At 63.2% G+C, this 56,465-nt stretch carries 54 protein-coding genes and 1 tRNA gene (2 of these 55 only partly in view); 25 read left to right on the top strand and 30 right to left on the bottom strand.

Annotation, left to right across the window (positions count from 1 at the left end):
- The 12 genes from G365_RS24350 to G365_RS0111100 all read right to left on the bottom strand — a co-directional run.
- On the bottom strand, positions 1–142 hold the beginning of the coding sequence (locus G365_RS24350; protein WP_019645613.1) for a CMD domain protein. Its footprint begins 527 nt before the window's first position; only the first 142 of its 669 coding nucleotides appear in the window; it begins with the start codon at positions 140–142; its stop codon lies beyond the left edge, outside the window.
- A 34-nt stretch (positions 143–176) separates the two neighbouring features.
- Positions 177–1,241 (bottom strand): putative FMN-dependent luciferase-like monooxygenase, encoded by a 1,065-nt coding sequence (locus tag G365_RS0111155; protein WP_019645612.1) that lies wholly within the window; start codon positions 1,239–1,241, stop codon positions 177–179.
- A 48-nt stretch (positions 1,242–1,289) separates the two neighbouring features.
- Positions 1,290–3,941: an ABC transporter ATP-binding protein/permease gene (locus G365_RS23510; protein WP_019645611.1), complete on the bottom strand. Its 2,652-nt coding sequence runs from the start codon at positions 3,939–3,941 to the stop codon at positions 1,290–1,292.
- Entirely contained in the window at positions 3,938–4,897 is a 960-nt protein-coding gene (locus G365_RS0111145; RefSeq protein WP_019645610.1) for an ABC transporter permease, read from the bottom strand. The genes G365_RS23510 and G365_RS0111145 overlap by 4 nt, the downstream gene beginning before the upstream one ends.
- A gap of 39 nt (positions 4,898–4,936) precedes the next feature.
- The gene (locus G365_RS0111140) at positions 4,937–6,565 is read right to left on the bottom strand and encodes a TIGR04028 family ABC transporter substrate-binding protein (protein WP_019645609.1); all 1,629 of its coding nucleotides are present in this window, start codon (positions 6,563–6,565) and stop codon (positions 4,937–4,939) included.
- A gap of 394 nt (positions 6,566–6,959) precedes the next feature.
- Positions 6,960–8,084: an amino acid ABC transporter permease gene (locus G365_RS0111135; protein WP_019645608.1), complete on the bottom strand. Its 1,125-nt coding sequence runs from the start codon at positions 8,082–8,084 to the stop codon at positions 6,960–6,962.
- Complete coding sequence (locus G365_RS0111130; RefSeq protein WP_019645607.1) at positions 8,081–9,325, bottom strand: amino acid ABC transporter permease; 1,245 nt, start codon at positions 9,323–9,325, stop codon at positions 8,081–8,083. Before G365_RS0111130 ends, G365_RS0111135 begins: the two co-directional genes overlap by 4 nt.
- Before the next feature lie 22 nt (positions 9,326–9,347).
- Positions 9,348–10,391 (bottom strand): amino acid ABC transporter substrate-binding protein, encoded by a 1,044-nt coding sequence (locus G365_RS0111125; RefSeq protein ID WP_019645606.1) that lies wholly within the window; start codon positions 10,389–10,391, stop codon positions 9,348–9,350.
- Positions 10,392–10,807: 416 nt separating this feature from the next.
- Positions 10,808–11,653 (bottom strand): sulfate ABC transporter permease subunit CysW, encoded by an 846-nt coding sequence (gene cysW / locus G365_RS0111115; RefSeq protein WP_019645604.1) that lies wholly within the window; start codon positions 11,651–11,653, stop codon positions 10,808–10,810.
- Positions 11,653–12,492 (bottom strand): sulfate ABC transporter permease subunit CysT, encoded by an 840-nt coding sequence (gene cysT, locus G365_RS0111110; RefSeq protein ID WP_019645603.1) that lies wholly within the window; start codon positions 12,490–12,492, stop codon positions 11,653–11,655. The genes cysW (G365_RS0111115) and cysT (G365_RS0111110) overlap by 1 nt, the downstream gene beginning before the upstream one ends.
- Positions 12,489–13,508, bottom strand: coding sequence for a thiosulfate ABC transporter substrate-binding protein CysP (gene cysP, locus G365_RS0111105; RefSeq protein ID WP_019645602.1), 1,020 nt, complete (start codon positions 13,506–13,508; stop codon positions 12,489–12,491). The genes cysT (G365_RS0111110) and cysP overlap by 4 nt, the downstream gene beginning before the upstream one ends.
- Before the next feature lie 237 nt (positions 13,509–13,745).
- A complete protein-coding gene (locus G365_RS0111100; protein ID WP_019645601.1) occupies positions 13,746–13,997 on the bottom strand; it encodes a hypothetical protein in 252 nt (83 codons plus the stop codon).
- Between the two features lie 338 nt (positions 13,998–14,335).
- On the opposite strand from G365_RS0111100, the gene G365_RS0111095 reads away from it, so the two are divergent.
- Complete coding sequence (locus tag G365_RS0111095; RefSeq protein WP_019645600.1) at positions 14,336–14,782, top strand: RrF2 family transcriptional regulator; 447 nt, start codon at positions 14,336–14,338, stop codon at positions 14,780–14,782.
- Positions 14,783–14,811: 29 nt separating this feature from the next.
- Here G365_RS0111095 and cysK read toward each other — a convergent pair whose 3' ends face one another.
- On the bottom strand, positions 14,812–15,810 hold the full coding sequence (cysK, locus tag G365_RS0111090) for a cysteine synthase A (RefSeq protein ID WP_019645599.1): 999 nt from the start codon (positions 15,808–15,810) through the stop codon (positions 14,812–14,814).
- 303 nt (positions 15,811–16,113) lie between these two features.
- On the opposite strand from cysK, the gene G365_RS0111085 reads away from it, so the two are divergent.
- The 7 genes from G365_RS0111085 (at position 16,114) to G365_RS0111055 (ending at position 22,782) form a co-directional block, all read left to right on the top strand.
- Positions 16,114–17,178 carry a sulfate ABC transporter substrate-binding protein gene (locus tag G365_RS0111085; protein ID WP_019645598.1) on the top strand — a complete coding sequence of 355 codons (1,065 nt, stop codon included), beginning with the start codon at positions 16,114–16,116 and terminating at the stop codon, positions 17,176–17,178.
- Between the two features lie 29 nt (positions 17,179–17,207).
- Positions 17,208–18,110 carry a sulfate ABC transporter permease subunit CysT gene (gene cysT, locus G365_RS0111080; protein WP_019645597.1) on the top strand — a complete coding sequence of 301 codons (903 nt, stop codon included), beginning with the start codon at positions 17,208–17,210 and terminating at the stop codon, positions 18,108–18,110.
- Complete coding sequence (cysW, locus tag G365_RS0111075) at positions 18,107–18,949, top strand: sulfate ABC transporter permease subunit CysW (protein WP_019645596.1); 843 nt, start codon at positions 18,107–18,109, stop codon at positions 18,947–18,949. The genes cysT (G365_RS0111080) and cysW (G365_RS0111075) overlap by 4 nt, the downstream gene beginning before the upstream one ends.
- 19 nt (positions 18,950–18,968) lie before the next feature.
- Positions 18,969–20,003: a sulfate/molybdate ABC transporter ATP-binding protein gene (locus G365_RS0111070; RefSeq protein WP_019645595.1), complete on the top strand. Its 1,035-nt coding sequence runs from the start codon at positions 18,969–18,971 to the stop codon at positions 20,001–20,003.
- Positions 20,004–20,129: 126 nt separating this feature from the next.
- Positions 20,130–20,660 (top strand): hypothetical protein, encoded by a 531-nt coding sequence (locus G365_RS22965; protein WP_155976232.1) that lies wholly within the window; start codon positions 20,130–20,132, stop codon positions 20,658–20,660.
- Complete coding sequence (locus G365_RS0111060; protein WP_019645593.1) at positions 20,657–22,000, top strand: GAF domain-containing protein; 1,344 nt, start codon at positions 20,657–20,659, stop codon at positions 21,998–22,000. Before G365_RS22965 ends, G365_RS0111060 begins: the two co-directional genes overlap by 4 nt.
- 218 nt (positions 22,001–22,218) lie before the next feature.
- Positions 22,219–22,782, top strand: a complete 564-nt coding sequence (locus tag G365_RS0111055; protein WP_019645592.1) for a septation protein A — start codon at positions 22,219–22,221, stop codon at positions 22,780–22,782.
- Positions 22,783–22,800: 18 nt separating this feature from the next.
- Here the strand turns inward: G365_RS0111055 and G365_RS0111050 are convergent, their stop codons facing one another.
- Positions 22,801–23,037, bottom strand: coding sequence for a hypothetical protein (locus G365_RS0111050; protein ID WP_019645591.1), 237 nt, complete (start codon positions 23,035–23,037; stop codon positions 22,801–22,803).
- Positions 23,038–23,120: 83 nt separating this feature from the next.
- Positions 23,121–23,197, bottom strand: a tRNA-Arg gene (locus G365_RS0111045).
- 206 nt (positions 23,198–23,403) lie between these two features.
- Here G365_RS0111045 and G365_RS24470 point away from each other — a divergent pair.
- Together G365_RS24470 and G365_RS0111035 are read left to right on the top strand one after the other, a co-directional pair.
- Positions 23,404–24,165, top strand: a complete 762-nt coding sequence (locus G365_RS24470; protein WP_019645590.1) for a FadR/GntR family transcriptional regulator — start codon at positions 23,404–23,406, stop codon at positions 24,163–24,165.
- Between the two features lie 43 nt (positions 24,166–24,208).
- Entirely contained in the window at positions 24,209–25,546 is a 1,338-nt protein-coding gene (locus tag G365_RS0111035) for a CynX/NimT family MFS transporter (RefSeq protein WP_019645589.1), read from the top strand.
- A 116-nt stretch (positions 25,547–25,662) separates the two neighbouring features.
- Here G365_RS0111035 and G365_RS0111030 read toward each other — a convergent pair whose 3' ends face one another.
- The 3 genes from G365_RS0111030 to G365_RS0111015 form a co-directional block, all read right to left on the bottom strand.
- Positions 25,663–26,952, bottom strand: coding sequence for a hypothetical protein (locus tag G365_RS0111030; RefSeq protein WP_019645588.1), 1,290 nt, complete (start codon positions 26,950–26,952; stop codon positions 25,663–25,665).
- Positions 26,953–27,006: 54 nt separating this feature from the next.
- The gene (locus G365_RS0111025; protein ID WP_051089874.1) at positions 27,007–28,365 is read right to left on the bottom strand and encodes a DUF2336 domain-containing protein; all 1,359 of its coding nucleotides are present in this window, start codon (positions 28,363–28,365) and stop codon (positions 27,007–27,009) included.
- A 245-nt stretch (positions 28,366–28,610) separates the two neighbouring features.
- Positions 28,611–30,269: a sensor domain-containing diguanylate cyclase gene (locus G365_RS0111015; RefSeq protein WP_051089882.1), complete on the bottom strand. Its 1,659-nt coding sequence runs from the start codon at positions 30,267–30,269 to the stop codon at positions 28,611–28,613.
- 314 nt (positions 30,270–30,583) lie between these two features.
- Here G365_RS0111015 and G365_RS0111010 point away from each other — a divergent pair, with 314 nt between their 5' ends.
- The 6 genes from G365_RS0111010 to G365_RS22960 all read left to right on the top strand — a co-directional run bounded on the left by G365_RS0111010 (position 30,584) and on the right by G365_RS22960 (position 36,993).
- Positions 30,584–32,914, top strand: coding sequence for a heavy metal translocating P-type ATPase (locus G365_RS0111010; RefSeq protein ID WP_019645584.1), 2,331 nt, complete (start codon positions 30,584–30,586; stop codon positions 32,912–32,914).
- A complete protein-coding gene (lspA, locus tag G365_RS0111005) occupies positions 32,911–33,411 on the top strand; it encodes a signal peptidase II (protein ID WP_019645583.1) in 501 nt (166 codons plus the stop codon). Before G365_RS0111010 ends, lspA begins: the two co-directional genes overlap by 4 nt.
- Before the next feature lie 148 nt (positions 33,412–33,559).
- Positions 33,560–34,006: a DoxX family protein gene (locus tag G365_RS0111000; RefSeq protein ID WP_019645582.1), complete on the top strand. Its 447-nt coding sequence runs from the start codon at positions 33,560–33,562 to the stop codon at positions 34,004–34,006.
- Positions 34,007–34,254: 248 nt separating this feature from the next.
- Complete coding sequence (dapD, locus tag G365_RS0110990) at positions 34,255–35,118, top strand: 2,3,4,5-tetrahydropyridine-2,6-dicarboxylate N-succinyltransferase (RefSeq protein WP_019645580.1); 864 nt, start codon at positions 34,255–34,257, stop codon at positions 35,116–35,118.
- A 97-nt stretch (positions 35,119–35,215) separates the two neighbouring features.
- The gene (dapE, locus tag G365_RS0110985) at positions 35,216–36,430 is read left to right on the top strand and encodes a succinyl-diaminopimelate desuccinylase (RefSeq protein WP_245554739.1); all 1,215 of its coding nucleotides are present in this window, start codon (positions 35,216–35,218) and stop codon (positions 36,428–36,430) included.
- A 5-nt stretch (positions 36,431–36,435) separates the two neighbouring features.
- Entirely contained in the window at positions 36,436–36,993 is a 558-nt protein-coding gene (locus G365_RS22960) for a hypothetical protein (RefSeq protein ID WP_019645578.1), read from the top strand.
- A gap of 73 nt (positions 36,994–37,066) precedes the next feature.
- On the opposite strand, the gene G365_RS0110975 is transcribed toward G365_RS22960, so the two are convergent.
- Together G365_RS0110975 and G365_RS21220 are read right to left on the bottom strand one after the other, a co-directional pair.
- Complete coding sequence (locus G365_RS0110975) at positions 37,067–37,738, bottom strand: hypothetical protein (protein WP_019645577.1); 672 nt, start codon at positions 37,736–37,738, stop codon at positions 37,067–37,069.
- Positions 37,739–37,826: 88 nt separating this feature from the next.
- A complete protein-coding gene (locus tag G365_RS21220; protein ID WP_019645576.1) occupies positions 37,827–38,657 on the bottom strand; it encodes a tetratricopeptide repeat protein in 831 nt (276 codons plus the stop codon).
- Between the two features lie 155 nt (positions 38,658–38,812).
- Between G365_RS21220 and G365_RS0110965 the strand changes: the two genes are divergently transcribed.
- Positions 38,813–39,709 (top strand): SDR family oxidoreductase, encoded by an 897-nt coding sequence (locus G365_RS0110965; RefSeq protein ID WP_019645575.1) that lies wholly within the window; start codon positions 38,813–38,815, stop codon positions 39,707–39,709.
- Between the two features lie 9 nt (positions 39,710–39,718).
- Here the strand turns inward: G365_RS0110965 and G365_RS21215 are convergent, their stop codons facing one another.
- Positions 39,719–40,222 (bottom strand): DUF983 domain-containing protein, encoded by a 504-nt coding sequence (locus tag G365_RS21215; protein ID WP_019645574.1) that lies wholly within the window; start codon positions 40,220–40,222, stop codon positions 39,719–39,721.
- On the opposite strand from G365_RS21215, the gene G365_RS24465 reads away from it, so the two are divergent.
- Both G365_RS24465 and G365_RS21210 read left to right on the top strand, forming a co-directional pair.
- Positions 40,221–40,349 (top strand): hypothetical protein, encoded by a 129-nt coding sequence (locus G365_RS24465; RefSeq protein ID WP_019645573.1) that lies wholly within the window; start codon positions 40,221–40,223, stop codon positions 40,347–40,349. The two genes, G365_RS21215 and G365_RS24465, sit on opposite strands and share 2 nt — an antisense overlap.
- 175 nt (positions 40,350–40,524) lie before the next feature.
- On the top strand, positions 40,525–40,887 hold the full coding sequence (locus G365_RS21210) for an EF-hand domain-containing protein (protein WP_019645572.1): 363 nt from the start codon (positions 40,525–40,527) through the stop codon (positions 40,885–40,887).
- Between the two features lie 179 nt (positions 40,888–41,066).
- On the opposite strand, the gene G365_RS0110945 is transcribed toward G365_RS21210, so the two are convergent.
- A complete protein-coding gene (locus G365_RS0110945) occupies positions 41,067–43,826 on the bottom strand; it encodes a [protein-PII] uridylyltransferase (RefSeq protein WP_019645571.1) in 2,760 nt (919 codons plus the stop codon).
- A gap of 182 nt (positions 43,827–44,008) precedes the next feature.
- Here G365_RS0110945 and G365_RS21205 point away from each other — a divergent pair, with 182 nt between their 5' ends.
- Positions 44,009–45,022 carry a winged helix-turn-helix transcriptional regulator gene (locus G365_RS21205; protein WP_019645570.1) on the top strand — a complete coding sequence of 338 codons (1,014 nt, stop codon included), beginning with the start codon at positions 44,009–44,011 and terminating at the stop codon, positions 45,020–45,022.
- A gap of 96 nt (positions 45,023–45,118) precedes the next feature.
- On the opposite strand, the gene G365_RS0110935 is transcribed toward G365_RS21205, so the two are convergent.
- The 5 genes from G365_RS0110935 to G365_RS0110915 form a co-directional block, all read right to left on the bottom strand.
- Complete coding sequence (locus G365_RS0110935; protein ID WP_081628519.1) at positions 45,119–46,660, bottom strand: M48 family metallopeptidase; 1,542 nt, start codon at positions 46,658–46,660, stop codon at positions 45,119–45,121.
- A complete protein-coding gene (locus tag G365_RS0110930) occupies positions 46,657–47,028 on the bottom strand; it encodes a hypothetical protein (RefSeq protein ID WP_155976229.1) in 372 nt (123 codons plus the stop codon). The genes G365_RS0110935 and G365_RS0110930 overlap by 4 nt, the downstream gene beginning before the upstream one ends.
- Positions 47,029–47,033: 5 nt before the next feature.
- On the bottom strand, positions 47,034–48,599 hold the full coding sequence (locus G365_RS0110925) for a CHASE2 domain-containing protein (protein ID WP_155976228.1): 1,566 nt from the start codon (positions 48,597–48,599) through the stop codon (positions 47,034–47,036).
- 109 nt (positions 48,600–48,708) lie between these two features.
- Entirely contained in the window at positions 48,709–48,879 is a 171-nt protein-coding gene (locus G365_RS23810; RefSeq protein WP_019645566.1) for a hypothetical protein, read from the bottom strand.
- Between the two features lie 74 nt (positions 48,880–48,953).
- A complete protein-coding gene (locus G365_RS0110915; protein ID WP_026345277.1) occupies positions 48,954–49,361 on the bottom strand; it encodes a DUF2000 family protein in 408 nt (135 codons plus the stop codon).
- A gap of 111 nt (positions 49,362–49,472) precedes the next feature.
- Between G365_RS0110915 and G365_RS21200 the strand changes: the two genes are divergently transcribed.
- Complete coding sequence (locus tag G365_RS21200) at positions 49,473–50,390, top strand: AraC family transcriptional regulator (RefSeq protein WP_155976227.1); 918 nt, start codon at positions 49,473–49,475, stop codon at positions 50,388–50,390.
- 1 nt (position 50,391) lies between these two features.
- On the opposite strand, the gene G365_RS0110905 is transcribed toward G365_RS21200, so the two are convergent.
- Both G365_RS0110905 and G365_RS22955 read right to left on the bottom strand, forming a co-directional pair.
- Complete coding sequence (locus G365_RS0110905; protein WP_019645563.1) at positions 50,392–50,991, bottom strand: hypothetical protein; 600 nt, start codon at positions 50,989–50,991, stop codon at positions 50,392–50,394.
- A gap of 52 nt (positions 50,992–51,043) precedes the next feature.
- Positions 51,044–51,775 carry a polysaccharide deacetylase family protein gene (locus G365_RS22955; protein WP_026345276.1) on the bottom strand — a complete coding sequence of 244 codons (732 nt, stop codon included), beginning with the start codon at positions 51,773–51,775 and terminating at the stop codon, positions 51,044–51,046.
- A 268-nt stretch (positions 51,776–52,043) separates the two neighbouring features.
- Here G365_RS22955 and G365_RS21190 point away from each other — a divergent pair, with 268 nt between their 5' ends.
- On the top strand, positions 52,044–53,084 hold the full coding sequence (locus G365_RS21190; RefSeq protein WP_019645561.1) for a glycosyltransferase family 4 protein: 1,041 nt from the start codon (positions 52,044–52,046) through the stop codon (positions 53,082–53,084).
- 70 nt (positions 53,085–53,154) lie between these two features.
- Here the strand turns inward: G365_RS21190 and G365_RS0110890 are convergent, their stop codons facing one another.
- Positions 53,155–53,928, bottom strand: coding sequence for a ferredoxin--NADP reductase (locus G365_RS0110890; RefSeq protein WP_019645560.1), 774 nt, complete (start codon positions 53,926–53,928; stop codon positions 53,155–53,157).
- Between the two features lie 410 nt (positions 53,929–54,338).
- Between G365_RS0110890 and G365_RS0110885 the strand changes: the two genes are divergently transcribed.
- From G365_RS0110885 to G365_RS0110875, 3 genes are all read left to right on the top strand, one after another.
- Positions 54,339–55,004: a GntR family transcriptional regulator gene (locus tag G365_RS0110885; protein ID WP_019645559.1), complete on the top strand. Its 666-nt coding sequence runs from the start codon at positions 54,339–54,341 to the stop codon at positions 55,002–55,004.
- 242 nt (positions 55,005–55,246) lie between these two features.
- Positions 55,247–56,311, top strand: coding sequence for a BMP family lipoprotein (locus G365_RS21185; protein ID WP_019645558.1), 1,065 nt, complete (start codon positions 55,247–55,249; stop codon positions 56,309–56,311).
- Positions 56,302–56,465 carry the 5' portion of a hypothetical protein gene (locus G365_RS0110875; RefSeq protein WP_019645557.1) on the top strand. 568 nt of this gene lie beyond the right edge of the window, so the window shows 164 of its 732 coding nt (coding positions 1–164); the start codon lies at positions 56,302–56,304; its stop codon lies off the right edge, out of view. The genes G365_RS21185 and G365_RS0110875 overlap by 10 nt, the downstream gene beginning before the upstream one ends.

Here is a 56,465-nt window from a genome sequence, read left to right as displayed (position 1 = left end):
CACGCTCTGCCCGCAGGGCCGCCAGCGGTGATCCCGGCTCAATCCCGGCAAGGTGGTCAATCCAGTCGGCGGGCCAGTGGGCCGTAATGTTAACGGCAACACCCTCCCGGTTCAGGGGGCGGTCGAGGACGTCAAGGGTCATAGTGGGGTCTCCTGTCAAAAGGACGGGCGGGGAATCAGGCAGCCGCCTGCACCCAGCCCAGCGCCGGGGCAACAGCGGTGGCAGTCAGCTCGATCGAGCGCAGGATCAGCGGATGCGGCGGATCCACCGAATGCACCTGAAACACCAGATCCGTGGCCCGTGGCAGCACACTGTCGCGGGACAGGCTGGCAATCACCTGATCCGGGGTCCCGACATGGACGTCGAGGGTTTCAATCAGGTCCTGTAAAGTATCGCCGCGCAGGATATGGCCGCTGCGGGCAAAGCCCTCAGCCACCCGGCGCAGGCCGGTTTCAGCCAGACGCAGGGCTTCTGCCGGGTCATCAGCCACAAACAGGCTGCGCGACGCCAGAATGCGCGGGGCAATCCCGACGGGCAGGGCCGCCAGATAGGCATCAACTATCGGGTTCTGCACAGCATCCAGCGCCTTCGCCGGGTCGTCTTTCGGGCGGGGTTGGGTCCGGGACAGCATCAGGCCGTCTCCGGCCAGACCGGCCCGTTCGCCCCCGGCCACCGAGAATGTCGCCTGCCACAACCGCCGCAGCAGATGCGGTGCCGCCGGATACAGGCGGTTTTCAGTATGCCCCAGCGCCTCGCCCCGCCAGGCGGACAGCAGGGTCTGCAGATGGCGGGCATAAACATCCCCCCGCTGCTCCGCCGTAAAGCCAAAGGCATTAAAGGAGGCCGGAGTCCCGCCGGTGCCCAGCCCGATCTCCAGACGGCCATCCGACAGCAGATCGGTCACCGCCGCATCCTCTGCCACCCGCACCGCATCTTCCATCGGCAGGGTGATCACCCCCGTCCCCAGCCGGATCCGGCTGGTGCGGGCAGCCACGTAAGACAGAAAGGCGAAGGGCGATGGCAGGCCGCCTTCCCCTTCATGGAAGTGATGCTGCGCCACCCATGCGCTGTCAAAGCCATGGCGCTCAGCATGGATAATCTGTTCGGCCGCCAGCCGGTAACGGTCTCCCGCCGGAGCATCATCAAGCAGGCGGGTGAAAAACCCCAGCCGCTTACGGCCACCGTCACTGGACGGAGCAGACACCGGACTGTGGGCGGAGGGAGGAACGGTGACAGTCATGACAGAAACCCTCTTTGATGATTTTTCGAGTGAGGAGCAGCAGACCGGTCAGGCCGCAGACCGGGCCCGCCCCGGTATGGCCGCCAGAAGATCACGGGTGCAGGCGCTGACCGGGGTATGGAAGACCTGCTCGACCGGGCCGTCCTCCACCACCCGTCCGCCCTGCAGGACCGAAACGGTGTCAGCGATCTGCCGCACCACGGCGAGATCGTGGGAGACGAAGACGTAGGTCAGGCCAAGATCACGCTGGAGCTCATCCAGCAGCGCCAGAATCTGCGCCTGCACGGTGACATCCAGCGCCGATACCGCCTCATCCAGCACCACGACCTGCGGCTGAAGGATCAGGGCCCGGGCAATCGCCACCCGCTGACGCTGCCCGCCGGAAAGCGCCTGCGGCAGACGGGACAGCACCTCCTGCGGCAGACCGACCCGTTCAATCAGGGCGGCGACCTGCCGCAGACGGTCCGCCTTCCCGAGCGGTGCGAAATTCCGCAGCGGCTCGCCGACGATGCTGGCAATGGTCTGGCGGGGATCAAGAGACCCATAAGGGTTCTGGTAAACCAGCTGAATCGACCGCCGCAGGGCAGGCCGCTGTTCCCGGCGCAGCGTTGCCAGATCCAGCCCGTTCACCCGCACGGTCCCGGCGGTGGGGCGGGTAAAGCCCAGCAGGGTGCGGATGGTGGAGGTTTTTCCCGATCCGGACTCCCCGACCAGCGCATGGGTGGTGCCACGCGCCACCCGGAATGACACCCCGTCAACGGCGCGGAACGGTGGCGTCCGGTTAAACGGTGTCCAGCCGGAACGGCGGGGAAAATCCTGCACCAGCCCGTCGACCACCACCGCATCCTCATCCGATACCCGCCGGGACCGAAGCGGGCGGGGCCCATGAAAGGCCGGGGCATCCGCCAGAAGCCGTGCGGTATAGGGGTGGGCCGGGGCCGTCAGAACCTGCGTCACCGCCCCTTGCTCCTGGATCCGCCCGCCCTGCAACACCACCACCCGGTCGGCGCGGTCGGCGGCAATGCCCAGATCGTGGGTCACGAACAGAACGGCGGTCCCGGCCTCGCGGCGCAGGTCATCCAGCAGATCCAGCACCCGCTTCTGGACGGTCACATCCAGCGCGCTGGTCGGCTCATCCGCAATGATCAGGGCCGGGCGCAGGGCCACCGCCATGGCGATCAACACCCGCTGCCGCATTCCGCCGGACAGTTCATGCGGATACTGCCGCACCCGCAGGGCCGGATCGGACAGCCCGACCCGCTCCAGCAGCGCCAGAACCTGATCCCGCACCGCCCGGCGGTCACGCCAACCGTGCAGATGGAAGACCTCGGCAATCTGCGAACCGATGGTCCGCACCGGGTTCAGGGCCTGCCCGAGATCCTGCGGGACCAGACTGATGACCGCACCGCGCAGAGGATCCAGCCGCGACGGCGGCCATCCGACAATATCGGTACCATTCAGGCGGATGGATCCGGCGGTGATCCGCCCGGCCTGCGGCAACAGACCAATCACCGACTGGGCGATGGTGCTTTTGCCCGAGCCGGACTCCCCGACCAGCGCCAGCACTTCCCCGGCCTGCACCGAGAAAGAGACCCCATGCACCACAGGTGTAAGGATGCCCCGGTGATCCTGATACCCGACGGACAGGGTTTCAACAGACAGCAGCGGGGCCACAGACTCTCGCGCCGCGCTCATCGCCCCCCCCTCCCCCCGCAGGGACGCACTGATGCGGTTGGCTGCCAGCACCACCGCCACCACAGCCAGACCGGGGAAGGTGGTCAGCCACCACGCGGTGGCAACATAGTTGCGGCCTTCCGCAATCAGCAGGCCCCATTCCGGTGTCGGGGGCGGTGCGCCATACCCAAGAAACCCAAGAGTGGAAATCGCCAGAATGGCCGACCCAAACTGCACCGCAGAGACCGCCAGCACGGCCGTCAGCGAGTTGGGCAGAACATGACGCCACAGGACGGCAACAAAACTGCCGCCACTGCCAAAGGCAGCCTCGACATACTCGCTGTGACGGACCCGCACCACCTCGGCCCGGGCCAGACGGGCGAAATTCGCCACCGAGGCGACCCCCACGGCAATCGCCGCATTGACCGTGCCAAACCCCAGCAAAATGATGATCGACAGCGACACCAGCAGGGCCGGGACCGACAGCAGCACATCCACCCCCCGCATCAGCAGGTCATCGACCCAGCGGCGCGAAGACCCGGCGATCAGACCGGTCAGGGTGCCCAGCACCAGCCCGACCCCGACGGCGACCACAGCCCCGGTCAGGGACTCTCCTGCGCCATAAATGATCCGGGCCAGAAGATCACGCCCCAGCTCATCGGTGCCCAGCCAATGGGCCGCTGACGGTGGCAGGCGGGCTTCCGCCGCCTCGCCGGAGACAGCACTGTACTGCGTGAACAGACCGGGCACCGCAGCCCACGCCACGGCCAGACCGATCACCGCCCACGCCAGCACCAGCCCCGGCGACACCCGGGCCGGCACCCGCCGCCGGGCCCCTGCCCACAGCGCCCGACCCTGCCGGTGCAGCACCGCCGACAACGGCACCGCCGGATCAACCGCCGCCACCGGGCCACAGGATGCAAAATCGGACGGAACGGCAAAATCGAGAGCAGAGAAACTGTTGCTCGGGGTCTGTCCCGGCAACCAGCCGCGGGCAGACAGATCCTGTGTCGGAACGGTGGTCATGCCGGACCTCCTGCAGAAAGGGGGGAACGATGATGGGCAAGACGGGGATCAAGCAGCGGGGTGATCAGATCGACCAGCAGGTTAACGGCGACAAACCCGGCAGCCGCCAGCACCACCACCGCCTGCAACACCGCCGCATCCTGAAAGTTGACGGCCTGTTCGGTCAGACGGCCAAGGCCGTTCAGACCAAAGACGGTTTCCGTCACCACCGCCCCGGCCAGAAGCTCGCCGGACAGCACCCCGCCAAGGGCCAGCACCGGCGGCACCGCATTGCGCAGCACATGCCGCCACAGCACGGCCCGCTGCGATGCGCCCTTGGCCCGGGCAACCGCAACAAACGGCTGGGTCTGGACCGCATCAAGACTGCGGATCAGCACCTGTGCCAGCGGAGCCGAAATCGGGACCGCCAGAGTCGCCACCGGCAGGATCAGGCTTTCCCACGGTCCGGCCCCGATCACCGGAATCAGCTTGAGGCGAAAGGAAAAGATCTGGATCAGAGCAATCCCCAGCCAGAACACCGGGACGGAGATAAACAGCGACGGCACCGACAGCAGGGCAGACCGCAGCCACCGCAGCGGCGTCAGGGCGCTGACAGCCGCCAGCAGCAGGGCCAGACCCGCTGCCGCTACCATCGCCAGCACCGTCAGCCCGGCGGTTACCGGCAACGCCTGTGCCAGACTGTCCGCCACCGGAACCCCCCGGTGCAGGGAATACCCGAAATTGCCGGTCAGAAACCCTGACAGGGTCGCCCGGTACTGCTGCCACAGCGGGGTATCGGCCCCGTACAGGGTCCGCAGCTCGGCAATCTGATCGGGGCTCAGCCCCAGTTCCGGGCTTTGGAAGCGGATCAGGACCGCATCCCCTGGCAGGGCCTGCAACAGCAGGAAGGTGAGGGTGAAGGCCGCCCACAGCACCACAAGGGCCTGCCCGGAACGGCGCAGCAGAAACCGGGTCATCGCAACAGCCTCCTGTCAGACATCAGCCGGATGGCACGGTCATTTCTTATCCAGCCAGACGGCGTAGAAACTGGGGCGGCCCACCGCTTCGAAAGACAGGTCTTTCACATATGGGGCAGCCGCAAAGGCCTGCGGCTCCTCAAACAGCGGAATGGCGTAGGCCTGGTCGACCACATAGGTCTGGACCTCTCCGGCAAGCGCCAGACGTCTGGCGTCATCGGTTTCCGAGGCCAGCGCCTCCAGCAGGCGGTTGAGGTGGTCATCGACGAAAGACTGCACCTTGCCCGGCCCGCCTTTCTGGCGCAGGACGTCACGGTTCAACGGGTGATACTGGCTTTTGATCACGTCCGGGTCGGCACGGCCAACCATCGCCGGGGAGACCGGCGTTTTCAGCGGGTCAAGATCATCGGCAACCCGGCTGCCGGAATCACCGGACAGAACCGTCAGCCTGACGCCGACTTTTGCCCACTGCTGCGCCAGAAGTTGCAGGGTTGCCTTATTCTGCGGCTGGGGCAGCGACTCGTAAGCGGTCAGGACCAGATCCTTACCGTCTTTCTGGCGCAGACCGCCGGGACCGGGGACCCATCCCGCCTGATCGAGCAGCGATGCCGCCGCCGCAGGGTCAAACGCCAGCTTCGGGGCCAGATTGGTGTACCCCAGCGCTGTGGAGGCAAGAACCGAAGTCGCCTGCGGATAATTCTTCGAGAACAGGGTCCTGACCACTTCGGCGCTGTCAGTGGCTTTCAACAGGGCCTGACGGACCCGCACATCCGCCACCAGCGGATTATCAGGACGGAAGACCACAGAGTTGTTCACCCCCCGCGTCGGCGGGGCATAAATAGTATAGCCCTGACTCAGAACCTGTTTTTCGTCATAGGCCTGCACCTGACGGATCACATCGCCCTGCCCGGCGGTCAGCGCCCCGATCCGGACGCTGTCTTCCGACACCACCAGCAGGCGGATGCCGTCCAGATGCGGCGGCCCCTGATGCTCCAGCTTTGCCGGTCCCCAGGCATAATCCTTGCGGGCTTTAAACGTGATTTCCTTCCCCAGCACTTCGTTCGTCACCACGAACGGACCGGAGCCGATAATCTTGGTGGCATCCCCGAGTTCATCAAGTTTGCGGGACAGGGTCGATAGCGACACCAGACCGGAACCGATCACCGATGTGCCCTGCAAAAATCCCGGAGATGGCTTTTTGAAGAAGAATTTTACGGTGTAGGGATCAATAACCTCGCTGCGGTCATAGTTGTTGATCACCTCTGACACCGGCAGCCTCAGATCTTTGTTGCCCAGCCCGAAGGTGTCGTAATTCTTCGCCACCGCCGCCGCATCCAGCGGCGTACCGTCAGAGAAAGTCACCCCCTTGCGGATTTTAAACGTGTATTCGGTCTTATCGGCGTTGACGGTCCACGACTCGGCGATCCACGGCTCAATCTCCAGCGTTTTCGGGTTCTGATAGGTCAGCTTGTCGGTGATCTGATTCAGGATGCCGCCGTTCGGATAAAATCCGCCTGCCGGGGGATACAGCGCGGTGTGCCCCTGCTGCTCAAGATAGATCAGGGTGCCCCCGTTCACGGTTGCGGCAGCAGCGGCAGCCGACAGGCTGATCACCCCTGACAGGAGAGAGGCGGCAAGAAGGCGGGCACGGAACACGGTCGGGGCCATTGGCTTATCCTTTCAGGATCATCAGCATCCGTTCCGGCAAGGCTCTGCCTCAGCCAGACCCCGGAACACGGGGCGACACGGCCTGATAGCGGATCAAAAAAGCGGAAACGGTGCGGACTCATCCGGCTCTCAGGCCGGGAAATCAGGGAAGGAAACGGCATCTCCCGTTCCCCATCTCTAAAAACCTATTTCTTTATAGATTTATGGTCAACATATTTTCTTCCCGCTTCTCAGATTTTTTAATCCGGGAAACATGGCGGGCCCCGTCCCGATATCCTCTTGAAAATAAAAAGAAACCGCCCTCCAAAGACGGGAGGACGGGTTTAGGGTATCGTCATGACGGCGGGAGCCGGGCGAAAGATCGCCCGGTCCCACTCACACAGCAGGGTGCCGTTTAACGGTGATCATGACGATGGGGGGAAACGTGACGCTCCAGCCACAGGCTGTAGCGGGAGCCGCAGAAGCACAGCGTGAAATAGACCAGCGCCGCAAAAGCATAGGCTTCGTCATGGCGCCCCATCCAGTCCGAGTCATTGGCCGCGACACGGGCCGCGTTGAGAAAATCAAACAGGCCGATCACCAACACCAGCGACGTATCCTGAAACACATTGAGCAGGATATTGACGATACCGGGGATCACCGTGCGGATCGCCTGCGGCAGAATGATCCGCCGCAGGGTCTGCCACCGGGACAGGCCCAGCGCATACGCAGCCTCATACTGCCCCCTCGGCACCGCCTGCAATCCGGCCCGCAGGGTTTCCGCCAGAAAAGCGGCAACAAAAATGCTGACGGCAATCTGTGCCCGCAGCAGCTTATCGACCGCAGCCCCGGCGGGCAGCATCAGCGGAAACAGCAGGGTGGCGGCATACAGCACGGCAATGAACGGAATACCGCGGGTGATCTCAATCCCCAGCACCGACAGCAGCCGCAGACCACCCATTTTAGACCGTCTCGCCAGTGCCAGCCCGACGGCCAGGGGAGCGGCCATCAGAACCCCGGCGACAAACACCAGCAAACTGAGGGTCATCCCGCCCCAGACATCCGTGGCCACCGGCGTCAGGCCAAATCCCCCACCAAGCAGGATCAGCACCGCAGCCATCCCGGCCCCCCATGCCACCAGCAACGGCCAGCGCCACAGTGCCGGAAGACCGGTGGCGATGATCAGCACCGCCATCACCAGCAGCGCCGCCGCCGAACGGGCCTGCTCCGGCCCGGGATACAGGCCGAACAGAATGAAACGGATTTTATCGGCGACAAAGGCCCAGCAGGCCCCCTGCGCCTGACGGCAGGCGTCGCCATTCCCAACCCACACGGCCTTGACCAGCGCCCAGTCGAGAAACGGCCAGACCACCACGGCGATAAATCCGATGTAGACCAGCGTGATCAGGCTGTTGAGCGGGGTTCCGAACAGGCCGCCCCACAGACGGCGCAGACGCTGATGCACGGGCGACGGCGGAACGGCGCGGACATGAGGCGGCAGGGCAGACGGAGTGTCCACAGCGGCGGCAACGGCGGTCATCGGTGGGTTTCTCCCCGCAAGGCGACACGGTGGTTGTACAGGTTCATCAGGGCCGAGGTGATCAGACTGAGGGTGAGGTAGACACAGATCATGATGCTGATCGCTTCCAGCACATGGCCGCCCTGATTGGCGGTGGTATTCAGCACGTTGACCAGATCGGGATAGCCGATGGCGACGGCGATGCTGGAATGCTTGGTCAGGGAGACATAGCTGGACGTCAGGGCCGGAATGATCACCCGCAGCGCTTGCGGCAGAACCACCAGCCGCATCACCCGGCGTTCTGGCAGACCCAGCGCCCGGGCGGCTTCCCACTGGCCACGCGGCACCGACTGAATGCCCGCCCGCACCAGCTCCGCCACCGAGGCGGAGGTATTTACCGCCAGCCCGATCCACAGGGCGACAAACTCGGGGCTGAGCGTGCGGCCCCCGGTGATGTTAAACCCGCTCAGCCGTGGCAGATCCAGCCCCCATGCCGGGCCAGCGGCAGCCCACAGCAGGGCGGTCAGTCCGCCCCCGGCCCCCAGCGACACCCCGAGCCGGAACGGTCTGCCCCGCCGCCGGAGCAGCCACCACAGTCCACCGGCAGTCCCCAGTCCGATCAGCAGCAGCACACCGCCGGACAGCGGCGCCACCGTGGCCGTAATACCGGGGGTAAACAGGCCGCGGTTGGTCAGAAATACTCCGGGCAGCGGGGCCAGCGCCTGCCGGGGGGATGGCAGGGCGTGAACGGTCAGACTCCAGAAAAACAATTGCAGCAGCAGCGGAGTATTGCGGATGACCTCGATATACACCTGCACGGTGCGGGACAGCAGCGGGTTGGACGACAGCCGGGCGACCCCCAGCGTCAGCCCCAGCACGGTGGCCAGCGCGCAGCTCAGCAGCGCCACCTGCACCGTATTCAGAAACCCGACCGCCAGCGCCCGTCCGTAACTGTCTGCCGCAGAATAGGGAATCCAGCTTTCGCCGATCTCAAACCCGGCAGAGCGGGACAGGAACTCAAAGCCCGGTGTCAGGCCCAGCCGGGCCAGATTGCCGGACAGGGTCGTCCCCAGCCACACCGCAACAGCAAGAACCGCCCCGACAGCCAGCAGCTGGGTGCCGGGATACTCCCCCCACCAGTCCCTGATCCGCCCGGCCCCGACAGCAATGCCACTGCGCAGGGCACCCCCGATCCCGGACAGGATCGGGGGCTTACGGGCTGGCGGTGATCCCGGCAGGACTGGCGGCACGGAACGGGTCATGTCAGCCCCCTTTTTTCACCAATCAGCGGAACGGCGGGGCGTACAGCAGGCCGCCCTTGGTCCATGACTGGTTGAACCCACGTTCAAACCCAAGGCCCGAGGCCTTGCCAAGGCTGCGGTCGAAAATCTCGCCGTAGTTCCCCACCGTTTTAATGATGGTATAGAACACCTTGGGGTCCAGTTTGGCCGCCTGCCCCAGAGCCGGATCAACCCCGAGGAAACGGCGGATGGTCGGGTTTTCACTGGTCAGGAAGCTGTCGACGTTCTCTTTGGTGATCCCCAGCTCTTCTGCCTGCAGGGTGGCATAGACAACCCAGTTGACCACCTCAAGCCAGCGGTCATCCCCCCAGCGGACCGCCGGGGCCAGCGGCTCTTTCGAGATGCGTTCCGGCAGCACGATGTAGTCATCGGGGTTCGGCAGCTGAAGACGGCGGAAGGCCAGATCGGTGGAATCCTGCGTCACCACATCGCAGCGGCCAGAGGTGAAAGCCTTGCGGATTTCGTTGGTGTCTTCAATCACCACCGGTTTGAAGGTGGCATTGTTCTGACGGAAGAAGTCGGCAATGTTCAGTTCGCCGGTGGTGCCGCTCTGGATACACACCGTGGCCCCGTTCAGCTCCGTCGCCTTGGTGACGCCCAGCTTTTTCGGCACCAGCAAGCCCTGACCGTCGTAGAACACCACCGGCCCGAAGTGGAAGCCCAGCTGATGCGAGCGGGTGAACGTCTGCGTCACCCCCGACAGCAGGATGTCAAATTCCCCCGACTGCAGGGCCGGAAGGCGCTGCTGCGGCGAGGAGGTGATGAATTCCACCTTATTGGGATCATTGAACAGGGCAATCGACAGAGCCCGCCCGAAATCAACGAAAAAGCCTTCCCAACGCCCCGACTTGTCGACGTTAAAGAACCCCGGGCCGGGGCTGCCAACCCCCACCTTAATGGTGCCACGGGCCTGAATTGCATCAATCGTCGGCCCGGCCTGCGCCACACCGGGGGCCGCCAGCGCCCCGACACCGACGGACAGGGCGGCAACCGCCCCAAGGAGCTTCGCTTTCAGTTTCTTCAGCATTGCAGGATCCCTTTTGCTGGATATCTGTCTGGGAGAGCGGGCGGAGGCTGATCTGCAGGCGCAGAGGGGCAGCGTCCGCGAAAACCATCGGTTTCCGGACCATTCAAAAAAGGCCGCGGGCTGACGCCATCACACCGGAGTGGGTAAGGGCGGACAGGTCAGCCCCGGCGGCAAGTCTGGAGAGGTCACGAGGAAACGGCGCAGGTGAGACAACAACATCCGGCCCTGAAGGCCGGGGCGTCTGTTGCATCAGCCGCAGACCCAAGATTAAACATATAAATCTATCTGTAAATAGATTTATGGCGTTGGCGTTGTTTTTTTGCAAAGACGGCCCCCTCTCCGGCCACTGCAGGCAGCAAAAAGCCCGCCTGCCGGGCTGGCAGACGGGCTGAAGACAACGGAATCCCGGGGATTTTCTATTCAGTGGCGCTGCGCCGCGCCCGGTCAATCTGGCGCTCAACAATCGCCTTGGCTGCCAGCGTGACCACCGCCAAAGAGGTCAGAATCGACGCCACCGCAAACGATCCGGTGTTGTCATAGTCGTGGAACAGCAGGTCGATATACAGCGGCAGCGTATTGGTTTCGCCCCGGATATGTCCGGACACCACGGAAACCGCGCCAAACTCCCCCAGCACCCGCGCCGCGCAGAGAATAACCCCATAAAGCAGCGCCCAGCGGATATTGGGCAATGTCACGCGCAGAAACGTCCGCAGCCCCCCTGCCCCAAGAATAATCGCCGCCTCCTCATCATCCGTCCCGTGCAGGCGCATCAGCGGCAGCAGCTCGCGGGCGATAAAGGGACTGACCACAAACAGGACGGCCAGCAGAATCCCCGGCACCGCGAACATCACCGGGATATTATGGTCCTGCAGATAGGCCCCCAGCGGGCTTGACGCCCCGTAGACCAGCAGACAGGCCACCCCGGCCACAATCGGCGACACCGAAAACGGCAGCTCAATCAACGAGACCAGAACCGTCTTACCCCGCCAGCGGAACTTGGTCAGCGCCCACGCCGCCGCCAGCCCAAACAGCGCCGACAGCGGCACGCAGACCACCAGCGTCAGCAGCGTCAGGCCGATTGCCGACAGGGTTTCCCGCGCCGAAACCACCTGCCACCACGCCGCCGCCCCTTTTGAGAAGGCATGACCGAACACCACAGCCAGCGGGGTGCCGAACATCAGCACCGCCAGCACAACCGCAGCCGCCACACACAGCCACGCACCAGCCCCTTCCGGGCGGCGCCGTTCCCGCCGGTGCTGCATCACACCCCCTCCTTATCCAGATAGCGGTGCTGCCACGCCTGAATCGCATTGGCCAGTAACATCACCACCAGCGCGGACAGCAGGATCACCACCGCAATCGCCGTTGCCGCCGGGTAGTTGTATTCTTCCAGGCGGATGTAAATCAGCAGCGAGGTGATTTCGGTTTTCATCGGGCGGTTTCCGGCGATGAAGATAATCGCCCCGAACTCGCCCAGACAGCGGGCAAACGCCAGCGTCATCCCCGCCAGCACCGCCGGGGCCACCACTGGCGCAATCACATGCCGGAACACCTGCCACCGCCCGGCCCCCAGCAGACCGGCGGCTTCCTCGGCATCGGCATCCAGATCTTCCAGCACCGGCTGGACGGTCCGCACCACAAACGGCAGGCTGGTAAAAGCCATGGCAACCGCAATACCGGCCTGCGCGTTCACCACCGTCCACCCCATCGCCGACAGAAACGGCCCGAACCAGCCGGTGGCGGATAAGGCGGCAGACAGCGCCACCCCGGCAACCGCGGTCGGCAGGGCGAAGGGGATATCCATCACCGCATCCAGCAGGCGCCGCCCGGGAAAATCATAGCGGGCCAGAACCCACGCAAACAGCAGACCGGCCACCCCGTTAAACGCGACCGCCTGCAGGGCAGACGTCAGGGTGACCTGATAGGTCGCCAGCGCCCGCGGGCTGGCGACCGCTGCCACAAACTCGGCGGCGGACAGGCCTGCCGCGCGCCACAGCAATGCCGCCAGCGGCAAAAGGACAATCACGCCGAGATACCCCAGCGTGATGCCCAGCGTCAGAGAAAAGCCCGGCAGAGTCCGGCGGGAGCGGCTGAGCCTCATTTGGCGACAAACACCTGATCCAGCAGCGCCCCTTCCGCGAAGTGTGCCTTATTCACCGCCGCCCAGCCGCCAAGGCTGTCGATGGTCAGCAGCCGCACCTCGGGGAACTGCGCCTTATACTTGGCAACCACGTCGGGATCCCGGACCCGGTTATAGGTCTGGGCCAGCACATCCTGCGCCGATTTGCTGTACAGGAAGGTCAGGTAGGCCGTCGACTCGGCGCGGGAGCCACGACGGTCGGCCACCTTATCAACCACCGCCACCGGGAAGTCAGCCAGCAGGCTGACCGGCGGGACCACCGCATCAAAACGGTCTGCCCCGAATTCCTGCTGAATACCCCGCACTTCCGCTTCGAAGGTCACCAGAACATCGCCGGTGCCACGCTCGACAAACGTGGTGGTGGCAGCCCGCCCGCCGGTATCAAACACCGGCACATTGGCCAGCAGCTTGCCGACAAAGTCCTTCGCCTTATCCGCGTTGCCGCCGCTGCTTTCCAGCGCGTAGGCATAGGCCGCCAGATAGGTATAGCGGGCATTGCCCGACGTCTTCGGGTTGGGGAACACCACCTGCACATCCGCGCGGACCAGATCATCCCACGACTTGATGTTCTTCGGGTTACCCTTGCGCACCAGGAAGGCGGGCAGCGAATAGTACGGCGACGCATCATTGGGGAATTTCTTTGCCCAGTCGGCGGCGACAAAGCCCTTGTCGGCCAGCACCTGAACATCGGGCACCTGATTAAAGGTCACCACATCGGCGGGCAGACCTTCCAGAATGGAACGCGCCTGCTTGGATGACCCCCCGTGCGACTGCTTGACCTCCAGCGCCGGCAGGCCCTTGGCGGCCCGCTCTTCTTTATAAAGAGCGTTCAGCTTGGCATACAGCTCGCGGGAAATGTCGTAGGAGACATTGAGGATGTCGCTGACCGGGGCATCCGCAGCGCGGGCCGGGGCAGCAGCGATAACAGCCGCGACGGCGGCAGAAGCGAACAGGGTCTTCAGATTCAGGCGGCGCATCGCGGGAACTCCTTCGATCAGCGTCACGGCGTTATGCTGTTGTAAGGACATTTAACACGCAATGTAAATAGGATATTTTTAATTCACTTATTTTTTTGGTTAATAAAAAACAAATCACAAAAAAAGGCGGCTTCCGCTCGGAAACCGCCTTTCAGCACAAGGCCCACATTCGGGGCTGATCGCCATCATCCTGCCTCTTCTCCCGGCAGGAACAGGAACAACCATCAGACATGCGATTCATCCATTCAGCCGGGCACCGCGCTTCAGATCAGACTGGGCCTGCCGGATCACCGGCCAGACCTGATCAGACCGCAGGCCGTCCCGCCGCATCACCAGATGCACCAGCGGATCGGTCATCACGTCGGTCAGTGACGGCTCTCCACTGCGCCACGGATCCGGGCGACGGGAGGAGTGGGGGCGCAGGATCACAGCCTGCCCATGTGGCGGCGGCAGACCCGGGGTGGAAGCGGCAACAGGAACTGTCTGCATCGCAGATCTCCTTAAAGACAAGAAAGGTGGAAAGACAAGAAAGGTGGAAAGACAAGAAAGGTGGAAAGACAAGAAAGGTGGAAAGACAAGAAAGGTGGAAAGACAAGAAAGGTGGGACAGGAGCCCGGCGGAAGGCGTCCGTTTTCCGCCGGGCCGGTACCGGGGGGAGGAATAGCAGCAGGTCCGCCCGGTACTCAGACACTGTAGGGAGAATCAGGATCGGGCGCAACACATAATTCTATATTTTTATAGATTTTATAGAAAATCATGGCGGAACCCTTGACTCCGCACCGCCTCTTTGTAAATACGGGCGTCATAGAACGGAGACGCCAAAAACAATGCTGTCCAGCAAAGCAAAGTACGGTCTGAAGGCCATGGTCTACCTGGCCCGTAATGAGAATCAGGGGGCCGTCGTCATTCAGGACATTGCTACGGCGGAAACCATTCCGAAGAAGTTTCTCGACGCCATCATGCTGGAACTGAAGAACAACGGCCTGCTGACCAGCAAGAAGGGCAAAGGCGGCGGATATATGCTGGCCGTTCCGGCGGCTCAGATCCGCGTCGGTGACATTATCCGCGTTCTGGATGGGCCGCTGGCCCCGGTGCCCTGCGCGTCACGCAATGCCTATAAACCCTGCGCGGACTGCCGCGACGAAGCCGGATGCGCCGTACGCGCGGTGATGAGTGATGTCCGGGATGCCATTGCCGCGATTCTCGACACCTGCTCGCTGTCGGACATGGCCAGCAAGGGCGCGGGCGAACTGATCCTCAACTACGAGATCTAAAGACCGGATAACAGGCCTGCCGCAGCCCGTCAGCTGAGACCGTCGAACAGCGGGGTCGACAGATACCGCTCCGCGCAGGACGGGATGATCACCACCACGGTCTTCCCGCGCATCTCCGGCCGCCGCGCCACTTCCAGCGCCGCACACAGCGCCGCCCCGGATGAAATCCCCACCGGAATCCCTTCCTGCCGTGCTGCCAGACGTGCCGTGCGGAAAGCATTTTCATTGGTGATGGTCAGGATTTCATCAATCAGCCGCCGGTCCAGCAGCGGCGGCACGAATCCGGCCCCGATCCCCTGAATCTTGTGCGGCGCAGGCATACCGCCGGACAGCACCGGGCTGGCATCGGGCTCCACCGCGATCACCCGCAGGGCCGGGTTATAGCGCCGCAGGGCCTGCCCGACCCCGGTGAGGGTCCCCCCGGTCCCGACACCGCCAACCACAGCATCCACCCGGCCACCGGTATCGGCCCAGAGTTCCTCCGCCGTCGTCTGCCGGTGAACCTGCGGATTCGCCGCATTCTGGAACTGACGCAGGGAAACCGCACCGGGGATCGCCGCCAGCAGCTCCCGCGCCCGGGCAATGGCCCCTCCCATGCCCTTGACCGCCGGAGTCAGATCAATTTCCGCCCCGAACAGCTGCACCATTTTCCGCCGTTCCACCGACATGCTTTCCGGCATGGTCAAAATCAGCCGGTATCCTTTCACCGCAGCAATCCCGGCCAGCGCAATGCCGGTGTTGCCTGAGGTCGGCTCGACAAGGGTTGAATACCCGGGGATCAGCTCGCCGCAGGCCTCCGCCGCTTCGACCATCGCCAGTGCCACCCGGTCTTTTACCGAGGCCAGCGGATTAAAAAACTCCAGTTTAGCGAGCAGGTCTGCCCCGCCTGCCGCATTCATCCGGTTGATCCGTACCAGCGGCGTGCCACCGACCGTCTGCATGATATGATCGTAGATCCGCCCACGCGGACGGGTCGCCGGTACAGAGGGCTGAATCGTATGACAGGCAAAATCCGAATCGGGGGACATCGACATGCTTCCTTCTGCCGGGGCCGGACGATACCGTCACTGGATATAAAACTATAACAAGATAGATTATTGGGTTTCAAGCCCTCCCTCTTGCCTGTCCCTCTTCCTTCAGCGCCCGTTTCCAGCGAAGCCCGAGCCCCGCAGCTACAAATTAACCATTTGATTTAAAACATTTTATCAAGATGCGCTCATATCAAAATTCAACAAATACATAGTGTGTTTTTAAAATTAAAAAACACCGCTTGACGGTATAAAAATACAAATTCATAGTTTTATGGTCATTTCCGCCATGGGAGGCCCACAATGATCTTCACCACACAACAGACTGCCCTGCCGACCAAGACGGCCCGCCCGTCTCTGCTGTCCCGCCGTATGCTGCTGGTGGCGGGCGCCCTGGCCTGCCTCGCCGGGGGTCTTTCTGGTCCGGTCAGTGCCCGTGCCGCCGAGCAGAAGACGCTGTTGAACGTATCCTATGACCCGACGCGGGAGCTGTATCAGAAGCTGAACACCGCCTTCATTCCGGCGTATAAGGATGCCGATCTGAAGATCAACCAGTCGCATGGCGGCTCGGGCAAACAGGCCCGGTCGGTGATTGACGGTCTGGATGCCGACGTGGTGACGCTGGCACTGGCCTATGACATCGACGCCATTGCCGACACCGGCCTGCTGGCCAAAGACTGGCAGACCCGCCTGCCGCAGAACAGCTCCCCCTACACCTCAACCATTGTGTTTCTGGTCCGCAAGGGCAACCCGGCCCAGATCAAGGACTGGCCGGATCTGATCAAGCCGGGCGTGCAGGTGATCACCCCCAACCCCAAGACCTCCGGCGGCGCGCGGTGGAACCATCTGGCCGCCTATGCCTACGCCCTGCAGGCCAATGGCAACGACACCGCCAAGGCCGAAGACTACCTCAGCAAGCTGTACGCCAACGTGCCGGTGCTGGACACCGGGGCACGCGGATCAACAAACACATTCGCCCAGCGCGGTATTGGTGATGTCCTGCTGGCGTGGGAGAATGAGGCGATTCTGTCGCTGAAGGAATTCGGGGACGCCTTTGAAATCGTCGTACCGTCGATCTCCATTCTGGCAGAGCCGCCGGTCGCGGTGGTTGACAAGGTGGTGGACCGCAAGGGGACCCGCGCCGCAGCCGAAGCCTACCTGAAGTTCCTTTACACCCCGGAAGCACAGGAAATCATTGCCCAGAACCATTACCGCCCGCGTGATCCGGCGGTGGCTGCCAAGTATGCCAAAAACTTCCCTGATGTGAAGCTGGTGACCATCGACGGGGCCTTCGGTGGCTGGCGCAAGGCGCAGGAAACCCACTTTGCGGATGGCGGTATCTTTGACCGTGTCAGTGTGAAGAAGTAAACGGCCCGGACCGGAACAGGAGGTCCGCCATGACAGCGTCCCCCCCTCTTCAGACCGTACAGGGGGCCGGGCATGACCCGGCCCCCGCACCGCGTCGCCGCAGTCTGCTGCGGCGGCAGGTGATCCCCGGTTTCACCCTCAGCATGGGCATCACCCTTGGCTGGCTGTCGCTGATTGTCCTGATCCCGCTGGCCGGGCTGGTGATCCGTGCCTCTGGCCTGCCACTGGACCGCTGGATCACAGTGCTGACCGACACCCGCCTGCTGGCGGCGCTGCGCCTCAGTTTCGGCGGGGCGCTGATTGCCGCCCTGATCAACGGCGTTCTTGGCCTGATCGTGGCCTGGGTGCTGGTGCGCTACCCCTTCCCCGGGCGGAAGCTGATTGATGCGATGATCGATCTGCCCTTCGCCCTGCCGACGGCAGTGGCCGGGATCGCCCTGAGTGCCCTTTATGCCCCCAACGGCTGGCTGGGCAGCCTGCTGACCCCACTGGGCATCAAGGTCGCCTTCACCCCGCTGGGGGCGGTGGTCGCCATGGTGTTTATCGGCCTGCCCTTTGCGGTGCGCACGGTACAGCCGGTGCTGGAAGACATCGACGTGGAGCTGGAGGAGGCCGCCGCCTGCCTCGGCGCCTCCCGCCGTCAGACCTTCTGGATGGTGCAGCTGCCGACCATTGCCCCGGCCCTCGCCACCGGCGTCTCGCTGGCCTTTGCCCGCGCGGTCGGGGAATACGGATCAGTAATCTTCATCGCCGGAAACCTGCCCCGGGTTTCAGAAATTGCCCCGCTGCTGATCGTCACCCGGCTGGAACAGTATGACTATGTCGGGGCCACGGCCATCGCCACCATCATGCTGGCGGCGTCTTTCGCCCTGCTGCTGGTGGTCAACATCCTGCAGAAGTGGAACCGTGACCGTCAGGGAGGGACCCGATGAGCAAACGATCCCTACGGGAACATTCCGCCACCCGGCTGTCGCTGGTCGCGCTGACGGTGGCGATCATCCTGCTGTTTCTGCTGCTGCCGCTGGCGCAGGTCCTGCAACAGGCTTTTGCCAAGGGCCCGGCGGTGTTCTGGCAGTCTCTTCAGGGCGAGGATACCATTGCCGCCATCCGCCTGACCCTGCTGGTGGCGGCGATCTCGGTCCCGCTCAATCTGGTGTTCGGGCTGGCGGCAAGCTGGGCAATCACCAAGTTCGACTTTCCCGGCAAAAGCCTGCTGGTGTCGCTGATTGACCTGCCGTTCTCCGTGTCCCCGGTTATTTCCGGCCTGATTTATGTGCTGCTGTTCGGTGCCCACGGCTTCTTCGGCCCCTGGCTGATTGAGCATGACCTGAAGATCATTTTCGCCGTGCCGGGCATTGTACTGGCCACCGTCTTCGTCACCTTCCCCTTTGTCGCCCGTGAACTGATCCCACTGATGGAGGAGCAGGGCCGGGAGGAGGAGGAGGCAGCACTGGTTCTCGGGGCCAGCGGCCTGCGGACTTTCTGGTCCGTCACGTTACCCAATGTAAAATGGGCATTGTTATACGGTGTATTGCTGTGTAATGCTCGGGCGATGGGCGAATTCGGCGCTGTTTCTGTGGTATCCGGCCACATCAGGGGACTGACCAACACCATGCCGCTGCATGTGGAGATATTGTACAATGAATATGATTTCGTCGGAGCGTTCGCGGTGGCTTCGGTTCTCGCGCTCCTCGCCCTCGTCACCCTCGGAATCAAATCCGCAGTCGAGTGGTGGCACCGCGACGAACTTGCGGCCACCCGCCGCCATTGAGGAAGGACAGGCACAGGCCATGATTGACCTGCAGCAGATTCATAAGACTTTCGGCGCCTTCACCGCACTGGACCATGTCAGCCTGTCGATCCCGCGCGGGCGGATGGTCGCCCTGCTGGGGCCGTCCGGGTCGGGTAAGACGACACTGCTGCGCATCATTGCCGGGCTGGAACACGCCGATGGCGGCACCATCCGGCTGGACGGGCAGGATGCCACGGATCTCAGCGCCCGCGACCGCCGCATCGGCTTTGTCTTCCAGCATTACGCCCTGTTCCGTCATATGACGGTGGCCGACAACGTCGCCTTCGGGCTGAAGGTGCGGCCCCGTGACAGCCGCCCATCTAAAAGCGAGATCACGGACCGGGTTAATACCCTGCTGAAGCTGGTGCATCTGGATGGTCTGGCCGGGCGTTATCCGACCCAGCTGTCGGGCGGACAGCGGCAGCGGGTGGCTCTGGCCCGGGCGCTGGCGGTGGAACCGCGCCTGCTGCTGCTGGATGAACCCTTTGGGGCGCTGGATGCGCAGGTGCGTAAGGACCTGCGCCGCTGGATGCGCCGCCTGCACGACGACATGGGCCTGACCAGTGTTTTCGTCACCCACGATCAGGAAGAAGCGCTGGAACTGGCCGATGACGTGGTGGTGATGTCACAGGGCCGGATCGAACAGATCGGCACCCCGGCGGATATCTACGACAACCCGGCAACGCCGTTTGTCTACCAGTTCCTTGGCAATGCCACCAGACTGACCGCCACAGTCCAGGGGGGTACCGCCCACCTTAACGGCTGGCAGCTTCCCGCAACCGCCCCCGATGGTCCGGCAGTGGCCTTCATCCGCCCTCATGACTGGACATTGGAGGATGCCGCCACCGGCGCCAACGCCACCCTGCGCCATGCGTCGGTTCTGGGGTCCAGCCTGCGTCTGGATGTCACCCTGCAGGATGGGCAGGATATCGAGGTGGACATCCGCCGCGATGCCGGACAGGCGGTTCCCGCTGCCGGATCAGCCCTGCGCCTGACCCCTAACCGCGTGGCCGTCTTTCCTGCCACCGCATAACCTGTCTCACTGCCCTTTCCCGGCCCCCGGGAAAGGGCGAGCAGAGTTTTGACCGAACAGAGACATTCTGATCCAGCCATCACAAACAGGTTGCCGGACAGTCTGAAAGGGCGGACGGTCGGCGACATGATGTCGGACCATACCCCCAGCCCCCACTCCCACTTCCTGACAGACACCATTCTGTCCTTCATCAACAGCTGCGGAAGTATCCGGCTGGCCAGCCGGACTGCTCTGTTTCGCCCGGTTGCCGCGCGCGGACTGGCCGTCTGTGTGGCCGACCGCACGGCGGACCGGCTGCGGGTCTGCGTCTCCACCCCCGGATGCCGCCCGCTTCTGGATGCCATACGCGACAGCGGGACCCTCGCGGTGGCCCTGTCACAGCCCCTTACCCACCGCTCCCTTCAGATCAAGGGCCGCGATGCCACCCTGACAGCCTGCCTGCCGGAGGACCGCGACCAGATAGAACACCTGCGCCGGATCATGGTGCTGGAGCTGCGGGAACTGGGCTACGATCAGACGCTGGTCGAATCCTTCTGGAAAGCGGCAGAAGACCCGCTGACCGGCATCACCTTCACCGTCACCGGCCTGTTTGACCAGACCCCCGGCCCCGGAGCCGGAGCGGCGATTGACGGGCACACCGGACCGGCGACGCCATGACCCGCATCCGGCTGGAACAGATCCGCGACTGTCTGGAAGGCGGGGTCCCCGCCACCATCGCCACCTGCGGCGAAGATGGTCTGCCCAATGTATCGCTGCTGACACAGGTCCAATACGCCGACAGCGATCATGTCGCCCTGACCTATCAGTTTTTCAACAAAACCCGCCGCAATATCCTCGCCAATCCCTATGCGATGGTACAGGTGATGGATCCGGTTTCCGCCATGGAATTCCGGCTGACCCTGCGCTATCTGCGCACCGAGACTTCCGGCCCGCTGTTTGAGGCGATGCGGGCCCGGCTGGCCGGAATTGCCGCCCATGCCCGGATGCAGGATGTCTTTGTGCTGCGGGGGGCTGACGTGTACCGCGTGCTGGATATCGAGGCCGTCGACGATACAGGGCGGTTACCCTGCAACGGGCCACGCCCCAGCCTGTTACCCGCAGTCCGGCAGATCTGCGGTCGCCTCAGCCGCTGCCCAGATCTGGAAGACCTGCTGGAGACGGCACTGGATGAGATCACCCGCCAGTTCGGTATCCGTCATGTCATGATGTTCATGGCCGGATCCCATCCGGGCAGCGACATCACACAGGACCGGCTGTATGCGCTCGCCAGCCGGGGCTTTGACAGCTCCGGTGCCGGATTTGAGGTCAGCCTGCAGGACGGGATCGTCGGCGTCGCCGCCCGGGAACGGGTTCCGATCCGTATCACCAACGTGGCGGCGGAATACAGCTACACCCGGGTTGCCGGGGGCGAGGACCGGACAGGCCCCCTGTCGGGGATCCCCTTCCCGGGGCGGATCCCGCCCGGCAGTCAGATGGCTGTGCCGGTACAGTGCGGCCAGCGCCTGCTGGGCGTGCTGTACGCGGAAAGCGCCGAAGAATGGCGCTTCAGTTACGATGATGAGGACGCTCTCGCCACCGTGGCAAGTCAGCTGAGCGTGATGATGGCTCTGCTGGAAGCCACTGCCGCCCCGGCAGACCCCGATCCGGCCCGGAGTTGCCAGCATGGCGGCGGCCCGCCGGTGATGATCCGTCACTATGCGGTCGACGACAGCGTCTTCATCGACGGCGACTATCTGATCAAGGGAACCGCCGGGGCCATTCTGCACATCATCCTGCGGGATTATCTGCGGGATGGGCGCTGTGACATCACCAACCGCGAACTGCGGCTGCATCCCGATCTGCGGCTGCCAGAGGTCAGCGACAACCTTGAGGCCCGGCTGATCCTGCTGCAACGGCGCCTGACCGACCGGGGCAGCGCCCTGAGCCTGCAAAAAACCGGACGCGGCCGCCTGCGTCTGGTCCTGCGTGGCCCGGTCCATCTGGAAGAGGTGCCCTGAACGGCGGGCAGCCTGCAGGGTCTGCGCTGGATTGCCCCGTCCGTGATGCCAACGGAACGGAACGACTTTCTGAACGGAGTCCGCCAGACCGTCGTCGACAGGCTCCTCTGAAGACAGGCCCGGCGGTTTGTTCATCATCCCGACAGCCAGATGTGCTACAGAAAGGGGCGGCGGAACAGCCGCCCTTTTTTCCAGGCCTGCCGGAGAGTGCCGTTTTCATGCCGCAATGGGTTAAATTCGCCCTCGAAATGGGGCCGCTGCTGGTGTTTTTCGTTGCCAACTCCCGCTTTGGTATCGTCACCGGCACCGCCGTCTTTATGGCAGCCACCCTGATCGCGCTGGCCGCGTCATGGAGTCTGGCCCGGAAAATTCCGGTCCTGCCATTGGTCTCAGGGGTGTTTGTACTGGTGTTCGGCGGCCTGACCGTGTGGTTGCAGGACGACCTGTTCATCAAGCTGAAGCCCACCATCGTCAACACCCTGTTCGGGCTGATTCTGCTGGGCGGTCTGGCCACCGGGCGGAATTTCCTGAAAATGGCTCTCGACGCCGCGTTTCAGGTCACTGAAGAGGGCTGGCGGATCCTTGCCCTGCGCTGGGGCCTGTTCTTTCTGGTGCTGGCGGTGATCAATGAGATCGTCTGGCGCAATGTCGCCACCGATGTCTGGGTCAACTTCAAGGTCTTCGGTATCACGCCGCTGACCGTCATCTTCAGCCTGACCCAGATCCCGGTTCTGCTGAAACATCAGATCCCGCAGGACGGAGCAGAAGAGGAAAAGGCCTGACCGCCGCCTGTTCCGCCGTTATGGCCGCTCGCCCAACGCAGCGCGGGCGGCATTCCATTCCTTCAGCATCGTTTTGGCACCACGGGTATTGTTGGTGCGCAGATGCTCGCGGTAACGGCGGTCATAATAGCCATTGACCCCGACCCGGCCCGCAGCACGGTCCCAGGCGATCCGCTGGCACTCAAGCTTCAGGCGGCATGCCTCGCTGCAGCATTCGGCATCGACCGCCGGGGCACCGCAGATCTTACAGGTCATCGGGGCATCCTCCGGCACGCATCAGACAACAAAAAACCCGCCGGGCGACAGCACCGGACGGGCAGCATCAGCGGAACGGAAAATGGCGCACCCGACAGGATTCGAACCTGTGACCCCTGCCTTCGGAGGGCAGTACTCTATCCAGCTGAGCTACGGGTGCATCCGTATCCCGCGACCGGCGCGGGCTGCTGAGGGAGCGCACCTTACTGCGACACCGCGCCCGGTGCAAGAGGAGAATTGAATTTTTTGCTTTTCCACCAAGGGCCGGGCCTCATCCCCCGGTCAGTGACGCTTCTCACTTGCAAAAATCATCCAAACATCTGATGTTTGGATGATTAGCAACAGACCCTGCCCAGATCTGCCATCATGCCCACATCCGCCGCAACCGCCCTGCCCTCTCCCCCTGATGACAGCGGGCTTGCCCCCGTCCCGGCGCGCACATCCCGCGTCGACGACACCATCGCCACGCTGCGCCATCAGATCACCAGCGGATCATGGGAGGTCGGCGACCGGATTCCGCCGGAGGGCAGACTGGCAGAACAGCTGGCAGTCAGCCGGGGCACCATCCGCGAGGCTATCCGTGTTCTGTCACACGCGGGCATGCTGGAGGTCAGGCAGGGTGACGGCACCTATGTCCGCCGCCGGATCGACCCCGGGGAATGCCTGCGCCGGATTGACCGCGCCGGGCTGCGGGCCCATCTGGAGGTCCGCCGGGCGCTGGAAGTCGAGGCTGCCCGTCTGGCAGCCAGCCGCCGCACCGCTGCGGATCTGTCGCGCCTGCACCTGACCCTAGATGCCCGGGGTGATTCCGGCCAGTCGTCCGACCCCTTGTGCGACATACCGCTGGATAATTTTGTCGACCGGGATCTGCGGTTTCACCTTGCCGTGACCGACGCCGCCCATAACCCGGCTTTAAGCGAACTGTACGGCCTGTTCGCTGAGACCATCCGCCGCTACATCGTCACCGCGCTGCAGGATACCGCCCTGCCCGACCCCAGCTATGACGCCCACCTGTCCATTCTGACCGCGATCACCGACCGGGACCCCGACCGGGCCGCCGCCGCAGCAGCAGCCGTCATCTCGCCGATGATTGAGGCGCTGGATGATCTGTTGTGCCCCTCCGCCTGAACTCCCCCCCTTTCCGCTGACTTTCCCAACCGGATACCCCACCATGTCCCTGCGTGAACCCCCTGCCCCTCTCCCGCCTCTGGATACCGAAGCGGTTGAGCATCTGGCCGAAGAGCTGCTGATTGACGCCGATGAGGCCACGGCGACGATCCCCCCTGCCGCACCGGTGGCGGCGCCCGCTCTGGCAGGCGGAATGATGCTGATCATCGCCATTGTCATGGTCGGCTTCAATCTCCGCCCGGCGCTGTCCAGCGTCGGACCGGTGCTGTCCGAGATCATGGCGACTCTCGGCCTTGGCGGCAGCGGGGCAGCCCTGCTGACCACCCTGCCGGTGGTCTGCCTCGGCCTGTTCTCCGCCGTTGCCCCCGGCATGGGGCGGCGGCTGGGGACCGAGAAAGCAATCCTGCTGCTGATGCTGCTGCTGATCGCCGGTCTGGTGCTGCGGCTGATCGCCGGTCTGGTGCTGCGGCTGGTGGTGAATTATCCGGCCCTGCTGCTGTCCGGGGTTATGGTCGGGGCTGCCATCGCCGGAATGAACGTGCTGCTGCCGGGGCTGGTCAAGCGCGACTTTCCGCATAAAGCAGCCCTGATGGCCGGTGTCTACACCATGGCCCTGTGCGCCGGGGCGTCACTGGCCGCCGGGTTTACGGTTCCGCTGGAACAGGCTGCCGGGGGATCATGGGCCTTTGCCCTCGCCTTCTGGGCGGTGCCCGCCATCATTGCCACTGTGGTGTGGATCCCGCAGGTCCGGGCCGGACGCAGTGCCGCCGCCGGAAAAGGCTGGCTTGTCCGGGGCCTGACCCGGGACCCGCTGGCATGGCAGGTTACCCTGTTCATGGGGCTGCAATCGTCGATGGCCTATTCCCTGTTCGGCTGGCTGGCCCCGATCCTGCGGGATCGCGGACTGGACCCGGTGCAGGCCGGCTGGGTGGTGTCCCTGTCGATCCTGATTCAGGTGCCCTCTTCGCTGCTGGCCCCGATTCTGGCCACCCGCCGCCCCAGCCAGAGCATTGCCACGGTGCTGACCCTGATCCTTACCCTGATCGGGATGCTGGGATTTATCTTCGCCCCGCTGTCCACCGTATGGATCTGGACCCTGTTTTCCGGTGTCGGCCTTGGCGCGGCTTTCGCTCTGGGGATCACCCTGATCGTCCTGCGGGCCAGTGACAGCCATGTTGCTGCCCAGTTGTCCGGCATGGCACAGGGCTTTGGCTATACCCTTGCCAGTGGCGGGCCGTTTCTGGTCGGCGTGCTGCATGATGCCTTTGGCGGCTGGACCGCCGTCGCCATCCTGTTCGCGGTCATCTGCTGTACCGGGGCGCTGTTTGGCATCGGGGCCGGGCGTCCCCTGCATGTGAAGGCGGAAAGCCACCCGCGCTGACCGGCCTGCCATCCACCGGCCACAGGTAAAAAAGACAGGAAGACCGCCCCCGGCCTTCCTGTCCGTATTCTAGGGTAACTATCATTGCCAGCACATCGCCGGACAGGAGAGCCCTGTTAAGGCTTTTTCTCCTCGCCAGACGCCGCTTCGGGCTTTTTGCTCTCCGGCGCTTTTGCCTCCGGCTTCGCGTCTTCCGGCCTGACATCCTCCTTCGGCGGAGCCGGTTTCCTGACCGGGGGCGGCGGACGCAGCACACTGTCCGGCACCCAGCCGGACAGCGACGGGGTCACCAACAGGACCCAGCCCTTCTGCCGGTCCATCACCGCAACACTGTACTCACCGGGGGCAAGTGCCCCAAGTGGTGCACAGTCAGAAGCGGCGCAACGCCGGACAGTCACCGGCTTGGCACTGAGGGTTAACGGCTGACGGTCGAGAAACGGCAGATCACCGGGGCGTAACGGCCTGACCGTCGCCGAAGCCGGGGCCTTAACCGTCTCAGCAGGCAGCACCAGCGGATGCTCCCCCCGCAACGGATAGGCAAATTTACCGTCCCGCACCGCCAGAACAGTCAGAACCGGCCTGTCACAGCGGGGCAGCAGCTCCACCGGCAGCCGCAGGCTCCAGCCCGCCATGCTCAGATTGCTGTGAATGGTACGGGCAATATCCGGTGTCGGCTCCTGCACCGGGGCGGCCCCGACAACCTTGCCACAGACCGCCGCCAGCACATGACTGAAGCGGATGCCGATCAGGGAATCCCCGGCCCAGCCGGAGACTTCCAGCGTCTCCCCCAATCCGGGGGAGCGCCCGGCCAACGGAGCCCCATTCAACGCCAGACGGGCCGCATAGCCCGCCTCACCATAATCCAGCGCCCAGCTTGTCAGCGGGTACTGATCCGCCGGGGCAAAAGCCGTTGGTCCCGGCGGCGGGGCCGGGGGGGCATCCGGTATCGGGGCCGACACCACCGGGCGGGCCGCAGGGGCTTTAAAGCGGTCTGCGACCTGCGACAGATCGGCGGACGGCGCAGCCTCGGGCTTTTTGGGCTCACCGCGGACAACCTCAGACTTGCCCGCGTCAGCTTTGACAGCCTCCGGTTTATGAGTGTCAGGTTTATGGGGGTCAGGCTTTGCCGGTGTAGACGTGGATGCCGGATCCGGTTGACCGGGGCGGCTCCCCGGGGCCAGAACAGCCTGCCCGGCACGGATCAACGCATCGCCCAGCGCCGCAGAATAGCGGGCGACATCATTAAAAGGCGCCGCCGGATCATCGGCGGGGACCGCAACCCCCGACTGACCGGGCACCACACCGGACACCGGCGGGCGGAACATCTCCGTCACGCCATAGCGCAGGCCGATGCCGCTTGCCGCCGCCAGCAGGGCCAACGGCCCCAACCACACCACCTTACGCATGATCCCCCACCTGCACGCCTGCCAATCCCCGCTGCTCCCCGCCCGGTTGCCCGGTCAGAGGGGGGGAGTGTCCGTCCGTCTGGCGAACATTTCGACCTGCCATTCCATCTCACTGATGGTCAGGCCAAAGGGCAGATCCTCGCTTTCCGTCAACACATCAGACGGCGCGACCCGGGCCAGACGGGACTGAATCTGTACCGACAGCGCCGGGGACAGGGCCGCATGCCACACCAACGCCGCGATGGCCTTGCAGTTGGCCATGCGGATTGCCTCCAGCGAAGCCCCTGGCATCAGGTGATTCAGCACATCCAGCGCTGCCGCAACAAATTCAATGTCACCGACCTTGATCGCCTGCAACAGCACCGGGGCACCCAGATCGCCGCGCCGGTACATTTCGACGGCCTGCCGGAACGCCTCAATCCGCGCCAGCGGCCAGCCGGACACGTCGATCCGCTGCAGAATCTCCGGCAGGCCGCTGCCAGCAGCCGGATCAACAGCAAGCCGGTATTCCGGGGTCGGATGGATCTTTTCATCGTGCAGGCGGGCATGAACCACCCGCTTGACCTCAGCCAGCGTCTCCGGCGACAGATCCCGGCGGTCATGCAGCACTTTCAGCCAGCGATCGGCGACAAACTCCGCCAGACGCATCGCCGCATGACGGTGCAGGCCGGGGCGGCGGACCAGAGGCTCGTGCCATTCCAGACGGTCGGGGGCATTCTCAATCAGGTGGTCGAGGGTTTCTTCCCGGATCTGGGCTGATGTATTGCGCAGCAGATCGGCCACCGCCACCGTATCATCGGTCTCTGCGATGGCATCGGCAACATCGGCGCACAGACGCTGACGGCGCGAGATCGCCGACAGCATCGCCGAAGACGGGCTGGCCGCAATGATATCAAGCAGGTCCTCATCCTGCAGGACCGGCGAATACTCCAGCACCGGGGTGGAAACTTCCTCCACATCCCGCGCCAGCCGACGGATGACATCAGACGGGGCGTCGATCACATCCTTGATCGCTTCCGACAGAATCTGACGGACCCGCACCATCTGGTCCTGCGCCAGCCGGGAAATGACCCGGTAAGCTGCCTGCCGGGCACGGTCATGCTCGTCCGGGCTCAGGCCCGGAGCCAGCCGGGCAATCCGGAAAGCCAGATCAGCCCGGACCCGGTCATCCTGATCCTCCACCAGCACCAGATGCGCCAGCGCCGGGGTTGACCCGTTCAGGGCCACGGCCCGGCGCACCGCCGGATTGGTATCCTCTGACAGGAAATACAGGATCTCCGCCGGGACATCGGTCCGCGATGCCAGCGCAATGCGGATGGCCGGATCCTCGCTGCGCGCATACTGCTTCGCGGCATCATAAGGGATCGGCTCAAACGACATCAGGTCGTCCGGCAGCGGGGGGGCTGGCGGCATACTCCGCGGGAGAGGGTCAGGAGTGGCAGGAGCGAGTGCCCCGGTCTCTTCAAGACCGAGAAGACGCTTGAGGAAGGATGTCATGACAGGGCCAGCTCCTCCTCGGGGTTATGCCGGGCTTCGCCCGGTGGCAGCAGAAACCGGATTTGCCCGAAGACAGGCATCACGGCTAAAAAAGACAGGGTCACGGTCAACACGACACCACAGACAGAAACAGGGTACGACATCAGCGGCACAGCATCCCGTCAGGCAGTCCGGACAGGATGCTCGGCAACCGCAACCCCCAGCTTACCTGTCTTTTTAACCGAGTACATCGCCTGATCCGCCCGCGCCATCAAATCGTGCAGGCTCTCCGGATGGACCGGATCGTATACCGCAATCCCGATCGACACCCCCAGCGGATAATCCGGGTTGCCTGAGCGCGGGCGCAGCAGCCGTTCTGCCATCGACAGCAGCAGGCGGGCCTTGTCCTCTGCAACATCACGGGTGCCGCCTTCCAGCCAGACCGCGAACTCATCCCCGCCGAGACGGGCGACCAGATCAGTCGGGCGGGTATTGCCCAGCAGCATGTCCCGCACCAGCTGCAGCACGGCATCCCCGGCAGCATGGCCATGCACGTCATTGACCATCTTGAAGTTATCAAGATCGACATACAGCAGGGCGGCAAAAGAGCTGGTCCGCTGCAGCCGCTTATGGCGGCGGTCCATTTCCTCGAAAAAGGCCCGGCGGTTAAAAAGCCCGGTCAGGCTGTCGGTCCGCGACAGGCGGACGATGCTTTCATGGGCGGCAATCTGTTCGTTGGCAATGCCGATCTGGTCAGCCAGATCCGACAGCAGGAAGCGGTCATCGACACCCCAGTTGCCGCGCTCCATCACCCTGTACAGCACCACCGCCCCGTTGACCCGGTGGTGATGACGGGAGGCCACCGCCAGCACCTGACGGCCCTCAACCTCAATTTCCACCAGCTCTTCGCCACGGTCGAGGGCATCCAGAACCGGCAGCGAGGACAGATACGGCAATGCCCCATACCGGGCACCGGGGATCAATCCGGCGGGCAGTTCGCTCGGGTGGCTTTCCTCCAGCGTTTCGCTGGGACGGCGGAAGATATGGCAGTCGCTGGCCCCCATGCCGCGCGCCAGCGTTTCTGCGGCGACATTGAGCATATTGTTGGGATCGACCTCATCGCGGAAGGTGCGGACAATGTGGTTGACGATCCGCTCACGGTTACGGGCACGGGCCAGTTGCAGATCACGTTCGCGTTCCGTCGTCACATCCCGGCAGACCCCGCGGGTGCCGATCCAGCGGCCAGAGCGGTCAAAAATCGGACGGGCGGCAACGGTAACGCAGACCGGTGCCCCATCCACCCGGCGGACCCAGACCTCGCCATGCTCAATCGGCACATGGGTGGAAAAAGGGATCCCCGTCTGAGCATCGCGCTCCATCACCAGATCGACCGGGTCGCGCCCGATCAGATCGGCTGCCGGATGACCAAGCGCCCCGCGTGGGCTGACAAACACAAAGGTGCCGTCAATGCCGGTTTCCCAGGCGAAATCCGACGAAATCTCGACAAAATCCTTGTACCGCTGACGGCTTTCGACCAACGCAGCCCGCAGATTGTGATGCAGGGTCACCTCGCGCCCCAGCATCGCCACCCGGCCATCGGGCAGGGGCAGCACGGTCAGGTCAAAGGTATACAGACCATCACCGGCCTCAATCTGCACCGTGCCCTGATTGGCGTGACGACTGCTGGCGCAGACCGCGACAAGGGCCTGAGCCTCAGCAGCATGACCGTCCGCAAGGGCCTGTGCCAGCGGCGTTTCCTCCGGCTGGGCCGTCAGCAGGGTTCCACTGGGGGAAAACAGCAGCAACGGGCCGGGAAAGCCGCTGAGAATACTGTCCGGCACGGGAGAGTCTCCCGGGGCACCGCCAGCCGCCGGCTGTTCCGTCTGAGGCGGGGCGATATCAGCCCTGTTCACCGTCTTCCACTCCTGTCCGCAGGATCTGCCCACTACTTTCTTTAGCATGGATCTGTTCAGACTGGCATCAGCCATTCTGCTGAGACGGCCATGACGGAGGGATAGGCCCGGAGTAAGCCCTCACTACCTCGTGCAAAAAGACGCTTGCAGCTATAGTCACTAGAGGGATTAGCGTGATCTCAATGTTCCATGGCCCCCTGGCGTCCGTCGCCCTTCCGGGACCGTAACCGGAGAGATCCGAAATGTCTGAGTCTGCCGCCCCCCGGCTGTTCTGGACCGTAACCGGCATGGATTGCGCGTCCTGCTCCACCAAAATCACCCGTGCCCTGTCGCGCCTGCCCGGCGTCAGCGATGTCCGCGTCGCCATGATGTCTGAGCGCCTGAGCCTGAGCCTGACCCCCGGCACCACCACCCCGGCGGAGATCGAGGAAGCCGTTATCCGGCTGGGCTTTGGCATCACCCCGGCCAGTGGACAGGACCCCACCCCTGCCCCCGAAATCCAGTCCTGCTGCGACAACCCGTCGTGCGGATCCGGGGCGGATGGGCAGGACCACGGCCATCCCCACGAACACAGTCATACCCACGAACACGGTCATGCCCATGAGCACAGCCACGGTCATGGACACAGCCATGATCATTCCCCCGCACCGGCGCACACCCCGGCACAGACCCCGGCCGACCGGCGGTGGTTCCAGACCGCCAAAGGGCGGCTGGTCCTGCTGACCGGGGCTTTACTGGCTGCGGCCTGGGGACTGGAAACCGTGATCGGGCAGGATCTTGGGCGATGGGCCTTCACCGCCGCCTGCCTGATCGGGGTTGCCCCGGTCGCCCGGCGGGCGTGGGAGGCCCTGCGCACCGGCAACCCGTTCACCATCGAAAGTCTGATGGCGGTTGCCGCCGCCGGGGCGCTGGTGATCGGCGCAGCAGAAGAAGCGGCGCTGGTGGTGTTTCTGTTCGCCGTCGGCGAGGTGCTGGAAGGGGTCGCTGCCAGCAAGGCCCGCAACGGAATCCGGGCACTGGCGGCATTGGTCCCGAAGACAGCCCTGCTGCTGACCGCCGACGGCCCCAGAGACGTCCCCGCCGCCAGTCTGCGCCCCGGTGCCGTGGTGCTGGTCCGCCCCGGCGAGCGGATCCCCGCCGACGGCACGGTACAGGACGGAACCTCCGGCGTTGATGAAAGCCCGGTGACCGGTGAGAGCATTCCCCGGACCCGGACTGTCGGGGATGCGGTTTTCGCCGGATCGATCAACACCGAAGCAGCCCTGACCGTCACCGTCACCCGGGACGCCGATGACACCACGCTGGCCCGGATTGTCCGGCTGGTGGAAGAAGCCGAAGAGGCCCGCGCCCCCACCGAACGGTTTATTGACCGCTTTTCCCGCTGGTATATGCCGGTGATCGTGCTGGCGGCGCTGCTGGTGGCGGTTGTTCCGCCACTGGTCGGTGGCCAGATGTGGGAAACATGGATTTATCGCGGGCTGGCCCTGCTGCTGATCGGCTGTCCCTGCGCTCTGGTGATTTCCGTCCCCGCCTCCATCGCCTCTGCCCTGTCAGCGGGGGCGCGGCGCGGGCTGCTGATGAAAGGCGGCGCGGTGATCGAGGCCGCCGCCGCCATCCGCCATGTTGCCTTTGACAAGACCGGCACCCTGACACTGGGCCGCCCGCAGGTGACCGACGCGTTCCCGGCCCCCGGCGTTGCCGCTGCCACACTTCTGGCCGTCGCCGCCGGTGTCGAGGCCGGATCAAACCATCCGCTGGCACAGGCCATCACCCGCAAGGCCGCCGCAGACGGGGTCGCTGCCCGCCCGGCCACCGCCGCCCGCGCCCTGCCGGGCAAAGGGGTGGATGCACAGATCGACGGGCAGACGGCGATGGTCCTGTCCCCCCGCTTTGCCGAAGAGTCCGGCCTGCTGCCGCCATCCCTGCGCAGTCAGACAGACGCACTGGAAGCCGAAGGCAAAACCGTGGTTGCCGTCAGCCATGGCAACACGCCCCTCGGTCTGCTGGCCCTGCGGGATGAACCCCGCCCGGATGCGGCAGAGGCTATCCGGCAACTGCGGGCCATGGGGATCGGCGCAACCATGCTGACCGGGGACAACCGGCGGACGGCAACCGCCATTGCAGCCCCGCTGGGCGTCGCGGTCCGGGCGGAGATGTTGCCCGAAGACAAGCTGACCGCCATCAGAACCCTGTCCGCCGGACAGACTGCTGCCGGGCAGGCCGTCATGATGATCGGGGACGGGATTAACGATGCCCCGGCCCTGAAACAGGCTGCGGTCGGGGTTGCCATGGGATCGGGGACCGATGTGGCGCTGGAAACTGCCGATGCCGCCATCCTGCGCGACCGTGTCACCGATATCCCGGCGCTGATCCGGCTGGCCCGGCTGACGATAGGCAATATCCGGCAGAACGTTGCCCTCGCTCTGGGACTGAAGGCGGTCTTTCTGGTGACATCGGTTCTGGGCCTCACCGGACTGTGGATCGCCATTCTGGCCGACACCGGGGCCACAGTGCTGGTGACCCTGAACGCCCTGCGCCTGCTGCGCGCCACCCCGGACCGGGCGGACGGATGATGCGGACAGGATCAGCCGTTGCCCGCGTGATCAGTCTGGCCGGGGCTGCCGTCGCCGTGGATCAGGGCAGCAAGGCGCTGGCCCTGATCCACCTGCGGTACCGCGACGGGCTGGATCTTCTGCCCGGCCTGCGCCTGACTCTGGCGTTCAATGAAGGGGCTGGCTTTGGCCTGCTGGCCGGGGTCATGGCCGGGCGGCCCCTGTTGATGGCAGCCCTGACCGGGGGCATCACCCTGCTGTTTGCGGTGATGGCCCTGCGCAGCCCCGGACGGTGGGAACAGGCCGGGCTGGCCCTGATCACCGGTGGATCACTCGGGAATATCGTTGACCGTCTGCGTCAGGGGGCAGTGACTGATTTCATTGATCTCTACTGGCGCTGGCCGGACGGACAGACCAGTCACTGGCCGACCTTCAATGGTGCCGACATCGCTATCGTGCTGGGGGCAGCCTGCATGCTGCTGTCTGTGCTGACCGACCGGCGGCAGACAAAACCATGATCGGCGGGCACCGCCCCAATCATTCACCACATGAATAGTTTTACTCATCATACTAAAGTTCAGAACAGGGCAGCAGCGCGGTAGGGTCTGCACATCAACCGGGCCGTGATCAACGGCACCCACCAGCAGACACCAAGGATTTCTGATCATGTCCGACACCAGCTTCGAAACCCCCGCCTCCGCCTATGCCGCCCTGCTGCTGCGTCTGGCGCTGGGGGTGATGACCCTCTCCCATGGCCTGATGAAGGTTTTTGTGTTTACTCCGGCAGGCACCGTTGCCTTCTTTGAAAGCCTCGGCCTGCCCGGCTTTACCGCCTATCTGGTGATGTTTGCCGAAGTGGCCGGCGGTCTGGCCCTGATCCTCGGCCTGCATGTGCGCCTTGCCTCCGTGCTGCTGCTGCCGACCCTGATCGGCGCGGCGCTGGCCCATTCCGGCAACGGCTGGGTGTTCTCCGCTCAGGGCGGCGGCTGGGAATTCCCCGCCTTCTGGACCATCAGCCTGCTGGTGCAGGCCCTGCTGGGCAAGGGTGCCTTTGCTGTCCCGGTTGATCTGCTGGCGATGGTCGGCATCGGCACCCGGTCTGAAGCCGCCTGATCCCTTACATCAGGCCCTTCAGACGCAAAGACACCGCAGGGTCGCCCCCTGCGGTGTCTTTCTTTATTATGGGGCCCGTATTATGGGCCGGGGCCGAACAAATCCGGCGGATCCGCCTGCGCCGGGTTGACTGACCGATAGCAGCGGGTATCCTCCCCTCCGCACCCTGCCGCGACGGCAGGGCTGCCGTCTCAAGCCCGGACTTATCCCCGGATCCCTTGTCCGCAGACACCGGAGTTCCCCGTCCCATGTCCGTCACCTCCTCCTTCCCGTCCGTGACCGCGCTTCAGGCTGCTGTTGAAGCCGCGTGGGAAGCCCGCGACCAGATCTCTCCCGCCACCACCGGCGAGGCCCGCGACGCTGTTGCCGAAGCGCTGGCCGCCCTTGATTCCGGGACTCTGCGGGTGGCGGAGAAAAAAGACGGGGCGTGGGTGGTCAATCAGTGGCTGAAGAAAGCCGTGCTGCTGTCCTTCCGCCTGAATGCCATGGCCCCGATTTCCGGCGGCCCCGGCGGGTCAAGCTGGTGGGACAAGGTGCCGTCGAAATTTGATGGCTGGTCCGATGCCGAGTTCACCGCCGCCGGGTTCCGCGCCGTTCCCAACTGCGTGGTCCGCAAGTCGGCCTATATCGCCCCGGGTGTGGTGCTGATGCCCAGCTTCGTCAACGTCGGTGCCTACGTTGATTCCGGCACCATGGTTGACACCTGGGCCACCGTCGGCTCCTGCGCCCAGATCGGCAAGAACGTCCACATTTCCGGCGGCGCCGGGATCGGTGGCGTGCTGGAGCCGCTGCAGGCCGGCCCGGTGATCATCGAAGACAACTGCTTCATCGGGGCCCGTGCCGAAGTGGCCGAGGGCGTGGTCGTCGAAACCGGCGCCGTGCTGTCAATGGGGGTGTTCATCGGGGCTTCCACCAAGGTCATCGACCGTGCCACCGGCGAAGTGTTCATGGGCCGCGTCCCGGCCTATTCCGTGGTGGTGCCGGGCAGCCTGCCGGGCAAGCCGCTGCCCGACGGCACCCCGGGGCCGAGCCTGTACTGCGCCGTCATCGTCAAGCGCGTTGACGAAAGAACCCGCTCCAAGGTGTCGATCAACGAACTGCTGCGCGACTGATCGCCGGTCTGTTCTGCCGGGGGTGGGCCTGCCTGCCCCCGGTTCTGTTTTGTGAGCGCCCCTCTCCCTGATTCTGCAGAAAACGGATTCCCCAGCCGTGTCCACCTCCACTGTCCCCGTGTTTGATCCGGTTGCGCTGACCCAGTCGCTGATCCGCTGCCCGTCGGTGACCCCCGCCGATGCCGGGGCGCTGGATGTTCTGGCGCAGGCGCTGACCGCCCTTGGCTTTGTCTGCCAGCGCATGACCTTCTCGGAAGAAGGGACGCCGGACATTGACAACCTGTATGCCCGCCTTGGCACACAGGGCCCGAATTTCTGCTTCGCCGGGCACACCGATGTGGTGCCGGTCGGCAATGCCGGGGGATGGACTGTCGATCCCTTCGCCGCAGAAATCCGCGACGGCAAACTGTACGGCCGTGGCACCGCCGACATGAAAGGGGCCATCGCCGCCTTTGTCGCCGCCGTCTCCCGCCTGATGGCCGAACAGGGGGCCCCCGATGGCTCCATCAGCCTGCTGATCACCGGTGACGAAGAAGGCCCGTCCATCAACGGTACCCGCAAGGTGCTGGACTGGATGGCTGAACGCGGTGAAAACATTGATGTCTGTCTGGTCGGCGAACCGACCAATCCGCGCGTGCTCGGGGATATGATCAAGATCGGCCGCCGGGGCAGCATCAGCGGCTGGATTACCGTCCACGGCACGCAGGGCCATGTCGCCTATCCGCATCTGGCCAACAATCCGGTGCCGCGTCTGGTGCGGATGGTCTCCGCCCTGCTGGCAGAGCCGCTCGACCACGGCAATGACTTCTTCCAGCCGTCGAATCTGGAAGTGGTCTCGATTGATGTCGGCAACCCGACGACCAACATCATCCCCGGCGAGGCCCGGGCCCTGTTCAACATCCGCTTTAACACCCAGCATACCGCCACCAGCCTTGAGGCGTGGATCCGCGCCAAACTGGATGCCACCGTGCTGGATCCGGCCCGCGACGGGGCCGATGCTGATCCCGCCGCGTTTTATACCCTGAAAATGACGGAATCGGGCGAAGCCTTCCTGACCCAGCCGGGGCCGTTCTCGCGCCTGATCTCGGATGCGGTGCAGGCCGTAACCGGCATGACGCCGGAGCTGTCCACCAGCGGCGGCACCTCTGACGCCCGCTTCATCAAGAATGTCTGCCCGGTGGCGGAGTTCGGGCTGGTCGGCCAGACCATGCACAAAGTCAATGAGCACATCGCCGTCGAAGATCTGGAGAAATTGACCCAGATCTATCAGCAGGTGCTGACCGGCTACTTCGCAATCGGTGGCAGGATCTGACGCGGATGCACTCCTTGCACGCCCTGCGGCAGATCCTGTTCCAGATCCTGCGCTTCAACACCAAAGTGATTGATGCCTTTCCGGCATCCCCGGCTGTGACGCTGGCCTCCTTCCGGGTCGGGGTCTATGTGGCCCCGGTCTATCTTCTGCAAAGCCTGTTTCATCTGCTGCAGCCGGGCGGAGATCAGGATTTCGTGACCTTCGCCGCCACCGAGGTGCTGACCTACGTTATCGGCTGGGTCCTGTTTCCGGTCGTGCTGCTGCAACTGGCCCCCCATCTGGGCTGGGGGCGGCGGGTTTTGCGCTACATCACCGTCTATAACTGGTTTCAGGTGGCCGTGGCGCTGGCGCTGCTGCCCTTCATCGTCCTGAACGGCCTGCAGATCATCCCGCTGGAGGCCGCACAGTTCCTGATGATGATCACGGCCACCGCCATTATGGTCTATAGCTGGTTCATCGCCCGCCACACCCTGAAGGTCCCCGGCCTGACCGCCACCGGCTGCGTGGTGCTGGACCTGCTGCTGTCGGTGTTCATCAACGGGGTGCTGCCCAGCCTGATCTGAGCCGCGCTGTGATGACAGAAAAGGGCCCGGCAGATCACCGGGCCTTTTTGCTGCCTGCCATCAGCGCCCACCCTCAGCGCCCGAACGGCTGGATCACCTGATAGGTGATCTGCTGTCCGGTGGCCTCCGTCACCCGGATCCGCGCCCCGCGATAGGTGATCTCCGGGCTTTCGGTCAGATCATACTGGGCCTCGACGGGCGGAAGGATACCATCCCGGTAGCTGACCCGGATCACCGGCCCGATACGACCCCCGTAAGTCAGGGTCTGCAACCGTCCCCCGGCCTGCGGATCCGGGCGGGTCAGCCGGTCATAAGGCGGGGCTGCCGTACAGAGCTTACCGCCCAGCGTGGAGACGCCGCACAGCTCCGCCCCGTCAGACCGCAGCATCAGGGCCTCAAACGGATCGGTCAGCGCCCCGGCCTGCACCCGCCCGCCTTCCGGGGTGTCCTCTGGCCGGTAAAAAACCGCGCCGTCCGCCGCCCCGACCTGCGTATAGATGCCCGCCGATACGGTGTAGCTTAACAGCCCCCCGATGGTCAGCGGAGCATGCAGACGAATGGCCGGGCGGTTTGCCACCGTTCCATCCCGCAGCATGTCTTCGCCCACGGTGACCGTCACGGTCTGCCCCGGCGGGGGTGCGGTCACCTGCTGCACCTGTACCGGGGTATTATACTGCGGCGTGGTGATACACCCGGCCAGCACCAACGGCAGCACCACACCCAACAGCCGGGTAATCCCGCACACTCTCATCGTTTCCGGTTTCCATCCCAATCTATGACACCGGACAGACTGTCCCGAATCACACACGGAAATACAACCGGAATGGACTGTCCTATTTCACTTTCACATCCATCCGCGCCAGATTGGCGCGGGCCGTCTCCGCTGCCGCAGACTCCGGGGCAGTCCGCAGGACAGTCATCCAGGCCGTACGGGCCGCCGCATCATTGCCGGTCACCCGGGCCAGAATCCCCGCTTCCAGCAGGGCATCGGGATTGGTCGGCTCCAGGGCCAGAGCGCGGTCAACATCGGCCTTGGCGAGATCCAGCGTCTCCAGACGGCGATACGCCGCCGCCCGCAGGGCGAGGGCGGAAACGCGGTTCGGCTGACGGTCCAGCACCGCATTCAGGTCATCGACCGCATCCCACGGCTCACCGAACTCAATACGGACCACGGCCCGGTCTTCCAGCACATCCGGATCACCGGGCAAAACCTTAGCCGCAGCATCCAGCACCGCCAGCGCGCGCGGGGTCTGCCCGGCCAGAATGCGGGCCTGCGCAGCCTGCCGCAGCAACCCGGCCTTGATACCGGCACTCTCACGGCTTTTCTCGGCCAGATTCTCCATCAGGTCGGCGGCAGCCTCGGGTTCATTCAGCCCCAGCAGGGCCGTCGCCCGGCAATGTTCCGCCGGAACCCCGCCCCCGAAGGCCGCCCATTCCCCGGCCTGATCGAATCCCGCTTTCGGGCGCTCGCGGGCGGTCTTCATGCAGGCGGCATAGTCCGGGCTGTTCCAGCCCGACTCAGACCGCGGGGCCGTGGCAGCCGGGGCCTTCGCCGGGGCAGGCGGATGGGCGGGCGCTTTCTTGTCCTGCGCGGCCAGTGCCGGGGCAACGGCCATGCTGCCCAGCATGACCACGGTCAAAGCGATCTTCCGCGATATCCGCATGATGGGTTCCTCAAAGACACCCCGGTCCGGCGACACGGCCAGACCCTCTGGATCATTTCGGGGGCGGACCCTTGCCGCTCCCCTGTCGCGGTCTTACGTTGAAACTCAGGCCAAATCAAGGCATCCGCCTTGTTCCGCCCAAACCCGGAGGTCCCATGTCCCGCCATCTGTTCTGCTTCGGTCTGGGCTACAGCGCCCGCGTCCTGGCCCGCCGCCTGCTGGCAGAAGGCTGGACCGTCAGTGGCACCGTGCAGGACCCTGCCCGCAACCCGGCGGACGGCATCACCCTGCATGCCTACAGCGGGGCGGCACCTCTGCCGGAAACGGTGTTTGACGGGGTCACCCATGTGCTGTCGTCAGTCCCCCCGGCGCGGGAGGGCGGCGATACTGACACAGAGCAGGACGGCGGCGACCCGGTGCTGCGCCACCATGCTGCCCTGCTGCGGCAGAAGCTGCACGACGGCAGCCTGCAGTGGGCCGGATATCTGTCCACCACCGGTGTCTATGGCGACCATGGCGGCAACTGGGTGGATGAAGACACACCGATTGATCCGGATCTGCCCCGCTCGGCCCGGCGGGCGCGGGCGGAAGCGGCGTGGCTGGCCCTCGGCGGGCCGGTGCATGCGTTCCGGCTGGCCGGAATCTACGGGCCGGGCCGCAGCGCCCTGGACAGCATGCGCAGCGGCACCGCCCGGCGCGTGATCAAGCCGGGGCAGGTATTCTGCCGGATCCACGTCGATGACATTGCTGCGGTGGTGCGGGCCTCGCTGCTCCAACCAAATCCCGGACGGATCTATAACGTCTGCGATGACGAACCGGCCCCGCCGCAGGATGTGATCGCCCATGCAGCCACCCTGCTGGGGCTGCCGGTGCCGCCGGATCTGCCGATCGAACAGGCGGCCCTGTCGCCGATGGCGGCCAGCTTTTATGCCGATAACCGCCGGGTGCGGAATACCCGGATCAAGCAGGAGCTGGGAGTCACCCTGACTCATCCCACCTATCGTCATGGGCTGGAAACCCAGCTTGCCGGGCAGAGCCGCGCCGCAGAATAACCCCCCGGGTCAATACTGCTGTTCGTCCCCGCGCAGGCCCAGCGCCCACATCAGCCCCAGCGCCGCCCCTTTGGCACGGGGCAGGACGGACAGCACCATTTCTGCCCCGATCAGGCCAAAGACCAGCAGGTGCAGCCACAGCGGCGGCTCCCACAGCCGTTCCACCGAGATCACCGCCGGGATCAGCAGATGGCCGATGACCAGAATGCTCAGCCACGGGGCAAAGTCATCGGTCCGGATGCCGGAAAACGACTCGCCACAGTCGGCACAGGCCGGGGTCGGCTGCAGGTAGCGGATCATCAGGCCCGGCTGGCCGCAGCGGGGGCAACGGCGCCGCATCCCCCGCCACAATGACAGCATCAGTGGCCGGTCAGCCCGCAGGCGGCGGTGATCCCGGCGGTGCGCTGCCCACTGACGCTGCCAGTCAGTCTCTGCCTCTCCCGCAGCAGCGGTACGAGCAGCCGCTGAATGCGCCTGATCCGGATGATCCGGGTGATCTGGCGGAACCGTCATGGCGGATCCTTTCGCGGCGCAGGCCGCAGCAGAACGGGGGAAGCACCAGTATAGCGCCATCGCCCCGCCCGCCGGGACAGATTTCATCCCCAGTGGCAAAAACGGCAAAAATCAGGCGGCAACCTGAACGTCCGATAAACACCGGTTTCAGAGTGGGTTCAAACCATGGGGCCTATAACAGCAGCATTGGAACGGGGCACTGACCCCCGGCGCGACCTCCGACCCCTCCGTCATTCCCCACGGGTCGCGCCGGAGCTGACCACCGCTTCCACTGTTATTCTGACCCGCTGGAGTCCCCGATCATGACCTCCCGTAAAACCCTCGCCCTCGGCCTGCTTGCTTCCGCCCTGACCTTTGGCGCCCTCAGCCTGCCCGCGATGGCAGCGGACCCGGCCTGCCCGGCCCGCCCGGCCCATGGCCCGATGAAGGATGGTCCGGTCAGCAAGCAGGACTTCCTGAATATGCATGCCAGCCGCTTTGACCAGATGGATACCAACAAGGACGGTACCCTGACCCGCGAAGAGATGGCGGCCTTCCACAAGGCAATGAAGGACTGCGCCGGTGACCGGCATGGCAAAAAGGGCGACCACCGCCATGGCGACATGAAGCGTGGCGCGGCCCCGCAGCCCGCCCCGCAGGCCCTGCCGGAACGGGATGAGCCGTAAGCCCTGGCGGGAATAAGGCCCTACCCCTTTTCCCTTCTCTCCTGAAGTTCCCTCTCCCCTCCCTGTTTAGTCTCCCAGTTTAGTCTCCCTGTCGTTTTGTTTCCCTTCCTCCCAAAACTCGGCGGCCCGGTACGACACACGTACCGGGCCACTTTTTTCATCCGGGCAGAAAAAGAGCGTCAGCCAGCCTTGCGGCGGGCCGCAGCCGGGCGGTCAAGCTCCTGCAGGGTTTCCATCAGGGTAGAGCGGATGGTTTTCAGCTTGGCCGGATGGTCGATCTTCATCCCGAACACATCCTTGACATAAAACACGTCCACCACCCGCTCGCCGTAGGTCGAAATGTGGGCCGAGGCGATCTGCAGCCCAAGATCACTGATGGTCCGCGCCACGGAGTACAGGAAACCGGGCCGGTCCCGACCATTGACCTCCAGAATGGTGTGCGTTTTCGACAGGGCATTATCGATGATCACCCGTGGCGGCACGGTGAACACCTGCGTCCGGGATGGCAGGCCGGAGGGTTTCGCCGCCAGTTCCTTCCGCAGATTGGTCCGCCCGGTCAAAACATCCTCGATCGATCTGCGCAACCGGCTCTGTTTATCGGTATTGACCGGCAATTCCCCCTGCGGGTCATGCACGCTGAAGCTGTCCAGCGCCATGCCGTTGGTCAGGGTGACGATCTTGGCATCAACAATCGAACATCCCAGCAGCGAAATCGCCCCGGTCAGCCGGGCAAACAGCCCCGGGTGATCGCTGGTATAAATGGTGACATCGACCACATCGCTGGATTTCAGCGGGCGGATGTCCACTGTCAGGGGGGCTTTGTCGGCCTCCGCCCGGTCAACCATCCGGGCATGCAGGGCCTGCGTCACGGTGTCATAGGCCAGCCAGTAAGACGGATAGCCCAGCGCCAGAAACCAGTCGACCCGCTCCGGCGCCCAGTCCGTCAGGGCCGCCCGGACCGCATCTTTGGCACGGGTGACGCGGATGTCACGGGCTTCAGCCGACAGACCACCTGACAGGGCATCTTCGGTGCGGTAATACAGTTCGCGCAGCAGGGTCGCTTTCCAGTTGTTCCACACCTTGGGGCCGACGGCGCGGATATCAACACAGGTCAGGACCAGCAGCAGGCGCAGGCGTTCCGGGCTCTGGACCAGTTGTGCGAAGGACAGAATGGTCTGGGGGTCATCAATATCACGCTTAAACGCCACCCGCGTCATCGCCAGATGATGCAGCACCAGCCACGAGACGGTCTCGGTTTCTTCCGGCGTCAGCCCAAGACGCGGCCCCAGCTTGCGGGCAATCTCGGCACCCAGCTCGGAATGATCTCCCCCCCGGCCCTTGGCGATATCGTGCATCATCACCGCCGCATACAGGGCCCGGCGTGACTGCACCGTATGCACCACCTGCGAAGCGACCGGCAGATCATCCTTCAGTTCTCCGGCCTCAATCCGGCGCAGGATGCCGATGGCACGGATGGTATGCTCGTCCGTCGTATAAACGTGATACATGTCATACTGCATCTGCGCCACCACATGCCCGAATTCCGGGATGAAGCGGCCGAACACCCCGGCCTCATTCAACTGGCGCAGGGTCCCTTCCGGGTCATTCGAATCGGTCAGCATCTCCAGAAACAGCGCGTTGGCCGCCGGATTGGGCCGCAGACGCGGGACCAGCTTCAGGTTCTCCGTCACCAGCCGCAGGGTGTTGGGGTGGATATCCACCTGCTGGGTCTGAGCATGCCGGAACAGCATCAGGAACTGGATCGGATCTGCCAGAAACGCCGCTTCGTCCTTGACCCCGATGCGGCCACTGTCGATGACAAAGTTGCCGATGCTTTTGCGTCGCCGCAGCGAGAAGCGGGGCTTGCGCTTGTTCTGCTCTTCCAGCACCGCACAGAACACCCGGGTGAGATCCCCGACATCCTTGGGGATCAGGAAGTAGTGCTTCATAAAGCGTTCCACCCCGGCGGCCCCGGCGTGGTCGGTATAACCAAGCTGGGCGGCAATCGCCTTCTGGGCGTCAAACGTCAGGCGGTCTTCGGCCCGGTTGGTCAGATAATGCAGATGGCAGCGGACAGTCCACAGGAAGGTCTGTGCCTTGATGAACAGCCGGGCGGTGGGGGTGGTCAGCACCCCGATATCCACCAGTTCCCGCACATCGGTGATGCCATACAGGTACTTGGCAATCCAGTACAGGGTATGCAGATCACGCAGGCCGCCCTTGTCTTCCTTGACGTTAGGCTCCAGCACATAGCGGGAATCGCCCAGCCGGTTGTGGCGGGCATCACGCTCAGCCAGCTTCTGCTCGACAAATCCGGCACCGCTGCCAGCAATGACCTCAGCGCGGTACCGCTGACGGAACTCTTCGGCCAGCGGCTTGTCCCCCCACAGCCAGCGGGCTTCCAGCAGGGCGGTGCGGATGGTGATGTCGGTTTTGGCAAGACGGACACATTCGTCAATCGACCGGGTGGAATGCCCGACTTTCAGCCCCAGATCCCACAGGATATAGAGCATGTATTCCACCACCTGCTCTGAATACGGGGTGGATTTGTAGGGCAGCAGAAACAGCAGATCGAGATCGGAATAAGGGCACAGCTCGCCCCGGCCATACCCGCCGACGGCCAGAAGGCTCAGATGCTCCCCCTTGGTCAGCGATCCTCGCACGAACACATGGCGGGTCACATAATCGTACAGGGTGACGATCAGCTGATCCATCAGGTAGCAGTGTTCCCGCACCGTCACCGACCCGTTGGCCCGGTCTTCAAGGCAGCGGCGCTTGACCTCATCAAAGCCACGGCGATAGGCATCCTTCAGGGTTGCCAGAAGCTCCCGCCGCTTTTCATGCGGCTTCAGATCCCGTTCGGCCAGATCGTCCAGACGGATCACCAGATCCTTACGGTCGATGATCTGGCGCGGCTTGCGGATGGCATGGGTCGGCATAGTGGCGGCGGCCCCCCTTTACGGAATACGCAGTGTGCTGTTCACTATAGGCACTGACGGACAAACCGCCAGTGCCCAAAGGATGTAGACTGCTGATTTGTTTGGCACTGCCATCTCAGTGCAGTGTTTTTAAGCAAAACATTGGTTTCCCTCTGCCTGCTTGATAAAGGTCAGCCCCGCCCGTGCACCAGCCTGTCTCGCCCCCGCTGCCGCCCGTTTCCCCCACCGGACGCCCCGATCTGCCGGTGGCGCTGGGAAAGGTGATCCGCAACAGCCCGGCCGCGCATGCCATCCGGCTGCTGGGGGACCGCTGGAGTTTTCTGGTGGTGCGCGATGCCTTTCTGGGCCGCACCCGCTTTGATGAATTCGTCCAGACCACCGGGGCCCCACGCAGCACCCTGACCAAACGTCTGGCAACCCTGACCACGCGCGGGGTTCTGGCCCGTCACCCCTATCAGAGCCACCCGCCCCGGGACGATTATCTGCTGACCCCGATGGGGGAAGATCTCTACGATTTCGCGGTCTCGGTCTGGCATTGGGAGATCACGCACGGCCCGAAAAATGCCGGCACCACGGTGCCGGACCGTCTGCGACACCGCCTGTGCGGTCAGGCCTTCGACCCGGTCACGGTCTGCCTGGACTGCGGACAGCCCGTGTTGCCGCGTGAAGTCGCCTACCGGGTGGAGGCGGAGCAGATCGAAGCAGCGGAAGCCGCGCTGGAAGACGGCAGCCCACAACGGCGCAGCCGCCCGCCGGGGCCGGGGCAGATCCCCGGCGACCCGTCGATGCTGCAGGCAGCAGAGCTGATCGGGGACCAGTGGACCCCGCTGCTGATTTCGGCGCTGCTGCTGGGCATCCGCCGTTATGACGAATTCCAGAAGGAACTGAAAGCCGCGACCAATATTCTGGCGGATCGGCTGCGGCTTCTGGTCGAAGCCGGCGTCGTGCGGCGGATCGCTTATCAGGACCATCCGCTGCGCTACGAATACCGGCTGACCCGCAAAGGCCGGGACCTCTACCCGGTGATCATGGCCCTGCACCGCTGGGGAGAACGCTGGCTGGTGCCCGAGGCTGCTGTCGGCCTGCATCACCACTGCATCGATACCCCGCTGGCAACCGCCACCGTCTGCAGCTACTGCCGCCACCCCTTGAAACGGGGGGACGTGACGTTCAAGGTTTCAGTCCCGGTACGGTAAAATCCACCATCCCTTTACATACAGATCACCAATCCTAACTGCCCTCTAGAAGAAATAAATTGAGAGGCCATTGGACCAGAAATTAGATGTGATTCCCTATACGATTCCCTTATAGGCCTTATGACACTCCGCCGACAGATCAGGCTTCCCGATTTTGATACAACTAAGCAAAAACATGTCTGCCTGTATTATTCTATTATCTCTCATATACAGTTTTATCATCAGCGGTAACATGCTCTGAGGGCTTCCCAGGCGGTCATAACTTGCCTCCGCAGCCTCCCGACCTTTCGTCGCCGACTCTCCGAGCTGATACATGATATAACGCTCATGCTCCTGCCAAAGAGAATCCTCTGACTGAACAGCCGCTCGCATCAAGGCTGTCGCCGTGTCACGGTTTCCGGCCTGCATTTCTGCCCTCGTCAACAGATTGCGTGCGGAAGGAAGGTGACCTGCAGCCCCAGCTTTCACTTTCCGTGCCCTCGCAAGGGCCTCTTTTCCAGACTGACCAGAAAGCAGTTCTGCCACGTCATTGATCTCTTGCATCCCCTCGAAGAAGGCTTTGACGTGGCGCTTCTCCTTCAAGGCCAGCCAAGGTTTGACCGTCAACGGCGGGCGGTCAAGGTCGGCATAGAACTGATCCTGATACGCAGCAATCTCGCGCCCACGGTCGGCAGCGTCGTCGTGCTTTTTGGATAGTTCGGCCTTCAAAGCCTGAACGCCCTGCGAAGCATGATCCAGCATGGCAGCAAAGGCAGCCGAGAAACTTGGGATCTGTGGCGATGCAGCCGTCCCTTCGGGCCGCTTTGTCGCCTCCTCTCCTTCAGCCGCCTGGAAGGCAGAGAGCCGCTCCGCCCGCTCGACCTTACGGCTGTTACTGATCCCTTCCCAAGTATGCATACGGTCTAAAAGGGCCGTCATCCCCACTGGGGAGTAGCCGGCACGCAGGAGAAGATCCATTCCAAGCCGATCAGCCTGACTTTCCTGCTCCCGACTCAAGGAAGGCATGAGGCCTGTGCTGCTGAACTCTAAGACAGCCTCATTCACCAACGCCTGACGCACCAGAGTATCATCCATGCGCCCCTTTTGATTGTGGCGCGCCATCATGTATAAGGTTGCACCCCCGTACAGACCCCCAGACAGATCAGATATAATGTCTGTACTATAGTGTTCCATAAGAACATGAGCGTATTCATGGGCAATAAGAGCGACAACCTCATCCTCACTCTCAAGTGAAGACAACATGCCATGCGCAATAAAGATGTTTCCGCTGGCCTGACCGAAAGCCGTAAAAGTTGGCTCTGGTGTTATATATATGCGTGCGGGTGCAGGAGAGGTCGGCAACGTTGCCTGCACTTTACCCAACAGGTCATTCAGGTATTTATCCAGATCCGGGTGCTTCGCCACACCCATCTGTAACCGGACAGTATAAAAATCTTCTCCAGTCCCATCCAGTGATGCCACCTGCCCAAGCGCTGGCCCCTCTGCAATTTTTCTGTGCAGTAAAGGCTTCTGCTCCGCAGAACCCGCGATCAGCTCACGCATAGAGTCCTGCGTCTGACACCCGGAAAGAACAAAAAGCGCTGCCCCCATGATAGAACAGGCGCGCAAAGAGGCCAAAGCAGACCACACTTTCATCATTTGCACCCTTCTCCCGCGCCGCGGACTCCGGCATTCATCCGGTCAGTCGACACAGTCACGCTGCCGGTCGGGCATTTGGCCCCTGCTGATAATTTTAGCAGAACCTGCACCCGATCGACCCAAACCGGCCCTTCATTTGTTTGAATCTGGACATATCCCCGCGAATCTTCAGCCAAAACAGGTGCCGGAAGCGGCGGCAAAGCAGACAGGGTGCCGGATCGGATAAACCGGTCTCCGTTAATCGTGTAAATTTTAGGGTTCTGGATTTTAAAACCCAGCACTTCCTGCCGATCCTCTGCATATGAGGATCCCCCGGCCAGCATGATGCCCGCAATCAGCACAAGACGTCCAAACAGAACCACCCGCATTTTATTCACCCCTTCCCTCCTTCCGATAACTCTACAACACCACCACGATCCTGAGACTTCCAATGAGGCAGATGAAGAATCAATTCAACTAAAATAAAAAGACCAAGCCAATCCAATGGAGGCTGACGAAATACAAAATACAGAACAAGACTCGGAACCAAAACCATAAAAATAGCTAAAAAATGTAACCATAAACGCACCCGACGCGGGCGAGAACGCAACAAAATACTAACAGCAAGTGCCGTTAAAGCACCAAGAGCAATCAATATAGGAAACTCATTCTTAGATGTACTGTAGTGTCCACGCCCCCATGTCATCAAATTGTCCAAAGCCATAGCGTGCAGATAGACACCGGGGATCATTCCATGGACGGGACTTTTGACGAGATCATGGATCCCATCAAGATTGGTGCCGATCAGAACAATCCGGTTTTTCAGAAGACGGTCAGCCTCTTCCGTCCCCAGATTGTCCTCCATCACCGTCACGGTATAGGGGCACCTCTGCCGACCTTCTTCCTGCGCATCATCATCAAGAGCCTGCACCAGAGCCAAAGCCGTAATCCGTAAAAAGCTCCAGAACCGCCCAGCCCCCTCTGACACATTCATGTCACAGCCCGCGACTTCGATCTGGCTTTGCTCCTGCATGATCGGCGACACCATACGCCCCCACTGGACCTGCACTGGTCGGCACAGAGCATCCCCGCTCATCAGGCTGGCACTTTCCGCGCAAGCCGGATTGTTACCGTCACAGGCAATCCGATAAAGGGCCATCGCCGCAGTCTCAGGATTGAGTCCGTTTTGACAGGGCGGTGGTTCCTGCTTTTTTTCGGCATTCACAAGGGCAGAGTTCGCCCCATAAGAAATACCCGGCGTCACAACCAAGGGATAAGCTCCGGACGTATTCGCCCAAGCCGTCAAAACCTCGGAAACACCGGCCTCACGAAATAAGCTGCTGCCTGCAGCATCCATCTTCGCAAATAAAATGGGTGGTGCTGCATCACCAAGCTCCTGAATATCCTCCCGCAGGGCGGCAACGGCGGTCGGCAATGTGTCATCATAGGCCCGATGGTCTTTCAGGATGACGTCAACGAAAACAGCTTTCGGCTGCGAGGCCAGCACGCGGCGGACAACCTCTTCATAATATGTGTAGCGAGGCGGCCACGATGTCTGCCGGCTCTCCAACGTTCTTTCATTAATCAGGACAACCGCGATTTCATCCTGAGCCGCAGACCCGTAGAAGGGGGCAGCCAACCGCTCCACCAATTCGCTAGAATAAGAATCGAGCGCCTTCATCATCCCAAAGGGATCCAGCTTCTGAACAAGAAGGCTCGACACAGACCATATGATAAAGAATGCTAAGGCAACAGAGTACGTTCTAACCTGGACTATAATTCGCCATGAGAAATTTTCACCACCAAAATCATTTCCTAAAAAAACATCCTTTAATCTATGCACAAAATTCATGAATAAAGCAGTAAAAAATCCCGGAAGCTCCCTAAGACCTACAAGACCATCGTCTTTATATTCAAAACTATCACCCCTCTCACCGCCATCATTCCTCCCCCCTTTCACGATTCCTCCCTACCCTTTTCACGCATATAGAAAACTACGGGGAATTGATGGGGTGAAGAGTATTTTAATTGTTTCTCTGCAGTCAACACTACTCTAGAGATAAAAAAGGTTAGTGGCAATGTTCCACCCCGGCCTTGCGGTCCATATGACAGCAGCGGCCGGGGGGCGAGCTTTTGCGGCAGCCGCCCCCATGATCAAAATCAGCCGCAACGGCCACCGGGCCAGACAGGCTGACCGCCAGCAGAACCACAAACAGGCGGATACCGGACGACAGAGACATGACACCCCCCAGAACCGAGACATCGGAAACCGGGTCAACTCTATCATAAAGTGTTTTTCGAAATAAAACCCTTATCAGGGGTGCTTACATGCCCCTTTGGTGATCTTATCGACAATCCTGCGGTCAGCCCGCAGACCGATGCCCACCACTTTGGCATCTTCCGGCCCGAATGCAGAGAACACCTGACGGTTTTCGGCATCATGATTAGAGGTGAACATTTCTTCGATAAACAGCGCGGTCTTCACCTCACGTTCCAGTGACCGGCGGTGAATCACTGCCATCTGCGCAGCATCCGCCGCCAGCACCACCACCGGCTGGATCGACAGGCGATGGTATTCCTGACCGCTGCGGTCAAAATAAGGGGCTCCGATCACCTCCGGCGCCCCTGCCACCACCCCGGACATCAGAAAAGCGGTCACATTCAGCTTCTGCCACACCGGCAAATCATCACGCAGAACCATTGCAATCTTGGTCTCAAACATCAGACTGGTCTCCTGCTGCCCCGGGCGCACACGTGGTCCCCGGTTCTGTGCGGCCCCCCGGTTCTGTGCGAAACGGGCAGACACGCGATAACCACGGGGAGCCCGGAGGGAATGACCGATCCAGTACCCTACCCCGCCCCGGGCGGTCTTGAACGTTCGTGCGAGCGGGAAGAAACCCTGCGCATGGTCCGGACTGAAACCCACCCGGATCTGGAGGCCCTGCACGCCCGCTTCACCGGCGATGTCTTTGAGCCCCACCGCCATGACAGCTACGCCATCGGTCTGACACTAGGCGGGGTGCAGCGGTTTTTCTATCGGGGGGAGGAACGGCGCAGTATGCCGGGGCAGATTCTGGTTCTGCACCCGGATGAAGAACACGACGGCGGTGCAGGCAGCGATGCTTCGCTGGTGTATGCGATGCTGTATGTTTCCCCGGCACTGGTGACGCAGGCCATGCCGGGCGGGCGCGGGGCGTTGCCCTTTGTCCCGGCCCCGGTCCTGACAGATCCCGCGCTTCAGTCCGGCCTCATCGGGGCTTTTTCAGCGCTGGAGACCGCCACCGCCGCCCCCCGCCCGGAGGACGAACTGGCCCTGACCGCCCTGCTCGCCGGAATCACCGATGCCCTGTGTCGCCACAGCGACAGCAGGGCCGGGGGCCGACCCGGCAGCAGGGTACCCCTGCGACAGGTGGAACGGGCCCGCAGCCTGCTGGATGACGCGGTGGCGGCCCCCTTGTCGGCTGCCGACCTTGAAGCGGCGACGGGACTGGACCGTTTCAGCCTGTCACGGGCCTTCCGGGCGGTTTATGGCACATCCCCGCACCGCTATCTGCTGATGCGGCGCCTGACCTTTGCCCGCCGCCTGATTGACGGGGGCCTGCCACTGGCACAGGTGGCGGCAGAGGCCGGGTTTGCCGACCAAAGCCACCTGACCCGGCATTTTAAAAAAGCCTTCGGCCTGACACCGGGGCGCTGGAACAGCCTGTCCTCCGGCACCGGAGCCGCCGCCCCCCTCCTGACTCTGCCCTGAGTTATCCCTTGGTGGCGAACAGGGGCTTGGTGCTGCCCGCATTCATCGCCGGGCGGTCAGGATCCAGTGCTGTCAGTGGCTGACATTCCACCATGGCGGTAGCGCTGCGGCGGGCCAGCGTCTGGTAATCACGGGTGCCTGCAGTCTTCCAGCCGTATTCCTCATCGGTCACGGCGCGCATGACCTTGCCCGGCACCCCGGCCACCAGAGAGCGGGGCGGCACCTTCAGCCCGGCTTTGACGAAGCACATTGCCGCGACGATGCTTTCCGCGCCGATCTCGGCCCCGTCCATCACCACACTGTTCATCCCCACCAGCGCCCCCCGGCGGATAATGCAGCCGTGCAGCACCGCACCGTGACCGATGTGGCCATCCACCTCCACCAGTGTTTCCGTCCCCGGAAAGCCGTGCATGGTGCAGTTATCCTGAATATTTGCCCCTTCTTCCAGCCGCAGCCGCCCAAAATCACCGCGCAGGGAAGCGCACGGCCCGACATAAACGCCGGGGCCGACGATCACATCACCGATCAGAACGGCGGTGGGATGAACATAAGCCGTCGGATCAACCACCGGGCGCACACCATCAAGGGCATAAAAGGGCATCAGACATCCTCCTGCGGGTCAGGCCCGGTTCAGGGCGGGCGCTGTTTTTTCCTCAGCGCAGCAGCCAGCGGCTGAAGGCGGGGGGATGAGCATGCGGCTGCATCGGCACACAGCGCAAGCCCCGCTGCGACAGCTCCGCCAGAATATGCCGGGTCAGGGTCAGACTGACCTCGGCCCGGACCGGGCTGTCAATGTCATAAGCCAGCTCATGCATCAGCAGGACAGTGCCCGGCAGATCAGGCCGGTCCAACGCCTGACGCACACGCTCCGGTGCCGCAGCCTCCACCTGTCCGGCTGTCGCACAACCCGCCGCCAGACCGGGATCGTCAAAGTGGCCCGACCAATGGGCAATCTGCCCCTGCGGCCACAGCCGGCGCAAGGTGGCATGAACCCGGGGGTTCCGGTATCCCCCGGCATACGGCAGACGGATCAGATACGGGACCGGAGTGGGGCGGAATCTGGATAAAATCTCTTCGCAGCGGGCCATATCCGCAATCAGCTGATCCGGCGCAACCCGGTCCAGCCGGATATGCTCCCAACCATGGGCATAGACCGCATGCCCGGCGGCAACCATCGCCCCAACCAGATCCGGCCGGGCCGCCACCCGGACCCCGGACAGAAAAAAGGTCGCGGTGGCCTGATGCGCCGCCAGAAGATCCAGCAGGGCCGGGGTGGTTTCCTCTGTCGGGCCGTCGTCAAAGGTCAAAGCCACATCCGCCACGGGAGAAGAAACCGGCAGACGACGGACGATTGGCAACCATCGGCCCGATAGATCAAATTTCATGTTTTCTTCTCATCAACTCTGCAATAGATAAAAGCAATATGCGCTTCCACCCAGCGTTTGAGCAATCCACAGGGTCGTCACAGACCCGGCCGGAACGCCTGCGGAAAGGTGTATCGGGTGATCAGCATCGGGCATAGTGGATCCATAAAAATATGTAAATGCACGTTTACGATAACAGTTCGCAAAACGGGTTGAAGACTGTCTGAATATCTGGGTAGATCTCACTCTGGGGACAGGCACTTTCTGCTGTCAGGGGAAGCTAAAAATCATGCGTATCGTAATTGCCGACGATGGAATTCCATTCGACGGCGATTCTTTCGGGAAAGGCCCCCTTGGCGGGGCGGAAAGCTGTGTCGTATGGCTGGCGGAAGCCATGGCCGCGCAGGGCCATGAGGTGATCTGCCTGACCCGGTGCCAGCAGACCGTTCTGCGCGCCGGGGTCCGCTGGGTTCCCCTGTATGATGCGCCGGCCTGGACCTCGACCGCTGTTGATCTCTTTATTGCCAACCGTGGCAACAAAGTGCTGGATCTGGCCGCCCAATGGGCCGCACCGATCCGGCGGCTGGTCTTCTGGATTCACAATCCGGCCCGCTACCTGATGAAACGGCGGTATCTGTGGCGGATCTGGCGACAGAAACCGATTCTGGTGTTTCTGTCACAGGCCCATGCCCGAACCTATCCCGGTTGGGCGCCCGGACGGCGGGCGGTGATCCCGCACGGTGTTTCCCCCCTGTTTTCGCCGCAACGGCACACGACGCCACCTCCGCCGCGTGCGGCCTATCTCTCCAACCCGCACCGTGGGCTGGGGCTGCTTTTGGACCTGTGGGAAAAGCGGATTTTGCCGCGCCTGCCGCAGGCGGAACTGCATCTGTTCACCGGCAGTGCCATCATGGCGCGATCAGAGGCTGATCTGCCGGAAACCGCCGCTCTGCTGACCCGGGCCGGGCACATGCCGGGGGTAACCCTGCATGGGGCGGTTCCGCGTGAGCAGCTTGCTGACCGGCTGAACGGAATGCGGGCCTTCTGCTATCCGGCGGTGGTGGAGGAAAGTTTCTGTCTGGCCGCAGCAGAGACGCAGGCCCTTGGCCTGCCCGGCGTGGTGACAGCCCTTGGCGCCCTTCCGGAACGGGTCATCAACGGCAGCACCGGCTTCGTGACGCCTGACAATGACTGGAATGCCTTTGCCGAGGCTTTGCTGGCAGTGCTGGAGAAAGACGTGCTGTGGTCCCGCCTCCATCAGGCCACCTGCGACGGGCCGGTGCGGCGCTGGGCTGATGTGGCCCACGATTTCATCCGTCTGGCCGATTAAAAAGACCGGGCGGCGGACATCTCTGCCCGCCGCCCGGCTTAAAGAGATCAGCTGCCTGTTTCAGGCAGCCTTACTTTTCAACAAAGGCCTTCTCGATGACATAGTGGCCCGGCGCGCTGCCGCTGCCCTCTTCCAGCCCCATGTCTTCCAGAATCTGGACCATATCGGTCAGCATGGCCGGGCTGCCGCACAGCATGAAGCGGTCATCATCCTTATTCGCCGGGGGAAGACCCAGATCTTCCATCAGCTTGCCGGATTTGATCAGGTCGGTGATCCGGCCCTGATGCACATGATCCTCACGGGTGACGGTGGTGTAGTACATCAGCTTGTCGCGGACCATATCCCCGATAAACTCATTATCGGGCAGATCGCGGGTGATGTAATCGGCATAGGCCAGCTCGGCCACTTCCCGGCAGCCATGCACCAGAATGACTTTTTCATAACGCTCATAAACATCAGGATCTTTGATGATGCTCATGAACGGGGCCAGACCGGTGCCGGTGGCCAGCAGATACAGATGCTTGCCCGGCAGCAGGTTATCCTGAATCAGGGTGCCCACCGGCTTGGTGCCGATCAGCACCGTATCCCCGACCTCAATCTTCTGCAGATGCGAGGTCAGCGGACCATCGGGCACCTTAATGCTGAAGAATTCGAGGTTTTCCTCGTAATTGGCGCTGGCCATCGAATAGGCACGCATCAGCGGTTTGCCGTTGATCTGAAGGCCGATCATGGCGAACTGACCGTTAATGAAACGGAATCCGGCATCACGGGTGGTCTTGAAGGTGAACAGCCGGTCAGTCCAGTGATGAACGTAGGTGACACGTTCCTGACGAATGTTGCTCATGGGTCTGCTCTGTCGTCCGTAACAACACAAATGGGGTGGAACAACGCAAAAAGGTCAACCGACTGATCCGGCCTCTCTCGGGGGGCCTGCTGGGCAGGGGCAGTCCCGACGGATCACAACGGTGACGTTCTCCTCTGTTTGCGCCGCAAAAGCCAGCGCGAAGTGCGCAGGGCTGCTCCGCCCTCCGAAAACGGTCAGCGGCAGCACTATCGTTGATTTTCTCCATTCCGGCAAAGGAAAATTATTCCGAAAGAACATTTTTTTATTGTTGTATCATCACAACACTCTCTTCCTGCAATAAGATCATGATGCCAAAAGGGGTTAACTGAGGAAGAACCCATAACAGCACAGATGACGGCCCCGTACTTATCAGTCAGGATAAGCCCCGGGCAGAACAGGGAGTGGTTACGATGACAGGTCCTTCTTCGGGCTCCACGGTACAGGCCGTAGCCGAGTCGATCACCGAGGCGGTGCGGCAGGGCCAGCTGGCACCGGGGCAGCGCCTGATCGAGGCAGATTTCACCCGGCGGCTGGGCGTCAGCCGCAGTTCCGTGCGGGAGGCCTTCCAGCGCCTGACCGCCGATGGCCTGCTGTCTTTTGTCCCGAACAAAGGGGTGACAGTTCGCCAGTACAGCCGCAAAGAGATCAACGATCTGTTTCAGGTCCGCGCTGCACTGGAAAGTCTGGCCGTGCGGCTCGCCACGCCTGCTCTGGCCGCAAGCCCCGCTGCCCTGCATGACGTGGTGGAAGCCCTGACCGCAGCCGAACTGATGGGCGATACCGTCGCCCTGTCAGAGCAGAACCGCCGCTTTCACGATGTGATCGTCAGCGCTGCCGATAATCCGTTGCTGTCCCAGCAGTTGGAGCGATTGCGCAACAGCGTCTACTGGCTCCAGTTCCGCGTTTTGGTTGACCGGGATTCGATGTACCGCACCAACCAGCAGCACCGGGACATGGCTGCAGCCATTCTCGCGGGCCAGTCCGCTGATGCTGAAGCGGTGATGCAGGCCCACGTCACGCTCGCCTGCACCCTGATCCAGAACCTGCCGGACGCCCTTTTTGCGGTTGAACTCTGAAAGCGGCGGGCGAAGAATACCTAAGGGGGTTTTTATAACAAATTTCTCCTATTCGGAACCGTCCGGCGGCTGGTCTTTCGACCGCCGATCCGCTACCCTGACGCACACGAATGATCCGACCACCGGGGGAACGACCGGGGGACGGATAAAGACCCGGCAAGCGGAAGGATCAGGCCGCCCTTTCTGCCGGGACAGACTGTAAAAAAGGTCCTCTGGGGGGAGGATCTTATGGGGGGAACCATATGAAAAACGCCGCTCATGGACCATGGTCAGGCCACAGGCTGACCCGTGCCGGAGTCCTTCTGGCGGGCCTGCTGGTGACCGGACAGGCCACCGCCGCCGAACCGCCCGCCGTGTTTGTGCCTGCCGTGGTGCTGTCGGTCGGTGCCGTCCCGGTGCCGCCACCGCCGGGGGGAGCCAAATACACCCCGGAACCCAGCTTCAATGACACCATCCGCCGGGGGGCGGAGCGGTTCAGTCTGGAAAGCGGGATCGCGGTGCGGACCGTCATTGATGATGCCAGCCGCGATCCGGCTGAGGTGCTGCGGGATCAGGTCCGGCAAGGGGCGACACTGGTGGTCGCCGTCGCCGGAGCACACCGCCATGCCACCGCCGTTGAAACCGTGGCCGCAGAATACCCGACAGTCCGGTTTGTGCTGCTGGATGCTGAAGTCCAGCGCGCCAATGTCACCTCCATCGTTTTCCGTGAACAGCAGGCGGCCTATCTGGCCGGCGTGGTTGCCGCCGGTCTCAGCCGCAGCGGCATCATCGGCTTTGTCGGCGGAATGGATAATCCGGTCATCCGCCGCTTCCGCTGTGGGTATGAGGCCGGTGCCCGGCGGGTTCAGCCCGGCATCTCGGTTCTCGGCTCTTACGTCGATGTTTCCTCTGCCGGTTTCCGGTCACCGGAAAAGGCAGCAAAACTGGCGCTGATGCAGATTGACCGTGGCGCTGACGTGCTGTTTGCCGCCGCTGGCCGGTCCGGGATCGGTGTTCTTGATGAAGCGGCGGAACATGGCCGCTATTCCATCGGCGTTGATGCCAACCAGAATGGCCGACACCCCGGCATGGTCCTGACATCAGCCCTGAAACGGGTGGATATTGCGGTTTACCGGGCCCTGCGCGACGGCCGCAACGGCACCCTGCGGCCGGGCATACAGGCGCTGGGCCTGTCGGAAGATGCCGTCGGGCTGGCACAGGATGAAAACAACGCGCTGGTGGTCCCCGAGGCCGTGTGGGAACAGGTGGATGCCGCCCGGGATACGATTCTGTCCGGTCAGGCTGGGGGGCTGGAGAAGTGCGACTGACCCAGGCTTTCAGTCTGAAAACCAAACTGATCGCCGCAATCACCCTGATTGTGCTGATTGTGCTGTCTGCGGTCGGGCAAGCCCTGCTGGCCGTCACCCGCGCTGACGCCGTGGTGTCTGATGCCATGCTGCGCCGCCTGCCCGAAGCCCTGCT

The organism is Novispirillum itersonii subsp. itersonii ATCC 12639, from assembly GCF_000381985.1.
Classification (GTDB): Bacteria; Pseudomonadota; Alphaproteobacteria; order Rhodospirillales; family Rhodospirillaceae; genus Novispirillum; species Novispirillum itersonii.
The sequence above is the reverse complement of the archived record's forward strand: the minus strand, read 5'-3'. Positions and strand labels throughout refer to the sequence as shown.

What these genes read in the sequence shown, in the direction of transcription:
- G365_RS22965 (WP_155976232.1), top strand. Translation starts at nt 20,130, where the DNA reads ATGATGTCGGACCATACCCCCAGCCCCCACTCCCACTTCCTGACAGAC.
- G365_RS0111010 (WP_019645584.1), top strand. Translation starts at nt 30,584, where the DNA reads ATGTCTGAGTCTGCCGCCCCCCGGCTGTTCTGGACCGTAACCGGCATG.
- G365_RS0110965 (WP_019645575.1), top strand. Translation starts at nt 38,813, where the DNA reads ATGTCCCGCCATCTGTTCTGCTTCGGTCTGGGCTACAGCGCCCGCGTC.
- G365_RS0111060 (WP_019645593.1), top strand. Translation starts at nt 20,657, where the DNA reads ATGACCCGCATCCGGCTGGAACAGATCCGCGACTGTCTGGAAGGCGGG.
- cysT (WP_019645603.1), bottom strand. Translation starts at nt 12,492, where the DNA reads ATGAGGCTCAGCCGCTCCCGCCGGACTCTGCCGGGCTTTTCTCTGACG.
- G365_RS0110915 (WP_026345277.1), bottom strand. Translation starts at nt 49,361, where the DNA reads ATGTTTGAGACCAAGATTGCAATGGTTCTGCGTGATGATTTGCCGGTG.
- G365_RS0111070 (WP_019645595.1), top strand. Translation starts at nt 18,969, where the DNA reads ATGATTGACCTGCAGCAGATTCATAAGACTTTCGGCGCCTTCACCGCA.
- G365_RS0111050 (WP_019645591.1), bottom strand. Translation starts at nt 23,037, where the DNA reads ATGACCTGTAAGATCTGCGGTGCCCCGGCGGTCGATGCCGAATGCTGC.
- cysK (WP_019645599.1), bottom strand. Translation starts at nt 15,810, where the DNA reads ATGTCCCCCGATTCGGATTTTGCCTGTCATACGATTCAGCCCTCTGTA.
- G365_RS21190 (WP_019645561.1), top strand. Translation starts at nt 52,044, where the DNA reads ATGCGTATCGTAATTGCCGACGATGGAATTCCATTCGACGGCGATTCT.
- G365_RS0110890 (WP_019645560.1), bottom strand. Translation starts at nt 53,928, where the DNA reads ATGAGCAACATTCGTCAGGAACGTGTCACCTACGTTCATCACTGGACT.
- G365_RS0110905 (WP_019645563.1), bottom strand. Translation starts at nt 50,991, where the DNA reads ATGCCCTTTTATGCCCTTGATGGTGTGCGCCCGGTGGTTGATCCGACG.
- G365_RS24465 (WP_019645573.1), top strand. Translation starts at nt 40,221, where the DNA reads ATGGCGGATCCTTTCGCGGCGCAGGCCGCAGCAGAACGGGGGAAGCAC.
- G365_RS0110935 (WP_081628519.1), bottom strand. Translation starts at nt 46,660, where the DNA reads ATGATGAAAGTGTGGTCTGCTTTGGCCTCTTTGCGCGCCTGTTCTATC.
- G365_RS0111145 (WP_019645610.1), bottom strand. Translation starts at nt 4,897, where the DNA reads ATGACCCGGTTTCTGCTGCGCCGTTCCGGGCAGGCCCTTGTGGTGCTG.
- G365_RS21185 (WP_019645558.1), top strand. Translation starts at nt 55,247, where the DNA reads ATGAAAAACGCCGCTCATGGACCATGGTCAGGCCACAGGCTGACCCGT.
- G365_RS0111095 (WP_019645600.1), top strand. Translation starts at nt 14,336, where the DNA reads ATGCTGTCCAGCAAAGCAAAGTACGGTCTGAAGGCCATGGTCTACCTG.
- G365_RS21200 (WP_155976227.1), top strand. Translation starts at nt 49,473, where the DNA reads ATGACCGATCCAGTACCCTACCCCGCCCCGGGCGGTCTTGAACGTTCG.
- G365_RS22955 (WP_026345276.1), bottom strand. Translation starts at nt 51,775, where the DNA reads ATGAAATTTGATCTATCGGGCCGATGGTTGCCAATCGTCCGTCGTCTG.
- G365_RS22960 (WP_019645578.1), top strand. Translation starts at nt 36,436, where the DNA reads ATGCACTCCTTGCACGCCCTGCGGCAGATCCTGTTCCAGATCCTGCGC.
- G365_RS0111085 (WP_019645598.1), top strand. Translation starts at nt 16,114, where the DNA reads ATGATCTTCACCACACAACAGACTGCCCTGCCGACCAAGACGGCCCGC.
- G365_RS0111055 (WP_019645592.1), top strand. Translation starts at nt 22,219, where the DNA reads ATGCCGCAATGGGTTAAATTCGCCCTCGAAATGGGGCCGCTGCTGGTG.
- G365_RS0111155 (WP_019645612.1), bottom strand. Translation starts at nt 1,241, where the DNA reads ATGACTGTCACCGTTCCTCCCTCCGCCCACAGTCCGGTGTCTGCTCCG.
- cysW (WP_019645604.1), bottom strand. Translation starts at nt 11,653, where the DNA reads ATGCAGCACCGGCGGGAACGGCGCCGCCCGGAAGGGGCTGGTGCGTGG.
- G365_RS0111140 (WP_019645609.1), bottom strand. Translation starts at nt 6,565, where the DNA reads ATGGCCCCGACCGTGTTCCGTGCCCGCCTTCTTGCCGCCTCTCTCCTG.
- lspA (WP_019645583.1), top strand. Translation starts at nt 32,911, where the DNA reads ATGATGCGGACAGGATCAGCCGTTGCCCGCGTGATCAGTCTGGCCGGG.
- G365_RS0111100 (WP_019645601.1), bottom strand. Translation starts at nt 13,997, where the DNA reads ATGCAGACAGTTCCTGTTGCCGCTTCCACCCCGGGTCTGCCGCCGCCA.
- G365_RS0110930 (WP_155976229.1), bottom strand. Translation starts at nt 47,028, where the DNA reads ATGCGGGTGGTTCTGTTTGGACGTCTTGTGCTGATTGCGGGCATCATG.
- G365_RS0111025 (WP_051089874.1), bottom strand. Translation starts at nt 28,365, where the DNA reads ATGCCGCCAGCCCCCCCGCTGCCGGACGACCTGATGTCGTTTGAGCCG.
- cysW (WP_019645596.1), top strand. Translation starts at nt 18,107, where the DNA reads ATGAGCAAACGATCCCTACGGGAACATTCCGCCACCCGGCTGTCGCTG.
- G365_RS23510 (WP_019645611.1), bottom strand. Translation starts at nt 3,941, where the DNA reads ATGACCACCGTTCCGACACAGGATCTGTCTGCCCGCGGCTGGTTGCCG.
- G365_RS21220 (WP_019645576.1), bottom strand. Translation starts at nt 38,657, where the DNA reads ATGCGGATATCGCGGAAGATCGCTTTGACCGTGGTCATGCTGGGCAGC.
- G365_RS0111035 (WP_019645589.1), top strand. Translation starts at nt 24,209, where the DNA reads ATGTCCCTGCGTGAACCCCCTGCCCCTCTCCCGCCTCTGGATACCGAA.
- G365_RS23810 (WP_019645566.1), bottom strand. Translation starts at nt 48,879, where the DNA reads ATGTCTCTGTCGTCCGGTATCCGCCTGTTTGTGGTTCTGCTGGCGGTC.
- G365_RS0110885 (WP_019645559.1), top strand. Translation starts at nt 54,339, where the DNA reads ATGACAGGTCCTTCTTCGGGCTCCACGGTACAGGCCGTAGCCGAGTCG.
- dapD (WP_019645580.1), top strand. Translation starts at nt 34,255, where the DNA reads ATGTCCGTCACCTCCTCCTTCCCGTCCGTGACCGCGCTTCAGGCTGCT.
- G365_RS0110945 (WP_019645571.1), bottom strand. Translation starts at nt 43,826, where the DNA reads ATGCCGACCCATGCCATCCGCAAGCCGCGCCAGATCATCGACCGTAAG.
- G365_RS0111130 (WP_019645607.1), bottom strand. Translation starts at nt 9,325, where the DNA reads ATGACCCGTTCCGTGCCGCCAGTCCTGCCGGGATCACCGCCAGCCCGT.
- G365_RS0111135 (WP_019645608.1), bottom strand. Translation starts at nt 8,084, where the DNA reads ATGACCGCCGTTGCCGCCGCTGTGGACACTCCGTCTGCCCTGCCGCCT.
- G365_RS0111030 (WP_019645588.1), bottom strand. Translation starts at nt 26,952, where the DNA reads ATGCGTAAGGTGGTGTGGTTGGGGCCGTTGGCCCTGCTGGCGGCGGCA.
- G365_RS21210 (WP_019645572.1), top strand. Translation starts at nt 40,525, where the DNA reads ATGACCTCCCGTAAAACCCTCGCCCTCGGCCTGCTTGCTTCCGCCCTG.
- G365_RS0111125 (WP_019645606.1), bottom strand. Translation starts at nt 10,391, where the DNA reads ATGCTGAAGAAACTGAAAGCGAAGCTCCTTGGGGCGGTTGCCGCCCTG.
- cysP (WP_019645602.1), bottom strand. Translation starts at nt 13,508, where the DNA reads ATGCGCCGCCTGAATCTGAAGACCCTGTTCGCTTCTGCCGCCGTCGCG.
- G365_RS0111000 (WP_019645582.1), top strand. Translation starts at nt 33,560, where the DNA reads ATGTCCGACACCAGCTTCGAAACCCCCGCCTCCGCCTATGCCGCCCTG.
- G365_RS21215 (WP_019645574.1), bottom strand. Translation starts at nt 40,222, where the DNA reads ATGACGGTTCCGCCAGATCACCCGGATCATCCGGATCAGGCGCATTCA.
- cysT (WP_019645597.1), top strand. Translation starts at nt 17,208, where the DNA reads ATGACAGCGTCCCCCCCTCTTCAGACCGTACAGGGGGCCGGGCATGAC.
- G365_RS24470 (WP_019645590.1), top strand. Translation starts at nt 23,404, where the DNA reads ATGCCCACATCCGCCGCAACCGCCCTGCCCTCTCCCCCTGATGACAGC.